A 57,671-nucleotide genomic window follows, 5' to 3' on the forward strand; every position below is an offset into this window, starting at 1 on the left:
TCTCTTTGTTGTGGTAAACAAGAGTTTAAGGCGTTGCTTATTTTTTTCAACTATTCCCTAATTCTATACAGACCCTAAAGATTATATTTTTTGCGTAATAGATTAATATCACTATCTATTTTTATAAAAAGAGTATTTAGGTATTCAGAGCTGTCGTCGAGAAATTCCAGTATACATTGGTGTTTCTCAATATCTGCTAATAAACCTGCTGGTTCTCCAGTCGCATCTTCCATCGAGGTAAAGTGACTCCATCTTTCTCTTATATCATACTCAATCTTACTTTTTTCTGAAGTAAATGTATCATTCCATTCGTCAAACGCAGTTAAAAAACCATCAGACCAGTAGATACGATTTCTTCGAATATGATCACGAATTTCTAAAATTAACTTAACTTGAGTGACGTTTATATTTTCACTTTCATTAAGAGGATCAGGAAGAAACTCATCAATAGCCAGAATATAATCGTACTTTAGATTTGCTAACTCAATATGCGCACCCATTTTAGCAGTAAAAAAGTTTGTATATGCTTCCTGAGAGATTTGGTGGAAATGCTCATCCTTGGTTAATAGTTTTTCATGATTTTGTTCAAGACTTTTTAAACGCTCATCAATAGCTGCCTGTTCATTGCGTCCAATTCTTTCAAGGTAAATCATACCAAGATAAATAATGAGTCCGCCTAAAATAGCGTTGCCACCCCAACTAATAATTAACTCTTGCCAAAATTCACTCATAATTCGTACCAATTCCTTAAAAGCTAAGTATAAAATAAAAAACCCTTAAGCATCACACTTAAGGGTTTTCAATAATCATTCAGATTTCATTGATTAATTAAGCAAATATCTCAGCAACATCATCTTTGTCAAAACGATAAATCTCACCGCAAAAGCCGCAGTCCATCTCAAATTTACCGCCTTGCTCTTCGCAAATCTCTAATGCTTCGGTTTCACCAATTTGTTCAATCGCCTGCTCGCACTTCTCTTTTGAACAAGTACAGCCAAACTCCAGCGCCACAGGTTCAGGCAATACCACGTCTTCCTCATTGTATAACCGATATAAAAGCTCGTTAGCGGGCAGTGACGTTAGCTCTTTAGACTTGAGCGTCCGCGTTAATACCGACAGGCGAGGCCATAAATCATTATCAACATGCTCTTGCTCTTCTTCATCACGGCGCGGTAATAATTGCACCAATATACCGCCCGCTTGCAAGCCATCTGAAGCCAAGTTAATCAATGTTGGAATCTGTGCCGATTGCTTCTGATAATGTGCCAAACAGTCCGCTAAATTATCATGGCTACGTTCAACGATACTTTGATAAGATTCGCCATTTTTTGGTTGGATATTAATGAACAACACGCCTTGATTCGCCGTGCCGAGTTCAGCAAACGCCTCATTAGCGCTGGTCATATTTTCCCATGCTTGTACTTGCTCATCAGTATCCGCTTTCCAGCTCGCAAGCGCACGGATAATACCAGATTGGTCACATTCGGCCATTGCCCAATTGAGCAGGCTTTCGCTATCTGATGACTGCAATTGCAGAGACAGGCGACCTTCAATTTTGACTGTACCAATCAACAAGCTTGCAGCGGTTAACATTTCACCCAGCAGACGTTTAATGGCTTCTGGATAAGGTTTTTGAGCAATAGTATTGGCGTAACTGCGTGACAGGCGTACCACATCACCACGTACCGGCGAGTCTTGAATAAAAAAGCGTTGACGCACATCATTGTTAATAGTGTTCACTGTTTGGTTTTCTACATTAGCTTGAGTCATAAGTCATTTATATGTTTAAGAAGTTGTTAACTTTATGGGGATTATTCATGATTTATCAATAATAGTAAGGTCGGTAATTTTTGATGAATGATGTGGTTTAGCCGCTGATAGGTTTATCTAATTGGAATAAACGCTAAAAAAATTACTACTGTCGACAAAATTGTTGTACAGTAACATTAAGTTGCATGATAATAACTCATAGTAACAGCATGGATGCATGGCGGTGATGTTAATTCAATGGCGTTAATCATTAAATGACATTAACCGTCCCATGAAATTAGCGCACCTACGCTCCCTCTCAATTTTGTAATGATGTGATAAAAGGATATATCTCATGACTTACGCTATCACCAAACCAGTAACATTAGCCGTATTTATAGCGTTAGGCTTAGCCGGTTGTAATAATAGCAGCCAAACGGCTACTGACGATGCCGCCACCACCGATGCCGCAGCCAATACTAACGGCACCCTTCAAAAAATAAAAGACTCAGGCACTATTGTGGTCGGTTATCGTGACTCCTCTATTCCGTTTTCCTATGTCGCCGCTGACCCCAATCAGCCGATGGGTTATGCTCATGATTTAGAGATGAAAGTGGTCGAGGCCGTTAAAGACAAGCTCAATATGCCTGATTTGGATGTCCGTTATAACCTGATTACCTCACAAACGCGTATTCCATTGGTACAAAATGGCACCGTAGATTTTGAGTGTGGCTCAACCACTAATAACGAAGAGCGCCAAAAACAAGTCGACTTCTCCAATGGTTTCTTCGAGATTGGCACGCGTCTATTGACCAAGACAGATTCTGGTATCAAAGATTTTGCAGACCTAAAAGGTAAAGCTTTAGTCACCACTGCTGGCACGACCTCAGAGCGTTATATTCGTCAATACAATGATGAGAAACAGATGGGTACCAGTATCATCTCAGCCAAAGATCATGGCGAAGGCTTCTTGATGTTAGAGAGTGGTCGCGCTGATGCCTTTATGATGGATGACGTGTTGCTTGCAGGCGAAAAAGCCAAAGCGAAAAACCCTGATGAATGGGTCATCGTTGGTGAGCCACAATCGTTTGAAATCTATGGCTGTATGATGCGTAAAGATGATCCTGAATTTAAGGCTGTTGTTGATGAAGCGCTAGCCAATGTCTTTAGCTCAGGCGAGATTAACAGCATTTATGACAAGTGGTTCTTAAGTCCAATTCCACCAAAGAACGTTAATCTCAACTTTGAGATGTCAGACAACTTAAAAGCTCTTATTGCCAATCCCCATGATGGCACCCAGCCTAAAGTGGCTGCTGCCCAGTAGCGGTTTTTTGTCCCTGAATATAGTTCGCTCATCCGTCTAGGAAAGTGTCTAACATTAACTTGACGTATGAGCCTATTAATCGCTACTCGGAGAGACAAATATGAACTATAGCTGGAACTGGGGTGTGCTCTTTGAGCATACTGGCATTGGCAATGAGCTATATATCCACTGGATGATTACCGGCCTTGGCTGGTTATTATTGATTGGCAGTATTGCTTGGGCCATCGCTATGGTCATCGGTACCGTCTTCGGTATCATGCGTACCTTACCGAATAAAACTGCTCGTAGTATCGGCACTGCATATGTGACATTCTTCCGTAATATTCCTTTGCTCGTTCAGCTGTTTTTTTGGTTTTATATCGCCCCTGGTTGGTTGACACCGGCCTTACAGGAATGGTGGTATAAAGACTTATCTCCCAATACTTCAGCCATGCTCTCAGCGAGTATAGGACTGGGGCTATTTACGGCTGCGCGTATCGTCGAGCAGGTGCGGACTGGTATTGATTCGCTACCTAAAGGACAAATCAATGCCGCTTACGCATTAGGGTTCAGTATCCCGCAAGCCTATAAAGAAGTGCTGCTGCCGCAAGCCTTCCGTGTGATATTGCCACCGCTAAGCTCTGAGCTGACCAACTGCTTTAAAAATGCGTCGGTCGCCTCGTTAGTGGGGGTAATGGAGTTGATTAGCCAAACCAAAACCATCAGTGAATATACCCAAAATAGCCTTGAGATTTACACTTATGCGACCGTTATCTACTTGGTATTTAACCTGTCGTTGATTGCCATTATGGGATTGATTGAGCGCAAACTGCGCGTACCTGGGCTTATCGCAGGAGGTCAGAGATGAATATGATGACCGAACTCACTACGGCCTATCCGGGCTTGATGGGAGGGATGCTGACCACCTTAAAGGTACTATCTTTAGCCATTATTGGTGGTATTGGCTTGGGGACAGTATTGGCGCTAATGCGCTTGTCTGGTAACAAGTTTTTAGAAATCCCTGCCAAGCTATATGTTAATTACTTTCGCTCTGTACCCTTGTTATTGGTATTGCTATGGTTTTATTTTGCCGTACCGATGCTCTACTTTTGGATAGCTGGCAGATATTTACAGCTAGATACCGCCTTTACCTCCTGTGTGGTCGCCTTTATGATGTTTGAGGCCGCTTACTTCTCTGAGGTAGTGCGCGCCGGTATTCAGTCTATTGGTAGCGGGCAGGTCAATGCCGCCAAAGCGATGGGCATGAACTACAGGCAGACAATGCGGCTGATAATTTTACCGCAAGCCTTTCGTAAGATGTTGCCACTGATTTTGCAGCAATGTATTATTTTATTCCAAGATACTACTCTAGTCTTTGCGATTGGTTTAACCGACTTTTTCCGAGCGGCCTACGTACGAGGTGAACTGATGGGTTTATTAACGCCTTATATCTTGGGTGCTGGCGCGGTATATTTTATCATCAGTGTAAGTGCGTCTATCGGCGTGCAGCAGGTGCAAAAGCGTTTAAGATTTTAATGATAAATTTTAGTGTCAGCTTTTGATGGATCGGGTTAATAAAATTTTTTGCGCGTTATAATTAGATCGATTACAGCTATTTAAAAATACTACTATCCAACAAGACTAAGGCTAGGAGCCAGTAATGAGCAATGCTGATACGTACATAAATGACTTTGGCGGACTGGTCTCGGATAATGGCCATGCTAGCGGCGAGATGGTCGTCGAGATGAACGCTGTTAGTAAGTGGTATGGCGACTTTCAGGTATTAACCGACTGCACGGCACATGTTCATAAAGGTGATGTAGTGGTGGTCTGTGGCCCATCGGGTAGCGGTAAATCAACCTTGATTAAGACGGTTAATGGCTTAGAGCCGTTTCAAAAAGGCGAGATTATGGTCAATGGCATCTCCGTCGGAGCGCCAAAGACCAATCTACCTAAGCTACGTAGTACAGTCGGCATGGTGTTTCAGCATTTTGAATTATTCCCGCATTTAACCATTATTGATAATTTGACAGTCGCGCAGATTAAAGTATTGGGCCGTAGTGAATCTGAGGCCAAAAAAAAGGCGATGGCCTATTTAGATAGGGTGGGACTGACCGTACAAGCGGCAAAATATCCGGCTGAATTATCCGGTGGTCAACAGCAGCGGGTAGCAATCGCGCGAGCCTTAGCGATGGATCCAGTGGCGATGCTATTTGATGAGCCGACATCATCGCTAGATCCTGAGATGATTCAAGAAGTACTCGATGTAATGGTGGAGCTGACACGCGAAGGTATGACCATGATGTGTGTCACCCATGAGATGGGCTTTGCCAGTCAGGTCGCCAATCGTATCATCTTTATGGATGAAGGACATATCGTTGAAAACTGTAGTAAGGAGGAGTTCTTTGAAGGGGCGAAAAGTGAGCGTGCTCAGAAGTTCTTATCGAAGATTCTTAATAAATAATTTGCTGATTATATCTTCTTATTCTTTGAAGCGCCTATAATAAGGGCGCTTTTTTTACGAGTGAAAATCAACGAATCTATAGCTCGAAGGTTGAAGTTTTAGTTCATAATTCTATCGTTTGCATAGTTTTTCTAGACTGAAGCGCTAGCCTACGAGCCATCTGCAACTATTTATAGTAATGATTTCAATTATTTTCTGTTCGGATGAAATAAAATTTAAAGATGTAAAATTAATGCAAAATAGGTATCAAGTCTGCAAATTTTGTAACTTTTCAATCGCTTTTAGATAGCGGTCATTTTGCTTTTGATACTATGATAAGTTGATTTTTATAGATTATAAAGGTACATATTATGAAATTATTAGAAAAAAAGCGGCTATCGTAACTGGCGGTGCACAAGGAATGGGTGAAGCCCATGTTCGTAAACTAATTGAAGAAGGTGCAAAAGTTGTTATCACTGATATTTTAGTCGATAAAGGCGAGAAACTTGCAAACGAGCTCGGTGATAGCGCTATCTTTGTTAAGCTTGATGTGACGAATGCCGATTCCTGGGAAGAAGCGATCAAGCAAGCTGAATCTGCTTTTGGCCCAATAGATATCTTGGTCAATAATGCCGGCATCGATATCATGAAGCCATTTGTAGAATTTACAGCAGCAGATTTACAAAAACTTTTAGATGTGAATCTCTTTGGCAACTTTCACGGCATGCAAAAAATACTGCCGTCTATGAAAAAAGCCGGCGGCGGATCTATCGTTAATATCTCTTCTCTTGAGGGGCTGCGCGGTACAGCTGGTAACTCTATCTATAACGCCTCAAAATTTGCTGCTACAGGGTTGACTAAAGCAGTTGCCCAAGAATATGCAGAATTTAATATTCGCGTCAATTCTGTCCATCCGGGCGCAATTCAGACCCCAGGTGTCGAAGCAGACGATATCAAAGATACAGTGCAAAATTATATCAAAAATATTCCGATGAAGCGCATGGGTAAGCCAGAAGAAGTTGCTAACCTGGTTGTATTCTTAGCATCGGATAAATCAAGCTATTCAACAGGTTCAGAATTTATCGTTGACGGCGGAATTATGGCCGGCTAACTGTCTGGTCAATTTATAACACTTATTGTTTTATAACAGACGATACTGTATAGATGTACACGAGTGCCCTTTTTCATGATTTTTTATCAAGGAAAAGGGCGCTTTTTTATTTTGCATGGCACTGCTAGGCTAAAGCACTAGCCTACTAGCGCTTCTCGTTTACTGCTACAATAGTCGTAATAACCTATTGATGAAATTTGAAAACTATAACGAATAATATATTCTCTATCCCGGAGCTTTTATGAGCGCAGAAAATCCTAATACGCAGTCTGGCATCGTTATCATTGGTGCAGGTTTAGCTGGCTGGCATGTCATTGATGCGATTCGTAGTAAAGATAAAGACATTCCAATTACTCTAATTACTGCTGATAATGGTGACCGTTACCATAAGCCAATGTTGACGATGGCAATTAGTCAAAAGAAAAGTGCGGCAGACTTAGTACGCGCTACGGGAATTGATGCCGCAACAGCAGCTGGGATAACTCTACTGGCGAATACTAATGTCAGCGATATTGACGCGGCCACTCAACAGTTACAGCTTATCTCTGCTCTTCGGTCAGATCCGGTTTACACGAATTACGCAACTATCAGCTATGACAAGCTGGTCTTAGCAATGGGCGCACATCCTATCTTTCCAAAAAGCTTACCGCAAGACTTGGTTTGGCATGTCAACCATATTGAGCGCTTCGGCCAGTTGCAAGCACAATTGGCAATGGGCAGTCAGCGTGTCGCTATTATTGGTGCTGGCATGGTCGGTACTGAAATCGCAGAAGATTTGCTAAAAGCCGGTCATAAAGTGACGCTTATTGATTTGAACACTGCACCACTCTCACAGATGCTGCCACCGCAAGCGACCGCACGTATTACTAAAGCGATTGAGTCGCAAGGGATTACGTTTTTAGGTGGCAGTCAGGTGTCAGGTGTGACGCGTAATGACGATGGTACACTGCTTGTTAGCTATGAGCCATTAGATGCTGGTTCAGATAATCAAGAACCACATGAGCCATTAATTGTTGATCATGTGATTGCCAGTACCGGACTTACCGTTGATGATAAGTTACCGACGGCTGCGGGCGTTGAATTCAGTATGCGCACCGGTATCGTGGTTGATGCGCCAACCTTGCGCACCAATGCGGCAAACATTTATGCTATTGGTGACTGTATGTCCATTGATGGGGTGGCCTGTCGTTATGTCGCGCCGCTACGGGCACAAGCAGCGACCATTGCTGACGATATCTTAGGGCTTGAGCATGCTGGTTACGACCATAAGCCGCCTATGATTCGCCTAAAGAATAAAGCCATTTCAGTCATGGCAACGGGCGTACCGCGTGCTGAGGGTAATTGGCAAGTGAAAACCGACAGCGCTGATGAGCTAATTATGGAGTTGCTGAATGATGATATCGTTAGTGCAACTGTTACGATTAAAGCGCCAGTCATGCCTAAAGTGTAAATCTTACAAATTTAGGTAAGTATAAAATTGATAGCCAGCGTTGCATAAGAAAATGCAGCGCTGGCTTTTTGTTGTAAATATTTTAATCGACGACTATAACTAAGCCTTCTATTTGACGTCTATAATCTTTATTTAGTTTTTATTAAATGATACGTATTGTATTGGTAATATTGACAGCATTTCATTTGAAGCGCTATAGTAGGCAGGATGATATAAAGAATATTTCAAGGAAGAATAGGCATGCGTACAGGTCCGCTAGTAGTATGCATGCGAAATAAAAGGTAATACGAAAGGACTCGTTATGACTCAATCCTCCCATCTCAGTAGCATTATCAATGCTACTCCCCGTGTTAATATGGGCGCGCACTCTGCAAATGCGCCCCTTGCTAAAAGCTATGATAAAGGTCCTGATGTACCGCTGATAGAAGCCACTATTGGCGACTTTTTCGATGCTATTGTCGCTAAATATCCTGAGCGCGAAGCGTTAGTATCACGCCATCAAAATATCCGTTGGACTTATCGTGAGCTACAACAGCAAGTCAATCAGCTGGCAAGTGCCATTATTGAAATGGGGCTTGAGGTTGGAGATCGCCTTGGTATTTGGTCACATAATAATGCCGAATGGTTATTGCTGCAGTTGGCAACCGCCAAAGTTGGGGTGATTTTAGTCAATATTAATCCGGCATATCGCACCTTTGAGCTGCAATATGCCCTCAATAAATTGGGCTGCTCAGTATTGGTATTGATGCGCCACTTCAAAACTAGCGACTACGCGCAGATAATTGGCGAGCTATGTCCTGAGATTTATCACAAAGATTACAAACATCTTGATTTGGTTGAAATCCCCACCATTGAGCGCATCATTTGGATTGATGAGCCTGATAGTGAAGAGGACTTTAACTTTATGCAAAAGTTCTCTGAATGGATGAAAGAAGGTGATGCCAATGATCCACGTGTCGCCGAGCGCCAAGCAAGCTTAAGCAATAACGATTCTATTAACGTGCAGTTCACCAGTGGCACAACTGGTACGCCAAAAGGCGCGACATTAACTCACCGCAATATTTTAAATAACGGTTACTTTATCGGTGAGGCCATGAACCTAACCGAAGAAGATAGACTGTGTATTCCCGTGCCGCTATATCATTGCTTTGGCATGGTGCTCGGTAACTTAGCGGTCTTAACTCATGGCGGTTGTATCATTTATCCGAATGATGGCTTTGAGGCGCTGAAGGTGCTCCAAACCGTTGAAGAAGAGAAATGTACCGCTTTGCATGGCGTACCGACGATGTTTATTGCCATGCTTGACCACCCTGAATTTGCCAACTTTGATTTGTCCAGTTTGCGTACCGGTATTATGGCAGGCTCTAGTTGTCCCATTGAGGTCATGCGCCGAGTCATCGATAATATGCACATGAGTGAGGTGACCATTGCTTATGGAATGACAGAGACCAGTCCGGTTTCCTGCCAGACCAATGAGCACACGCCCATGGATAAGCAAGTTTCTACGGTCGGATTGGTGCAGCCTGCGCTTGAGGTTAAAGTTATCGATCCATCAACGGGCGATATTGTGCCAATTGGGGAAACTGGAGAGTTATTAACGCGCGGTTATTCGGTGATGAAAGGTTATTGGGGCAGTCGTATTAAGACCCGCGAGGCCATTATAGATGGCTGGATGCATACCGGCGACTTGGCCACGATGGATGAAGAGGGTTACGTGAAAATTGTCGGTCGTAGTAAAGATATGGTGATTCGCGGTGGGGAAAATATTTACCCGGTAGAAATTGAAAACTATCTCTACCGCCATCCTAAGATTCGCGATGTACAAGTGGTTGGCATTCCCGATGCACGTTATGGTGAAGTTCTGGTGGCTTGGATTATACCCAAGAAGTCCGGTAGCTTGACTGAGCAAGAAGTTCGGAAATTCTGTAGCGACCATATCGCCCATTATAAAGTGCCCGCGCATTATCGCTTTGTCACTGAATACCCTATGACTATTACCGGCAAAATTCAAAAATATAAAATTGTTGAGCTAATGAAAGCAGAGTTGGGCTTAGAGTAGCTGGCTCACTAATACGAACCGACATAATCAGATATAAAATAGAAAAAAAGGGATATCATGAGCGCTATTATAACCAGTAAATTGAGTCCAAATGCTGCTGAGTTTCAGCAAAACAGTGCTGCTATGCAAGAGGTGGTTGATGACTTATATGTGCATTTGCGCAAAGTTGCCCAAGGCGGTCCAGAGCGTTCGCGTGCTAAGCATTTAGCCCGTGGCAAGCTATTACCACGTGAGCGTGTTGAGCGCCTGCTCGACGTCGGCACGCCATTCTTAGAAATTGCTCCGATGGCCGCGCACGATATGTATGACGCTGATATTCCAGCGGCGGGCGTGATTGCCGGTATTGGTCGTATTAATGGTACCGAGTGCATGATTATCTGTAATGATGCTACGGTAAAAGGCGGCACTTATTATCCCATGACGGTCAAAAAGCATCTGCGCGCCCAAGAAATTGCTGCTGAAAACCATTTACCTTGCGTCTATTTAGTGGATTCAGGTGGCGCGAACTTACCCAATCAAGATGAAGTATTCCCTGATAAAGAACACTTTGGTCGTATTTTCTTCAACCAAGCCAACTTGAGCGCCGCCGGTATTCCGCAGATTGCAGTGGTAATGGGCAGCTGTACGGCAGGCGGTGCTTATGTGCCAGCGATGAGCGATGAGTCTATTATTGTTAAAGACCAAGGAACTATCTTCTTGGGTGGTCCGCCACTGGTAAAAGCAGCGACGGGCGAAGAAGTCACTGCCGAAGATTTAGGTGGCGCTGATGTACATACGCGTCTATCAGGCGTGGTAGACCATTTGGCGCAGAACGATACTCATGCCTTATCATTAGCGCGTGATATTGTCAGCCATCTCAATCTTCCCGAAAAAGAAGTCCCCAATAAAATCACCCCACGTCCGCCACGTTATGACGCCAAAGAGCTTTATGGCATTATTCCAACCGACACCCGCCAGCCCTTTGATATCAAAGAAATCATTGCACGTATTGTCGATGACAGTGAGTTTGATGAATTTAAAGCACGCTATGGCAATACTTTAGTCTGCGGCTTTGCTCATATTGAAGGCATGCCAGTCGGTATTATTGCCAACAATGGTATTTTATTTAGTGAGTCTGCACAAAAGGCTACCCACTTTATTGAGCTGTGCTGTAAACGCAAAATTCCACTGGTATTTTTGCAAAATATCACCGGCTTTATGGTCGGGCGTAAATACGAAAACGAAGGCATCGCTCGTCATGGCGCGAAGATGGTGATGGCTGTTGCCAATGCCAAAGTGCCTAAATTTACCGTCATTGTCGGCGGTTCATTTGGCGCCGGTAACTACGGCATGTGTGGTCGCGCGTATAGCCCACGCTTCTTATGGATGTGGCCAAACGCACGCATCTCCGTAATGGGTGGCGAACAAGCTGCATCAGTGTTGGCAACCGTGAAACGTGATAACTTTGACCGTAAAGGTGAGGCGTGGAGCACTGAAGACGAGGAGACATTTAAAGCGCCTATTCGTGAAATGTATGAAGATCAAGGTCATCCGTATTATGCCACCGCGCGCTTATGGGATGACGGTGTGATTGACCCTGCCGATACCCGTACCGTACTTGCTCTCGGACTCAGCGCCGCTTATAACGCCCCGATAGAAGACACCGCTTTCGGTGTGTTTAGAATGTAGAGTGTGTTTGCTGACTGTTAATGATTGCTAAAAATCATTAATAATCGCAAAGCATTTGCACCGTAATAAAGTCATCTAGCAATGCTGGAAAGCTAAAAAATTTGCTAAAAAATGGATTATAAAGAGACTCTCATGGCAAAAGATAGCGCAAATAAGAGCACAGAAATTGCAATAAAAGATTCAGAGATGGCTGCTTTGAACAAGGAAGTCGAAGCCCAAAAAATAGAAAGCTATCAAAGCTTGTTGATTAGCGTTGAGCAGCATGTTGCTACCGTCACCTTAAATCGTCCCGAAAAGCGTAATGCTTTTAATGATGAGATGATAGCGGAATTGACCACTGCATTTAGCGACTTGGGTGCCAATGATGAGGTGCGCGTTATCGTCCTTGCGGCAACCGGCAAGGCATTTTGTGCCGGCGCGGATTTGAACTGGATGCGCGCTATGGCAGATTATAGCTATGAAGAGAACTTAGCGGATGCCGATAAACTGGCGCAAATGCTCAAAACCATTTACGAATGTCCAAAGCCGGCTATTGCTGCCATTCAAGGCGATGTTTATGCGGGTGGCATGGGTTTGGTCGCTGCTTGTGATGTGGCAATAGCCGTAAAGATTGCTAATTTCTGCCTAAGTGAAGTGCGCTTAGGGTTAGTTCCTGCGACCATCAGTCCTTATGTTATCAGAGCGATGGGTGTCAGAGCCGCGCAGCGTTATTTCTTAAGTGCTGAGGTTTTTGATTCTAAAAGAGCACGGCAACTTGGCTTTATTCATGAGCGCGTTAGTGAAGAGTCGCTGATGGACGAAGTGGCCATCTTTTGTAAAAAAGTGGTCAAGAACAGTCCTGACGCCATGAAAGCCTGTAAAACGTTATTGCATGACGTGGCAGGTCAACCGCTGACGGATTCACTAATAGCAGATACGGTGAAAGGTATCGCTGATATTCGCGCCTCTGAGCAAGGTAAAGACGGTGTTCAAGCATTTTTACAAAAACGTCGCCCTTTATGGCTGACAGAAGACTAATTGAGCATAAAGCGTCAGCAGTCAGCTTATAAGTGTTTAAGCACGAATTACTAATCAATAAGCCCATCAATATAAGCCACATTGATATAAGCCATTAGCCGCTTAACCATAACGGAATACATACTGAAAAAAGACACTGATAGCGTGATAAAACAGTGTAATAGAAGCAGTGTGATAAAAAATATAGGGATAGTTATGTTTTCTAAAATTTTAATCGCCAACCGTGGTGAAATTGCCTGCCGTGTGGCAGCGACCGCCAAGCGCATGGGCATTAGCACTGTCGCTGTTTATTCTGATGCTGACCGCCATGCTAAGCACGTGTCCGTCTGTGATGAAGCTGTCTATCTGGGCGGTTCTGCCCCCAAAGACAGCTATCTAAAAGGCGACGCCATCATTGCGATTGCCAAAGAAACTGGCGTGCAAGCCATCCATCCGGGTTATGGATTTCTAAGTGAGAATGCCGACTTTGCGCAAGCCTGTCAGGATGCTGGCATCGTATTTATTGGTCCTTCTGCCTCCGCTATTCGTGCGATGGGCGGCAAGTCTGAATCTAAGCGTTTGATGGAAGCCGCTAGCGTGCCACTGATTCCGGGCTATCATGGCGACAACCAAGACGCTGACTTTCTACATGCCGAAGCCGATAAAATCGGCTATCCGTTATTGATTAAAGCCAGTGCGGGTGGTGGTGGTAAAGGCATGCGTGTGGTCGAAAATAGCGCTGACTTTGATAGCCTATTAGAATCGTGTCGCCGTGAAGCCATTACCAGTTTTGGTGATGACCAAGTTTTGATTGAAAAGTATGCCCTAAAACCACGTCATATCGAAATCCAAATATTTGGCGACAGTTACGGTAATTACGTGCATTTGTTCGAGCGTGATTGTTCGGTTCAGCGCCGCCATCAAAAAGTCCTTGAAGAAGCGCCAGCCCCTGGCGTTGATATCAGCATGCGTGAAGAAATGGGCGCGGCTGCCATTGAAGCGGCGCGTGCCGTAGATTATGTGGGTGCAGGGACGGTAGAATTTATCGTTGAACAACGTGGTGACGCCATGAATTTTTATTTTATGGAAATGAATACCCGCCTACAAGTTGAGCATCCGGTCACCGAAGCGATTACCGGTGTAGATTTGGTCGAATGGCAATTACAAGTTGCCGCCGGTTTGCCTTTGCCTAAAACTCAAGATGAGCTAGTAATTAACGGTCACGCTATCGAAGCGCGTATCTGTGCGGAAAACCCTGATAATGGATTTTTACCGGCTACTGGAACCTTATTTGCCTATCGTAAACCAGAACACAGTATTTTTAACGTTGATGAAGTGCGGATTGATGATGGGGTGCGTGAAGGCGATGTGATTAGCCCATTTTATGATTCCATGATTGCCAAGTTAATTGTGCATGCGCCCACTCGTAAGCAAGCATTGGCTAAGCTCGACCGCGCGCTGGCACAAACGCGTATCGTTGGATTGCCTACTAACGTCGCATTTTTGCGCTATATTCTTAATACCGATTCGTTCAGTACGCCCAATCTAGATACGGCATTGATTGAACGTGAAAAGGATGTATTATTTGACCAACATCCAATCGGCTTTCCAACTCTAGCCGTCACGGCGATTGTGCAGCAATTGGCTGCCGAAGCGACAAATCAGGATGCCGACCCTTTCAGTCAGCCAACAGGGTTTCGGGCATACAGCGATTATACGCGCACATTTAGCTTGGTTTATGATGAGCAGCCTTATATTGCGCGCATCAGCGACTGGCACAATGCCGCAGTTTTGAATAGCTGTACCAGCAAAAAAGACGATAAGCCTAGCAGTTTTAAGTTTATTATTGAGCGTGATATTAGCCTTGATAATGAGACTGATGAAGCAGTAGATATCACTACTGCCAATCAATCTGAACCTTTATATAATGGTGAAGTCAGCTATAGCAGTGAAGATACCCATAGTCATACTTTATGGTTAGACGGCAAACGTATCGGTGCCCAAAGTTGGGTTCATGACGAAACCGTGCATGTCTTTACTGATGCCGGTCGTGACCGTATTATGTTGATTGATATCATGACCTATATTGGTGAAGATGGTCCCGCTGCCGGTAGCTTAAAATCACCGATGCCCGGACAAGTCATTGCTTTTAAAGTAGCCGTGGGCGATACCGTCAAGCAGGGTGAGCCGTTAGCCGTGATTGAAGCCATGAAAATTGAGCATACTATTATCGCACCGACTGATGGCGTGGTAGTTGAACTGCTATTTTCTGCCGGAGACTTGGTTGCGGATGGTGATGAGTTACTACGCATTGACATTGACGCCGACAGTTAATTGACCTTAATTTAATTACCTTAATTAAATGAACCTAGGTAAATGACTTAGTAAATTTAATGCTGTTAACAGCGTCAGTTTTAGCCCAATAAAGAGGATAACAACTATGAGCCAATCGTATCCCAATGATGTTTTGATTGTCGATGTCAGCCCTCGTGATGGCTTGCAAAACGAGTCAGAAACGGTGCCAACAGCGGTCAAGCAAGCGCTGATTGAAGACTTAATCGCGGCAGGCATTAAAAAGCTAGAAGCCACTAGTTTTGTCTCGCCCAAGTGGGTGCCGCAAATGGGTGATAATGGCGAGCTGCTGACGGCACTTGCACCCACACGGCAAGCGGACGTCTGCTATTCAGTATTGGTGCCTAACATGCGCGGTTTTGAGAACGCGGTTGCCTATCGCCCGGATGAAATCGTGATATTTGGCTCAGCCAGTGAAACCTTCAGCCAAAAGAATATCAATTGCAGCATTGATGAAAGCATCGAGCGCTTTGCTCCGGTTGCTGCGGCTGCAAAAGCGCAAGGCATCAAAGTACGTGGGGTGATTTCGTGTACGGTTGGCTGTCCTTATGAAGGCGAGATTGACCCTAGTCAAGTGGCCTATGTCACCAAGCGCTTGGTCGATATTGGTGCTGAATGTATTGGTATTGCTGACACCATTGGTGTTGGTACACCGATTAAGGTGCAACGTGCTCTTCAAGCGGCATTACATCATATTGATGTAGGCGCGCTATCGGGGCACTTTCATGATACTTATGGTCAAGCCCTCAGTAACACTTTAGCAGCGCTGCAATTGGGCGTTCGTGAGTTTGATACTTCAGTAGCAGGACTTGGCGGCTGTCCTTATGCTAAAGGCGCGACAGGTAATGTGGCGACTGAAGATGTGGTCTATATGCTGCACGGTATGGGGATTTCTACTGGCATTGACTTAGACAAACTGGTCAGCGCCGGCGAGCGTATTAGTAACTATTTAGAGCGTTCTAACGGCTCATCAGTTGCCCGTGCGTTGATTAATCAGCGCCTAGATTAAAAGAGCAGGTCATAAATAGAGTAGTCAATAAATAGGGCTTAAAAAATACTTAACATTATTAAAGGTACTGCTCAAAAACACTTAGCCCTAAAACATTTAACATTAAAGCACTTATCGTTAAATATAAGGAACGATTATGAGTTTACCCGGATTAGATTTTCAGCTTGGTGAAGATATCGATGCATTGCGCGATATGGTGCAACAATTTGCTGCCAAAGAAATAGCTCCACGTGCCGCTGAGATTGACTCTAGCGACCAGTTTCCGATGGATTTATGGGAAAAAATGGGCGATTTAGGTTTGCATGGAATTACCGTTCCCGAGGCTTACGGCGGCGTGGACATGGGCTATGTGGCGCATATGGTTGCCATGGAAGAGATTAGTCGCGCCTCTGCATCGGTTGCGCTCAGCTACGGTGCGCATTCAAACTTATGCATCAATCAAATTAGGCGTAATGGTACTGAAGCGCAGAAGCAAAAATATCTGCCCAAGCTACTGTCTGGTGAATTTATCGGTGCGCTAGCGATGAGCGAAACCGGTGCCGGTTCAGACGTTACCAGTATGAAGCTAAAAGCTGAAGAAAAAGACGGTCATTATGTGCTTAACGGTAGCAAAATGTGGATTACCAATGGTCCTGATGCTGATGTGATGGTGGTGTATGCCAAGACCAGTCCTGAGCTTGGTTCCAAAGGTATGACCGCATTTGTCGTTGAAAAAGGCATGAAAGGTTTTGGTACCGCACAGAAGCTCGATAAGTTAGGTATGCGTGGTAGTCATACTGGTGAAATGACCTTTAGTAATGTTGAAGTCCCTAAAGAGAATATCTTAGGTGGAGTGAATAACGGCGTTAAAGTATTGATGAGTGGTTTGGATTATGAGCGCGCCGTATTGGCAGCCGGTCCTATCGGCATTATGCAATCCGTTATGGATAACGTCGTGCCTTATATTCACGACCGTAAGCAATTCGGACAAGCCATCGGTGAGTTTCAGCTGATTCAAGGCAAAGTCGCCGATATGTATACTGTGCTACAAGCCGGTCGTAGCTTTTTATATACGGTTGGTAAAAACCTCGACTTGTTGGATCAACGCGGTGCCGGTCACAGCCGTCAAGTTCGTAAAGATTGTGCCAGTGTCATCTTATGGTGCGCGGAAAAAGCCACATGGATGTCAGGTGAAGGCATTCAAATATTTGGCGGCAACGGCTATACCAATGAATATCCACTCGGGCGTTTATGGCGCGATGCTAAGCTATATGAAATTGGCGCGGGTACCAGTGAGATACGCCGGATGTTGATTGGTCGTGAGCTGTTTAACGAGACCAAATAAACTTGTGTCTAAGGTGTGAGATCATTAATAATTCACGGTGAAGCAATGGCCAAGTTCGGTCGTTAAATAAAAAAAGCAGTAAGTCTCAGACCGACTGCTTTTTTTAATGCCTGTTCTCACAAGCTGTTTTTACAAGTTACTTTTTACTTATTAGTGCGTGCTATGTTTTTGATTTGGCTTCATCAAAATAGCGTGCCAAACCATTCAACAATAAGTCATCGCGGATACGCACCGGACGATTGACGTGCTGGGCGATCATATGGGCATCACCGCCGGTCATGATTAGCTCAAAGTTTGGATGACGGTTACTGATTTCATTCACCGCGCCGACGATAGATAACAAAATCCCGCGATGCACGGCATCTTGAGTAGTCTCGCCTTGGGTGACGCTATCGAAGGTGCCATTAGAGATGGTGATTTGCTTAGTACCCGAAAATAGTGACTCGCGCTGAAGATAGATATTAGGAAAAATATAGCCGCCTAAATGCTGAGCGTGGTCAATCAAATCAATAGTTATAGCCGTTCCGCAGCCAATCACGCATTGGCGTTTCTTTTTGTCTACTGCGCCCAGCATCTGTAACCAGCGGTCACAGCCTAATTGCGTGGCATCATATGCGCTACTCATTAACGGATGTGCGGCATCAACGTCAACGAATTCAAAAGGAATATCCAACCGACTTAAGGTTTTAGACACCTTGGCATTTAATTCATCGCCCAGCACTGAGGATATACCAATAAAATCAGGGTCGTAATGCCCAAAGCGATCGGTCAGACCCATGAGTAGTTCCGCTGGCGCTTGCAGGTGCTGAGTAGCATCATGCGAGATAATCTGACCGATATCATCGGTAAGCCAGTATTTGAGACGAGTATTTCCTAAGTCGAGCCAGAGCATAAATATCCTTATGTAAAGTAAGCCAACCATCAGTCTGTTACGACGGTATTAGACTAATATTTGCCTCACTATCAGTGCCCATTCTATGCAGTCTTAAGTATTAAAGAGCGATTGATGTTAATCATAAGTGTTCATTTAATCGACACTAACGACATCAATACGACCGGTAAAAAGCGCGGCAAGCTTACCGTTATCTTGACGCAATTGCAAACAGCCATGTGTATCAATTCCGAAAGCGTAACCTGTGGTAATATTTGGCTCGCCATTATGATTTTGAGTCACGCGTAGTCGTAACCCACTCAGCGCATCCATCGCATCAAATTGCTGCATAAAGTTATCAGTAGCCTTAGTTTGCGAGCCTATAATTTGAGGGTCTAGGGTTTGTGAATTTACAGTTTGCGGGCTTGATTTTTCTTTAGCCAATTGCTCAAAGCAGCTTATAGCCTTAATTAAGGCAAGGCTAATTTGTTGATACAATTGCTGTAAACTTGGCAAACTTACTTGCTCATCCTCATTCATTTTTTCTTCAAGTATTTTATTAATACCCTGTAAGCTTAGCGCCTGGTAGCTCATACCTTCACAGGTTTGGGTGGTCAGTGTTGGCGTTGTCTTTACATTCAGACCCACGCCCATGACGACTCCGACCAATTTACCTGAATGCCATACTGGCTCAATTAAAATCCCGGCGAGCTTACTAAAATAGATAATATTCTCATCAAGTTTCTGAGGCTTTTTAAAGTTTTCAGCCAGTTGTTTAGCGCTTGCCTGTTGTCCTTGATAAAAGCCCAAATCATTTGCCCATTTCACTCCGATAGGCGTCAGTCCTTGCACTCGCAACTGCTCATTGAGCGTTTGAATAACAGGCATTTTAGCCAACTCTACACCAATGACTAATGACAATAGACCACTAACAGGCATTTGAACCGGATGATATAACGACAGATAGACGTTACCAGTCGGTGATTGCCATGAGCGGCCCCGTTGCCCGCGGCCTGCAGTCTGAGTCTCAGCGGTCAATAAATGCGTCTTATCTGCACTAAGCGAGCCATCTTTTATGGCGTCAATCAGCTCGCTATTGGTCGAGGCGCTGCTAACAACATGACGGTGCGTCAGCTTGGATAAATGGCTAGATAAAGAGGGGGGTAATCGGGCAGATAGCGGCATAAGTTTAGTCGATGTGGTTAATGTAGCGTGGGTAATCTTTGATATACTGAAGCGATTGTTAAGAATAAAAAACAGAAGGTCGGCCTCAAATATTAGACAGTAAGGCCAGCAGCTATTATTATATAAAAATAAGCTTAATAACAGTTAAGTACGATAAAAATTAATCATATCACAAGGTAAACTGGATGATGTTATATGTATGGTTCGTAATTGCAGGCGCATTTGCTGGGGTTTGTGCCGGCTTGTTTGGTGTGGGCGGCGGGATGATTATCGTGCCCGCTTTGGTGTGGATTTTCACCGCTTATCATTTCCCTCCTGAGGTGGTCACCCATTTGGCTATTGGTACTTCCCTTGCGACCATTATTGTGACATCAATCAGCTCAATGACGGCGCACAATAAACGTGGCGGCGTCCGTTGGGATGTCTGGCGCAAGATGGGCTTAGGTTTGGTCATCGGTAGTCTGATAGGGGCAGGTGTTGCCGAGTCAATTGATGGTAAGGCATTACAAGCCATTATTGGCGTCGGAGCCTTATTAGTGGCCATAAAAATGCTGTTCTTTTCCAATAAAGAGCAGTTGGGTAAGCCCTTGCCGGCCACTGGTGTCCAATTTGGTGCAGGTACTGGTATTGGTTTGGCATCGTCTATTTTTGGTATTGGCGGCGGTAGTTTGACGGTGCCATTTTTGAACTGGGCAGGGCTAACGATGAAGCAGTCAGTGGGTACGGCTGCCGCTTGTGGTTTGCCGATTGCAGCCGCAGGGGCGCTGGGCTTTGCCTGGTTTGGTCAAGACGTGGCTAATCTACCGGAGGGCACAATAGGCTTTGTGCATATTTCTGGATTTTTAACGATCTCGGTTGTTAGCTTTATCATGGCAAAAGTCGGCACAAAGCTGGCGTACAAATTGCCAGCGTTAATGCTCAAACGCGCCTTTGGGGTGTTGTTGTTATTTGCTGGCGGGCAGTTATTGCTGAGTGGTATTGGGGTGTTGTAATCTAAAATATACTATCTGAGTATTAATAAAGGGTTAGAAATGGCTATTAGTGATTTGTTTTTCAAAAGACAAAAGAAGCTTCGAGGTGAGTACTCTGATGTTTATCAATACGAAGAGTTACCAGAAAAACTGAAAGTTCAAATTGTGCATATTTGGGGTGAAACAATAGAAGGAGATACTGACTATTATAGATATGAGCATAGAATACATAAAGATAATCGTGAACTTTTAGAATATGTGCATAAAGCTCTAATCAAAGAATTAGGGGTTTTTGAGCTACCTATACCTAAGAATGCACTTGGTTCCAACTACTTTACGAAAATTGCAAATTTCTTTCTATCTTCAATAGAAACAGATATTGCCTTGAGCGTTGTTGAATTGATGATGCAAGTAATTGAAATGTTCCATAGTGAATATACCGAAAAATTTAATTTAAAAGAAGCGATAGATGAATTGAACCAACGTTTTCGTGAACATGGTGTCGGATATCAATACGAAGATAAACAAGTTATTAGAGTAGACTGCGAGCTTATTCATACTGAAGCTGTCAAACCTGCTTTACAATTATTGAGTAATCCTGTATATAAAGGCGCACAAGAAGAGTTTTTAAAAGCGCATGAGCATTACCGCCATGAACGTTATAGTGAAGCACTAATAGACTGTCTAAAAGCTTATGAAAGTACTTTAAAGATTATTCTAAGTAAAAACAACTGGGAGTATAGCTCTAATGCTACTGCTGATGAGCTTACAGGACGAATTATGCAATCAGGATTGGTTCCTGAGTTTTGGCAACAGCATTTTAAATCCCTAAAAAATACCTTAACCTCAGGCGTGCCTACCGCACGTAATAAATTAGCAGGCCACGGTGCAGCCAATGAAATTAGAGATATACCTGAGTACTTAGTTAGCTATGTTCTTCATATGACAGCGTCCACTATTGTATTCTTGGTTAAAGCAGATGAAGCTTTAGATTAAATATTTCTACCCACAATACTGGCTTTTATAAACCCCAAAAAAACCACACAATTTCAGGTAAAATAGGCGCCTGTTTTTGCTGATATCACTGGTTATCCATGCGCTTAAAATCTCTAAAATTGGCAGGCTTTAAGTCCTTTGCTAACTCAACCACTTTTACCTTTCCTCGTGGCGTTACCGCCATTGTCGGGCCTAATGGCTGCGGCAAATCAAATGTGATTGATGCCATTCGTTGGGTATTGGGTGAAACTTCTGCCAAGCAGCTACGTGGCGGGGCGATGAGTGATGTCATTTTTGCCGGAACGCAAGACAAGGCCGCCAAAAGTGTCGCCAGTGTCGAGCTGACTTTTGAGCATACCCAAGATGAGCAAAACGGCATTCGCCACGAGCTGAATTTATATCAAGAGCTGTCTGTCCGCCGGCAGGTAAATAAGGAAGGTCGCTCAGATTACTTTATCAATGGCACGCGTTGCCGTCGCCGCGATGTGGTCGATGTGTTTTTGGGCACCGGATTGGGTGCGCGCAGTTATGCGGTCATCGAGCAAGGTATGATTGGGCGTATTGTGGAGTCCAATCCCGTGCAGCTGCGCGAATTTATTGAAGAGGCGGCAGGGGTCTCACGCTATCAAGCCCGTCGCGAAGAAACCCAAAAGAAGCTTGAGAAAACCCAAGATAATTTGGCGCGCCTGCACGATATGCAAAGCGAGATGGAACGCCAACAAAAGACCCTTTCGAAACAAGCGGCTAGTGCGCAGCGTTATAAAGAAATTACGGCAAGTTTGGCTGATATTAAACAGCAACTGGCTATTCAACAATTATATCAAGCTAAGCATACCCAGCAGCAGCATAAAGTTGAACATGGGCGCAGCGCTATCGCAGTCACTGAACTGCAAGTTAATTATGAAGCCCTTAAAGTTAAGCAAGATAAGCTTACTGCTCATATTAATCAACAGCAGTGGCTCAAAGACGACACCCAAAGCGCACATTATCAGCAGCAGCTCAGCTACCAGCAGACAGAGCACCAACTGGGCGATGGGCAAGCGCAATTTAGCCAAATTGAGCAGCAGCTCGCCAGTTTGTTACAACAGCGTGAGCAGGCTATCGTAGAGATAGATAAGCTAAAGGCGCAAGAGATTGAGCAGCAATATGAATTAAGCACCTTGCGCCCACAGCTAGCTGAGCTTACAGCGCAGCGCGAAGCTCATAAACAAGACGAGCAGCCGTTACAGCGCGCATGGCATGAGGCGCAAAACCAGCTGTCGCGACTGCAAGAGAACGCCCGTACGCTGGAGCAGCAGCAAGCGCTTAATAACCAATCACAAAATCGTTGGCAGCTCAGTCAAGATAAATGGACCCGTCGTCAGCAGAATTGGCAAGTATTGTGGGAGCAGTTGCAGCAGTCCAATAGCGCCAATATTAACCTCAATCTCAGTGGCACTGATACGGAAACTAATACAACTTCTGTTACGCAAATAGCTGAGCTTAATAATGAGCTACAGCAGATTGCACGGCGACAGGATAGTGTATCTGAGCGGCTATCTGAGCTGCAACCGCAAGAGCGTACTTTACAGCAGCACTTAGCTACCCAGCAACGTGAGTTAGCAGAGCATGAAAAACGACATGCGTTGCTGGCAGGTGAATACGATACCTTACATCAGATATTGCATCCTAAACCAACTAAAAAATCGCCACAGCAAATTACTGATGCAGCCAATCAAACAGAAAATAGTGTTAAAAAACTTCCTATCGCTACCTTACGTGAGCAAATTGAGCTAAGTAGGCAAGGTCAACAGTATGCGCAACAACTGGATAGCTTATTGCCATTATGGCTTGATAGTCATGTGTTGATACCAAGTGCGCCTGTTGCTGATGATAATAGTGATATAAATAGTAGTAAGAAAAATACAGATAATTTATGGCAATCACTGAAGTCTTATTTGCCAGATTTGCTAGCTTATCAAAACCAATCAAGTCGTTCAAAAAATGAATTAAGCCATAGTTTATGGTTGCCAGCCCCTAAAAATTTAACTCAGAAAAATACGTTTATTAGCGACTTACCAGAAGAGTTTGCTAATAAGATTTTACCGTTAGCGCAGCTGATTGCAAAACCTGAATTGGCCTTATGGCAGCAGTGTTATTTATATCTTGCTCAAGCTGATATTAACTCTGAACAAGTTATCGAAGAGTTGACTGCTATTTTAAAAGTGCTAGCGCCAGCAGCATTATTATTGACTATTGACGGCTGGTTAATCAGTAGCAGTGGCACGATAAACCTAAGCAAACTTGCTGGCGCAAAGGATAGCCAGACTGATAGTCAGTTTCTAACCCAACGTCTGACTCAGCGCACGCGTTTACAAACGTTAGAGAGCTTGCTCGAAACCAACGAGGCGCAAATACAAACGCAGCAGGAGACAATCAAACAACACCAGCGCGATTATGATGCATTAATGATAAGCTTAGAGGAAACTCGTGCTCAATCTCAGCAATTAACCCATGATAAATATCGCTATCAGCAACAATTAACCACCCAGCAAGCCGCATATGAACGTCTGCAAGCCGATGAGCAACGCTTAAATTCTGATAAAGTGGTGCTTGAACAAGAACAGCAGGAACTTGCGCAAGAACAAAAATCGTTAGAGAATGCACAGCAGCAAATTCAAGCTGACATGGACACGCTAACCCCTAAATTAGTGCAAGCACAGGATAATCAGCAGCAGCTACAAGCCGCACGTAATGAGCTGAGCCGTGCCCGTCAAGCGGATGATGAAGCGTGGCAAACCTTGCAGCTTAATATTCAGCAAAGCGAGATACGTTTAGAGCATAGCGTGAGTAGTCTCGCGCGCGCAACTGAGCAGCAAGATAAATCCGTGCATAGCGAACAACAGCTGCGGATAAGTTATGAGCATCACCAACAGCAATTGCCAAGTTTAATAGCGGCATTGCGAAAGGCACAAACGGGCCGTGATGAACAGCAGACGCTATTAACGGAACGCGAAACCGTCTTAACTGTACTGAAGCAAGAATACAGCCAGCAGCAGACAGAACTTGATGAATTGCAAACTCAATTGCAAACCCAGCAAAGTAAACTGGCTAGCCAAGCGACTGAGCTGGCGCTGAGCGCACAGCGTCTGCAAGATGCTAGTGATTACGCACAGGATGCTTTAGCTGACTATCATAAAATGAATAGCAATAATAAAGAGAGCGGACAAGCGCCGCAGCAACCTATCAGTATCTCAAGCTTATTAACAGACTTTGTTACCCATGAGCGCCGAGTACGTCCAGATAAAATAGTTGAACTGCAAGCCGCGCAAACCAAACTTGAGCAACAGCTCAATAAAATCGGTGCGGTTAATTTAGCTGCTGTCGCCGAGCTGGATGCGGTAAACGAACGTCTGGAGCCACTTGCGCAGCAGACTGAAGATATTGCCAATAGCATGGATACCTTACAAGCGGCAATTGCGTCTATTGATGAGACCACTAAGACGCTATTTATGCAGACGCTGGATGCGGTTAATATTGAGATGGCAGATTTATTTGGCAAAGTTTTCGGTGGTGGTCATGCGAGCTTGACCTTAAGTTTGGATGACATGCCTGTTAGTACGCCAAAATCAGAACAATGGCGTGCAGGATTAACCTTGATGGCGCAACCTAAAGGCAAGCGTAATAGTCGTCTTGCGGTACTTTCAGGCGGCGAGAAAACCTTAACCGCGCTGAGCTTGATTTTCGCTATTTTTAAACAGCATCCTGCGCCATTTTGTGTGCTTGATGAGGTTGATGCGCCACTTGATGATGCCAACGTTGCGCGCTTTACCAGCCTTATTCAGGAGCTGGCAGACGACTTGCAGTTTATCTTTATCAGTCATAATAAACTCGCCATGCAGATAGCTGATGAGCTCAAAGGCATCACCATGCCAAGTGCAGGCATCTCAGCCTTGGTTAGTGTCTCCTTAGAGGAAGCGGTGCGCTATATCGATAGCTAGCTTTAATAGCAGGATTGATAACCAGTAAAACCCACTAAAAAAGCCAACTAAAAAAGATCACTCATATTGACTGTCATTAGCGCTGACGAAACAGTTACAATATGATGACGGCATGGTTCAGCCATGCTAGACTATTGCCATTTATTCCCTTTTGCGTCTCCCTTATTGTCATATATTAGGATGTATTTCTCATGACCGCTATTCAGTTTATATTGCTTGTCATTGCTGCGTTTATTGTGTTTGCAGGGCTGTTTGTGGTTATTCGTGGCTCAAAGCGTCGCCGAAACGCTGACGCTGTAGCGGTCAATTATGATAAGAATGGTATCCCAATTATTCCACGTCATGAGCGCAATATTGTCGATCAGCCCGACTTTGATGATACTGTCGCTGGCGAGACGACTATTGGCCCTAATCGTGATTATCTAAATGCGGTAATCGAAGATGAGCCCTTGACTCATACGCATACCAATATCGATGCGCAGCTGACCCAAAGTGGCGGTATGATCAGTGATGGGGTTAACGAAGTAGATGCTGCCGACTTTGCACGCTGGCAGGCTGAACAACAGCGTGAAGATAATGCCGAATTTGGGCAACTGACAAAAGAGCTGCGCGGCGATGCCCATAATGAATATGTACCCACTAATAACGAGCAAGCGCCTGACGCCTTCTCTAACCTGATGTCTGCTACTGACAATCTAATGCCCGTCATTGATACGGCAGAAGAGCCCAGCTTTAACGATAACAGTCCGATACTAGATCAACATCTGCTAGAGCCGGCTGACCAAGAACAAAATGGTCCACTCATTAATGCCAAAGACAATATTAATATTACTATTTTGCCGTATCAGGACCCCGACCGTCCGCCAAGGGTCATCCGTGGGCGCGACCTATTGACTTTAATTGATAAGTACGGCTTGCGCTTTGGCGCGATGAATATGTTTCACCGCTATGAGCAAAAAGACGGCACCGGCATCCTCTGGTTTAGTATGATGGGCATCACAGAAAATGGCATTGCGCCCTTTGATCCGCATAATGTGGCGACTAATACTTACAGCGGCTTGGTGGTATTCCTATCGCTGCCACACCCGCGCGCGCTAACGAGCTTCGATGGCATGATGAGCATCGCCTATATGATGGCCAATGACTTAGATGCCATAATGCTTGATGAAAATAACGATCCGATTACCTCTGAATATAGACAGCAACTGCGCAATCAAGTCCGTGATTATCAAGATTAAAACAGCAAGGTGAGAAAGATAAAAGATTGTAACCTTTTAAAAGTTACATTATTTGTTAATCTAAGAAGTATTAAGGTGGCTGAAAGGCGCAAATAACGACATGTGTCTTAGATTAACTATTACGTTATTTGCGCCAGCTATGCGTGCAAAATTACTATCAAACTTGTTATGATATCGGCATATTAAATAGCAAAGACGCCGACTATGACTGACCCCATTCTACCGCCTGATTCTCAACCAGCTAGCTTTCAAAGCCTTATCTCTCAAGAAATTAATTCTACACAAGCCACTTCGCAAAATATTGACCCATCAAATCTTAATTCTGCCACAACTACCGCGACATCTAACGATGCTATCATCGCGCAGATGCGCGTGCTTATCGATGCGCTCAAAACTCATAATAATGCCTATTACGTGCTCGATAATCCAGTTTTAGAAGACAACGAGTACGATCAGTTGCGGCTATCTTTAATTAAGATTGAAGAAGCTTATCCCGATTTAGTACAGCCGGATAGCCCAATTAATCAAGTCGGGGATGTGCCACTATCTGCATTTACGCAAGTAACTCATGACACACTGATGCTGTCCCTCGGCAATGTGTTCGAATACGATGATTTACGCGATTTTATGCGCCGGGTCAATGACCGTTTAAGTGTTGCTCAGCAGAATCCTGAATATGAGATGGAGTTGAAACTTGACGGGCTAGCGGTATCGCTTAAATATGAGCGCGGACAGTTTGTGCAAGCGGTGACACGCGGTGATGGGCAAACGGGCGAAGACATTACCCAAAATACTAAAACTATTCGCAATCTGCCGTTATGGCTTGCGGCTGCGGCGGATACTCCCCTATTAGAAGTGCGCGGTGAAGTCTTAATGCCCAAAGCTGGATTTGAGCGCCTTAATCGTCTTGCAGAAGAAAATGATAATAAAACCTTTGCTAATCCACGCAATGCGGCCGCTGGTAGTTTGCGCCAACTTGATCCAAGTGTAGCAGCCAGTCGTCCATTAGCATTTTATGCCTACTCAATCAATCAAGGGCTACCGGAAACTATCGATACACAATCCGCGGCCTTGGCTTGGATTAAAGATATCGGCTTTACCGTCAGTGCAGTTGAGATCGTACAAAACCCACGTGCCGCCCAAGCTTATTATGAGTCAGTGATTGAGCAACGTGGCGCATTGCCGTTTGAGATTGATGGGACGGTGATTAAGGTCAATAGCTTGGTGCTACAGCAACAATTGGGCTTTTTATCACGTGAACCGCGCTGGGCGACTGCCTATAAGTTCCCCGCTGAAACGGTCATGACGCGCTTGCAATCGATTGAATGGCAAGTCGGACGTACTGGACAAATCACTCCGGTCGGTAAGTTAGAACCGGTAAAAGTCGGCGGCGTTACCGTCAGTAATGTCACGCTACATAACTTCGGTGAGATTCAACGCTTAGACGTCCGCGCCGGTGATATGGTCAGTGTCCACCGCGCCGGTGATGTTATTCCTAAAGTTACGCGGGTTTGGCATGATCAACGTCCGGCTGATAGCGAGCCTGTCACTCTGCCACCTTGTTGTCCGGTATGCAATTCCCCCGTAGTTCTGCCCGAAGATGAAGCGCTAGCTCGCTGTACCGGTGGTCTATTTTGTCCCGCCCAGCAACAAGAAGCGTTGATTCATTTTGTCTCCCGCCGTGCGATGGATATCGATGGCTTAGGCGAGCGCTGGTTAATTGGTTTTTTTAATCATGGTCTGGTCAAGACGGTCGCTGATATTTATCAGTTGCATCAACACTACGAGGCACTGATTACCCTTGAGAAATTAGGCGAAAAATCGGTACAAAATATCATTACTGCCATTGAAGCCAGTAAACATACGACGTTAGCTCGCTTTATCTATGCGCTCGGTATTCGCGGAGTGGGTGAGACGACTGCCCAAAATCTCGCCCAGCAGTTTGGTGACCTTGATGTGCTCATGGCTGCCGACATCGAGGCGCTGCTACTAACGCCTGATGTGGGTACTATTACTGCTGAGCTGGCCTATAAATTCTTCCGGGCACCGCACAATATCGAGGTCATCACTGCGCTACGTGAAGCAGGTGTGCATTGGGATAAGGTGAAACAGAAAGTATCGGCTAATTTGCCGCTGGATGGGCAGACGTGGGTTATCACTGGTGCGCTGGCAAGTATGGCACGTGATGAGGCGAAGGCTAAACTGCAAGCATTGGGTGCAAAAGTATCCGGTAGTATCTCTGCTAAAACTACGGTGCTACTGGCAGGAGAAAAGGCGGGTTCGAAGATGGCTAAGGCGGAGAAGTTAGGGGTTAAGGTTGTAGGTGAGGAAGAGTTTTTGGCTTTGCTAGAAAACTCATAAGTTTGAATGGTAGGGTGGGTTAGCGGATGCGTAACCCACCTTATTATGTTTGTAGTTCTATTAAATGGCGTTGTAGTCAATTTCATCGTCTTCTTGTATCTATCTATATTCTTCAGGAATATAAACTGGTGAAACCTTATCCACATTTTTTTGAAACAAAGCAATTTTTCTCTTACTGGAAATGATTGGGAATTTTTCAATATCATTAGCTTTTACATTATCGTTTTCAACCACATTTTCAGAAATATAATTAATGTATTCTTGACTTGAGAAGCAGATTTTAAAAATATTTTTGTTCAACAGATCAGTTAACACTTCTGTATCATCTGAGCTTTTAATATGAATTAGTCTATTTCTAACATCTAAAAGCTCGATTAAATCTGACCAAAAATCCATTTGCTTAATTTGTGGCACTTTATATATATCTGTCACTACTAGGTTTATTTTTTCTTTCCATGATACATATCTTTCAACTTGTTCTTTATTGTAGACCTCGGTTTTTCTTGTAGTGCGTTTTTCCCATATAAAATCATGAGGGATTGATAAATTGATGAATGTCTCTAACGCAGTAAAACTGAATATGATAGCTTTTTGAGCATGTTCAATAAAGCTATAGATTTCTAATGTATGCCCTATTAATGATTCACCCGTAGATTCACTACTTAAATCTTGTTCAGAATATAGACTTTGAATTCTATTGTTCAGAGCTTTAACTTCCCTCAAAGCTTCATTTGCAATGTTAATTTGTAAAGCAACCATACTTGGAGTTAGAAACTTTACCCTATTTTTTTTAATATCTACTTCTTCAATGCTTCTAGAAAGAAATTTATAATCCTCAATATCATCTGGTACAAGTATCTTAGGAGGTAGAAATCTCATATCTAAGAGTTCGATGGAGTTCACATCAAATTTAGACAATAAAAACATCTTTTCATTTTTATTTTTCATATATTTATACTGACTTATATTATTAATATTAAATTCATATTACGTTTATTGTAATAGGTATATGGTGCACTTCACCTAGCGTACCTTACAATATAAATTATGCCAACCTATCTGCAAAGTCCTTTAAAAACTCATCAAAATATTACTCCAATTTTCCTAACCTAAGAACCCCCATGCTCCTCAACATCACCTTTCTTACCATCGGGTTTAATAACGATAGGCAAGATTAGCCCTTTAGCGAAGTCATCAGCGAGGATATAATCATAGCGGCTAGCACTGATATCAGGGGTAGTATGAATGATCAGCTCGACCTTGTCGCCATCGGTAAGCTCATGGGAGACGTAGCTGGTGCCAACCGCATCTAATGCCTTGGACAATGCTTCGTTACTGGCCATACCGACGGTGAGATTATGCTGGGCGCTGACATTGTCGATCTTGAAGTAGTCGGCGTAGGCGTGGACTGATTGGCTATCGAGTGCAAAGGGGTAATCATAGTTGGCAAGGGTGGCAGCGGTCTCATCGCTCGCTATGGCCGACCAGTCGATGGTGTTAGCCAATGCGCTATCTTTCGTAGCAGATATACCGTCTTTAGAGCTTTCGGGAGTCGTTGTTGTTGTTTGCTCAGTGACCTCTTTAGACGTGCTGTCGATAGTGTCCACGTTGTTATCGCAGCCAGTTAGCGCCCACACACTCGCCGCACTTATTATCAGTATCCCTATTAGGCGCTTTGCCATTGACGTGTCTCCCTGATGGTTATTTATCACCGTTACTATTGCGACAGCTTACATGGTTTTGACTCTATTTGAAGGGTATTCTGACAGCTTTTACAATCATTCTCTATCTAATTCCACAATGCTAGCATAGATTTTATAATGAGTGCTTTGACATAAAAAACGCGCACAAAAAAACAGCCATCATTTGATGACTGTTTTTATTTATACTTATAAAGACTGACTGTTTATATTGTCACTTTACTAATGGCCATTTTTATAATAATTAGTTTTATAATGGCTGTTTTTTTAATTAAAATAACGACTTATATTTGGCAGTTTACTTGGTATTCTTTACCGTCTTTCCATTTCATAGCAAGGATACCTCTATCGCCTTTCATGTGCCATGCGTAGGTAACTTCTGGGTTTGCGTCGTTCACATAGCTTGCCGTATCACCCGTAACGCCGCCATTTAAAAGAACGGATTGTTGGTTCCACTTGATTTTAGGCAAGGTAGCATTAAGCGTAACTTGTTCTTTATTAACAGACTGTTTTACTAAAACTTCGCCATCATCAGTACAAGCATAAGGGGCTGGCGCCATACGGTCATAGGCAACTTTAGTCACGCTTTCAGCTGCTTCATTTTTAGGCATAGTAGGGGCAGTGGTCGCACACGCGCTCAGTAAAGCAAGCGCTGGTAGGGCAGTAGCCATTTTAAGTAAAGTATTCATAAAGGTCTCCAAAAGTGTAAAAATTAAGTCTGTACCAGGTGTTATTAATGCGTCAAACGCATGACGTTCATGATAGCGAAAACCGAAGTTCAACAATGTTAGAAATTGTTGATGAGCTGTTAGCTTCGTTACTTAATTATTCACTAATGTAATTATTCAGTTAAGCTAAAAAAAGGCTGAATAAAAGCGTACAACAGCTTAAGGGTTGATGTACGCTATTTATGTGAGCTGATTTATCCTAGCTCATGGGCTTAGCTTACTTAGTTTTGCGTGGTGGCAGTCCCGTATGCTGGGTTTGGAAGTTGCCTTTGCTCACTTTTTTGCTATTTTTATTCGAGGTATTTTTTGTGGACGTAGACGCCGAGTTATTATTTTGGCGCTTAGCAGAATCGTTGCCCACGCGGCTGTTCTTTTTGCGTGCCGATTGATAGCTGTCCTGATTGGCATCGCGCCCTTCTAAACTGGCGTTAAAGGGTGGTATCAGACAGCCACGATTTTTACCGATAAGGTCGCCACGGCCCATGGATTTAAGCGCCTCACGCAATAATGCCCAGTTCTTTGGATCATGATAACGCAAGAATGCTTTATGCAATTTACGCTGCTTGCCGGATTTGACGATATCCATATCACCCCCAGTACGGTTAACCTTATGTAGCGGGTCTTTATGGGTATGATACATAGTCGTCGCGGTCGCCATCGGACTGGGATAAAAGGCCTGTACTTGGTCAGCACGGTAGCCATAGCTTTTGAGCCACAGCGCAAGGTTCATCATGTCTTCATCTTTAGTACCCGGATGGGCGGCGATAAAGTATGGGATAAGGTATTGTTCCTTACCCGCTTCTTGGCTGAACTGCTCAAACATCGCTTTAAATTTGTCGTATGAGCCCATGCCAGGCTTCATCATTTTTGACAGTACGTTTTCTTCTGAATGCTCAGGAGCGATTTTTAGATAGCCACCGACATGATAAGTGACCAGCTCTTTAACGTATTCAGGGTCTTTAACCGCCAAATCATAGCGCAGACCGGAGGCGATAAGGATTTTTTTCACGCCTTTAATATCACGTGCTTTACGGTATAGCTTGGTTAGATTGCTATGATCGGTAATCAGGTTTTCGCAAACGTCTGGATAAACGCAAGAAGGTTTGCGGCAATTCTTCTCGATGGTCTCATCTTTACAGCTGAGGCGATACATATTCGCCGTTGGGCCACCAAGGTCAGAGATGACGCCAGTGAAGCTAGGCGCGGTATCACGAATGGCTTCAACTTCACGCAAAATAGATTCTTCAGAGCGGTTTTGAATAATGCGTCCTTCGTGCTCAGTAATTGAGCAAAAAGTACAGCCACCAAAACAGCCGCGCATGATATTGACCGAAAATTTAATCATGTCATAAGCAGGGATACGCGCATCGCCGTAGCTTGGATGCGGCAGACGTGCATAAGGCAAGTCAAATACATAATCCATTTCTTCCGTTGATAGCGGAATCGGTGGCGGATTGAGCCAGACGTCAATTGAGCTAAATGAGTTACCGGCGCCGCTGGTATGACGTTGGACTAAGGCACGGGCATTACCGGGATTGGTCTCAAGGTGTAAGATGCGGCTGGCATGAGCATATAATACGGGATCAGACTTAACGTGTTCATAGTCGGGCAAACGAATCACAGTTTTTTCGCGCGCGGGCATTTTTAGCTTATGTTTAAGAGCAGTTTTGGGCTTGTCCGTCTTAGTATTATCAAAGCCGCGCAGCTGCACGATTTGCGTATCTTCATCGACTTGCTCAGCATTGATGACTTTATTGGTCACTTGCTCAGCGACAAAACCTTGATACTGTGCCGAAAAGGATTGTCCGAGCGGCGAGTTGGTAGGCTTGTCTTGTTCGATTGAGCACTGGTCAACGTCTTCGGTCATCACATAAGGATTAATAATCGGGTCAACGCGGCCGGCGGTATCGACGTCATTACTGGCGACTTCGGTCATATCTGCTTGCCAATGGCGACGCGTCGGTGTCAGTAAATAGGCGGCTCCGCGTAGCTTACTCATTTGCTCAAAGCTATAGCCTTTTGATAGACCATGCACCACATCGATAATGGCGCGTTCGGCATTACCATACAATAAAACATCAGCGCGTGCATCGAGCAAGATACTGCGGCGAACTTTATCTGACCAATAATCATAATGAGCGATACGGCGTAAGCTGCCTTCGATACCACCTAAAATAATAGGCACATCGGGATAAGCTTCACGGCAGCGCTGGCTATAGACGATAGCAGCGCGGTCAGGACGTTTGTCCGCCACGTTACCTGGTGAATAAGCATCATCGCTACGAATTTTACGGTCAGCGGTGTAGCGGTTAATCATGCTGTCCATGTTGCCAGCAGTCACGCCGTAAGCATAAACCGGCTTACCGAGCTCCATAAAGGCGTCTTTGCTTCTCCAATCTGGCTGGGCAATGATACCAACGCGAAAGCCTTGGGCTTCCAATAAACGCCCAATAATTGCCATACCGAAGCTGGGATGATCGACATAAGCGTCGCCGGATATGATAATCACATCGCACGCATCCCAACCTAACGCATCCATTTCAGCGCGGCTCATCGGTAGATACGGCGCAGGCTCATAACAGCTGGCCCAATGTTTATCGTAATCGTAAAGAGGCTTAGTGCCTTGTTTAAAGGCGGTGCGGGCGATGGTATCGGCAGACATGGGCGGACCTGTTGGCTAAGAATTTGGCTATTAATATCAGCTAAGCGTATAGCTGCTTAAAACCGCTCATCTTAACATGAATTAACTTCAGCTAGCGATAAGTTATTGATAGCGTGAGTTAATCCAGCATAATTTTTGTACCACTTTTGGTAAAGTTCATCACAAACTGACTTTTAAAATTGCGCACATTATTCTCGTAAGTCAGCGTGCTGCGAGTAAATTGATGATAATCAGTCATATTCTTAGCACTGACCATTATCATAAAATCAACGTCGCCAGAGACTTCATAGCAGCTCATCACTTGCGGCTGCGCATTCATTAGACGCTCAAATCGATGCTGCATTGAGGTATTAGAGCGTTCCATTTCTATCATTACCACTGCCGTCAGCCCATAGCCCACCTTGTTAGGATTAACGATAGCCACTTGCTTGGTAATCACGCCATTATCTATCAGCGCTTGAATTCGGCGCTGAGCAGTAGCGATAGACACATGAACATGTTCAGCAACAGTTTTTAGCGGTAGCGTCGCATCGTCTTGCAGTAAATTCAAAATGGCTTTATCGGTCTCATCCAAAATCTGGTTCATGGGTATATGGTCTCTTGAACGCCTGAATTAACAAAATAGGTATCATAAGAAAAAACGAAATATCTAATATAGATTTATGACTATTATCACTATATAGTCAAATTCAAGAAATTGTTTATATAAAAATCATAATTGTGATAAATAAAACCAAAAATATGGATATATAAAGATAATATTGCACCCAGACTCTATAAACTAAATATTATCAATAAGAAGCTATCTGTCAGTCAATAAGCCGCCAAGAATTAAACTGTTCATAATTAAAAATTAAAGCGGAACAAAAAAAGAGACATACCTTTTTTACCCTTTACCTAATTTTATGGTGTTCTGAATGTCGACCTCAACTTTATCCAATACGCTTGCATCCACCTTGTCACGGATACCCTTGCCAGCGGTTTGGACATCGGGTAGTGCGCAGCAACGCACCTTAATGTTAGGCGTTATGCTGGCGATATTGTCCAACGTCTTGTTTGGTGTACTTTATGCGTACAGTAGCTTTTTGGCCCCATTATCAGGCACGCAAGTATTCATCTGGCGGATGCTGGCGATGTGGGTGGCGCTGTTTGGATATTTGTTGATCAGTGGTCAACTGGGCTTTCATATTGACAAACTGCGCACGCTGGGTTCAGTTAAGCAATGGGCATGGTTATTATTACCAACGCCGATATTTCTCAGTCAGTTTTGGTTATTTATGTGGGCACCCGTCAATGGTCAAGGCGTGCAAACAGCGATGGGTTATTTTTTATTCCCACTCATGATGGTGGTGTTCGGTTGCGTCTTATTCGGTGAAAAGCTCAGCCGTTTGCAATGGTTAGCCGTTGCGTTTGCCGCGTTAGGTGTGGGTAGTGAAATTGTGCGCACCCAAAGTGTATCTTGGGCGACCTTATGGGTATGTGGTACTTATCCGCTGTATTATATTTTACGTCGCCTGCAAGGGATTGGTGCGCTGACCGGACTGCTCGTTGATTTGACTATTTTTGCGCCATTTGCGTTGGCTTATCTATTCTTCTTAGCACCCAGTAGCTTAACTCTGGTATCAGGGTCGGGATTTTTTCTCGCTATGCTGGCAGGCTTAGGTATTCTGAGTGTGCTGGCGATGAAAACCAACGTTGATGCCAGTCAAATGTTACCGGTTAACGTTTATGGCATGATGAGTTATTTAGAACCTGCGCTATTGTTTATCTTAGCGGTGACAATATTGGGCAATCCGTTTGAATCGGCAATGATATATAGCTATGGTTTAATCTGGGTAGGTATTGTTTTCCTAATTGCTCATGGCGTTCGCCAATTACAACGTGCTCGTCGTAACACACGAGCTATAATAAATGAGGAAGCCGTTTAACTCAATATAAAACAGTAAAATAAAAAGCGGTTGATTCAGCCAAAAATTCAGCTAAATCATCCACTTTTTAATAAACTAATTCGTTTTCTTTTAAATCAAAATGTTTAGTCTAAATGCTGCTTAAAGCCACGCTGTTTGTCACGTTCCCAATCACGGTCTTTTAAGGTCTTGCGTTTATCATGCTGTTTTTTACCTAATGCTAGCCCAATTTGGCATTTAACTAGGGAATTCTTCCAATAACAAGATAACGGTACGCAGGAATAGCCCTTTTGATTGACCGACCCAAATAGCTTTTCGATTTCGCGGCGATTGAGTAGCAGCTTACGAGTACGAATGCTATCAGGGTCGACGTGCGTTGAGCTACTGAGTAGCGGCTGAATATGCGAGCCGAAAAGAAAAGCTTCCCCATTACGGAAAATGACATAGGCTTCAGTAATCGTCATTTTACCGGAACGAATGGCTTTGACTTCCCAACCTTGTAGTACCAATCCTGCCTCAAAGGTTTCTTCAATAAAGTACTCGTGCCGCGCCTTTTTATTGGCACAAATTTGATTTGCGGGTTTTCTTGATTTTTTTGACATGGTGTCCTCGTCTATAATTCCTCATCCTAATTGTTTATCTTTTATTAAGGATGAGTCGAACCGACTATTGTAACAAAGCATCCAGTGCAAATGTAGGTAGGCTGTTATAACAAATGTAGCAGATAAGTGTCAAATTTAGACAAAATTTGCTAGCATATGCAATAACATTACCGACGACATTAGCCCTGCTATGAGCCTTTCTACAACTTCCTCTCGTTTACATACCAAAGTTTTATACCCTGGCACTTTTGACCCGATTACTAATGGTCATGTTGATTTAGTCACGCGTGCAGTAAAACTGTTCGACGAAGTTGTTATTGCCGTTGCCTTAGGGCATCATAAAAAGCCTTTATTTGACTTTGAGGAGCGCGTAGCATTGGTTGAGACCGTATTCGCTGACTTACCGCAAGTATCGGTGGTCGGCTTCGAAGGTCTACTGGTTGATTTTATGCGTGAAAAGAATGCGACCGCTGTATTGCGTGGTCTGCGTGCAATGTCGGACTTTGAATATGAGTTTCAGTTGGCCAACATGAACCGCGAGCTTGATGAAAACTTTGAAGCGGTATTTCTAACCCCCTCACAGAATTACTCATTTATCTCATCGACTATGATTCGCGAAATCGCCAAACTTGGCGGTGATGTCACTAAATTTGTCCCAGCTTGTGTCGCGCAAGCCTTTACGCAAAAGCTGACGACAAAAGATAGCTAAGCGTTTAATTACTCAGCATGGATAAATAGGCTAAATATATGCCCGTATTATATCCGCTGACCCTAAAAAATAAGGAGCAGTTCATGGCGCTATTAATCACGGATGAATGCATCAATTGTGATGTGTGCGAGCCTGCCTGCCCGAATGATGCCATCTCTGAGGGCGACGATATTTATGTGATCGACCCTGATCTCTGTACCGAATGTATCGGGCATTTTGATGAACCTCAATGCGTGGTGATTTGTCCGGTTGATTGTATCCCTCATGACCCTAATCATGTCGAAACCGAAAGCGATTTGATGTCAAAATACAAACGTATTACTGGTCAATAGTTCACTATTAAGCTTTACTATTAAACATAGTTGCTAAAGATGACTACTCATATCTAAAAAACGATCCATTCTAATACTATCGCCAAAAAAAAGCTAACTAGCGGGATGATTGCAAGCACTAGTCCTTTTAAAATACCCATAAAAGATAGTCATTTCATTTTGCTCCATGATTTTATTTAACCTGGCTCTCTAATAAGCTTTTGCACTTGACTGATTGAAATAGGCCGAATAAATTTAATCAATGCAAATAAGCTAAAAAGACCTTCCCCAGCCGCTATTAGTTTTGCTATACTAGCGCGCTTGGTAGACTAGGCAATCGCCGCTGCACACTGGCAACAGACTGAGCAGGGGAGGAAAGTCCGGGCTACATAGGGCAGCGTGCCAGCTAACGGCTGGGCAGGGTAACTTGACGACAAGTGCAGCAGAGAGTAGACCGCCTTTGGCATCATAGATGTCATCGGTAAGGGTGAAAGGGTGCGGTAAGAGCGCACCGCGTGGCTGGCAACAGTTCACGGCATGGTAAACTCCACGCGTAGCAAGACCAAATAGGCATCGGCATGGCGCGGCCCGCGTTCGATGCGGGTAGGTTGCTTGAGCGTATTAGCGATGATACGCCTAGAGGAATGATTGTCCACGACAGAACCCGGCTTATCGGTTTACCAAACCTTTTATAGTTTAATTTACAAGATTTCAAGTTATAATATTTTAAGCTTCAAGACTTAAGCGTTAAAACAGTAATGATTGTTCATTGTTTTAACAAATGGATTTATTTTTAATAAAAAACCATTTATTTGCAAAAAAATTCTGCTTAAGGGTTGACGTCTGTCTCCTGCTTCGGCATAATACCGAGCCTTAAATGGCGATGTAGCTCAGCTGGTTAGAGCGCATGACTCATAATCGTGAGGTCAAGAGTTCAAGTCTCTTCATCGCCACCATTTATTGTTAGTTATTGAAAATACAGTTGCTCAAATTTAAAATTCCAATCCTCTGTGATTGGTTTTTTTTTGCCTATTAAATAATGAGCTCTCTAAAACTTTCTCATCGGTTTTAATCTATCCCCTTCTTCTTCATATAACTGAAAGCCAAGGCGTCTTCATTAATAAGCCAAGTTATCTTCATCTATAAATCAAAAGCTTGCTGACGAAATCACCTTACTTTACAGCAGAAAACTGCTAGAATACCTGCACATGCCTGCGTGCGTTGCTGAGCGTTATCCGCGCTTTTTGGTGATGGTTTGCTGACAGGCATCGCTGATTATTGTTTTGAAGATTAATACTGTTAAAAACATTGTTAAATTACTGTTTTAATTATCACTATCCCATTCCTTTTATTTAGTAGGCGCTTTGTGACTGCATTAGCCAATATTCGTAACTTTTCTATTATTGCCCACATTGATCATGGTAAATCGACCCTTGCCGATCGTTTTATTCAAATGTGCGGCGCGCTGCAAGATCGCGAGATGCAGGCGCAAGTACTCGATTCCATGGATATCGAGCGCGAGCGTGGCATCACTATTAAAGCGCAGTCGGTGACGCTGTATTATGATCATCCTAATGGAGAACGCTATCAGCTGAACTTTATTGATACGCCAGGGCACGTCGATTTCTCTTATGAGGTTTCGCGTTCATTAGCGGCTTGTGAAGGTGCGCTATTAGTGGTCGATGCCGCGCAAGGGGTAGAAGCGCAATCGGTGGCCAACTGTTATACGGCGGTCGATCAAGGCTTAGAAGTGATGGCAGTTCTTAATAAGATTGACTTGCCACAAGTAGAGCCTGAGCGTGTCATTCAGGAAATTGAAGACATTATCGGCATCGAAGCGATTGATGCCCCGCGCGTGTCAGCCAAGTCCGGTCTGGGTGTCGATCATCTGCTCGAAGCGTTAGTGGAATTTATCCCAGCGCCGACAGGCGACCGTGAAGCGCCATTACAAGCATTAATCATCGACTCATGGTTTGATAACTATCTGGGCGTAGTCTCATTAGTGCGCGTGCGTGAAGGTACTATACGTAAAGGTGACAAACTTTATATCAAATCAACCAAAGAGGCGCATCTGGTAGGCTCGATTGGTGTTTTTACACCGAAGCCTTTAGATACGGGTATTTTGCAAGCTGGTGAAGTTGGCTTTATCATCGCTGGTATTAAAGATATTGCCGGTGCACCCGTAGGCGATACCATTACTCATGCCAGTACGCCTGACGTTGAGCGTATCCCTGGGTTTAAGCAAGTCACCCCGCAGGTATATTCGGGTATGTTCCCCGTTGAGTCTACTGACTTTGAAAAGTTTCGTGAGGCGCTACAAAAATTACAAATTAATGATGCCTCATTATTCTTTGAGCCCGACACCTCAGATGCGCTCGGTTTTGGTTTCCGCTGCGGCTTTTTAGGTATGCTGCATATGGAGATTATCCAAGAACGCCTAGAACGTGAATATGACTTGGATTTAATCTCTACGGCACCTTCAGTGATTTATGAGATTGTAAAGAAAGACGGCGAGATTATTTATGTTGATAATCCATCAAAACTGCCTGAACCTAATAATATTGAAGAGTTTCGTGAGCCCATAGCCCGCTGCCAGATTTTAGTACCACAAGATTACTTGGGCAACGTCATGACCCTATGTATTGAGCGCCGCGGTGTACAAGTCGATATGCGCTTTATGGGCAGACAAGTTCAGCTGATATTTGATATTCCGATGGGCGAGGTGGTGATGGATTTTTTCGACCGTCTAAAATCAGTCTCACGTGGATTCGCCTCGCTCGATTACAACTTTGAGCGTTATCAAGTGGATAAATTGGTTAAAGTTGACGTGCTGATTAACGGTGAGAAGGTCGATGCCTTAGCCATGATTGTGCACGAAGATCAATCTCGTTACCGTGGTAATGCGCTGGTTGGTAAGATGAAAGAGTTGATTCCACGTCAGATGTTTGATGTGGCGATTCAAGCCGCTATCGGTAGTCAAATCATCGGTCGTAGTACGGTTAAAGCCATGCGTAAAGACGTATTAGCCAAGTGTTACGGTGGCGATATCTCCCGTAAGAAAAAGCTATTGTCTAAGCAAAAAGCCGGTAAAAAGCGCATGAAGCAAGTCGGTAACGTAGAGATTCCACAAGAAGCGTTCTTAGCGGTATTGCAGGTAGACTAGAGTATTAATAAATAGAATGTTATTGCCAGTCTTATGAATCTAGATAGTCGGATAAGCAGCTCGTTAATAGGCAATTGAGTATGGATTTTGATTTTAATTTAATTTTAGTGCCATTAACTTTAGCCCTAGGTATTATTTGGCTATTAGATAAGCTGACACTTAAACAGCGCAAAACGCGTGGTCGTGGTAAAGAAAGCTTGCTAGTACGCTGGGCCTATGACTTTTTCCCAGTGTTAGCAGTGGTGCTTATTGTGCGCTCATTTTTGATTGAGCCCTTTAATATCCCCTCATCCTCTATGGTGCCGACTTTATATACCGGCGATTTTATTGCCGTAAATAAATACGCTTATGGGGTACGCTTGCCACTTACCTATAACAAGTTATTAGATACCGGTAAGCCGGAACATGGCGATGTGATGGTGTTTCGCTATCCTGAAAATCCAAGCATTTATTATATTAAGCGCGTCATTGGCTTGCCTGGTGATACCGTCAGCTATAGCCAAGGCCAGCTTGCTATTAATGATAAGCCAGTAGATACCAAAGCGGTTACTTTTGATGCAAATCCTGAGCTGACTTCGCAGTTGTATGGTGCTGGACAAGTGGCACCAGGGCAAGTGCTAACGGATGCTGAGGCAGTACAAATGGGCCAGCAAGAAGAAGATTACGCACAGTATTTTCAAGAAACTCAGGGCGAGCATGAGCACAGAGTTCGGTATCTAAATGGCATGAACAGTTCGCAATATGCGCCATTCTTGCAGCAGCAAGCGCCAGAAGTGGTTAGCTCCGAGGGTACTGAGTGGCGCATTAGTGTGCCTGAAGGTCAGTATTTTGTGATGGGTGATAACCGCGACCGCAGTGCTGACGGCCGTTTTTGGGGCTTTGTCCCTGATGATAACTTAGCCGGTAAAGCGGTATATATTTGGATGCATAAGCCGCCTGGTCTGAATTTACCGACCTTTGGGCGTAATGGTTCTATTGATTAGCTGTTGTGCTAATATTAGTGATAGCGCGGCGGCTATGATGTGATGTAGTCTGATGTTATAAAGTGGTGACTGTTCAAATAGAATGCTTAGCCCATTGAGTTATCAGGAACCGTCATAATGCAGCAGTTAACGAGTTTGTCGTCACAACGCGGTGCTAGCGCGACCAGTATCGCCTTGCTGCTGATCGTTATCGTCGTTGCTGGTAAGCTGCTCATCGCGATTGTGCCGGCTCAAATTGGTGACTACCAGTTAACCAAAACCTTAAGTGCTCAGCTCGAAGAAGCCAATAACAGCAACGAGTCGGCAAAGAATTTCGTTGAGCGCGTCAACCGTCAGCTGTCTATCAATGCTGACTATGATACTAGCGCCGAAGAAGTATTCACTTTTACCAACAAAAAAGCGGGTCAACTGGCTATTCATAAAAAATATGAAAAGACCAAAAATTTTTTTGGTAACGTTGATATTGTTAGTCGCTTTGAAGGTGATATCAAACAAGGTGACGCCAAGTCTTCTGCAAAAAAATAAAGCGCTCTTAACCTTTTCTTCCATCCCATTAGTAATACCAACAGGATAACCAACAGCGCCGCATGAAATCAACTTCACAACAGCCCCAAACGATACCTACTCGCAAAAAAAATAGTGCAGCTGAGGACACTCTTCTTGTCAGCTCGGAATTTATCCAACACTTAGCAGTGTTGACGCGCAAGTTAGGCTATGAGTTTAAAGATTTGAGTTTACCGAAGTTGGCGCTTACCCATCGCTCATTTGATAGTAAAAAAAACTACGAGCGCTTAGAGTTTTTAGGGGACGCATTGCTTGGCATGATTGTCGGCGAGGCCTTATATCATCGTTATCCTACCCAAAATGAAGGACGCTTAACGCGTATGCGCGCAACGTTAGTTCGTCAAGAGTCGCTGGTGACGATTGCCCAAAATTTAGAGTTGTCTAATCATCTGATTTTAGGTATTGGTGAGCGTAAAGGTGGCGGGCGTAATCGTGCCTCTATATTAGCGGATGCGGTTGAATCCCTGCTAGGCGCTATCTATTTAGATTGTAAAGATATGGACGTTACGCGCGACTGTGTATTGGCGTGGTATGGCGATTTAATTGACAATGTGAGTGAGCAAAAAGCTCTCAAAGATGCCAAAAGCCGTCTGCAAGAATGGCTGCAATCTAAGCAATTTGATCTGCCCCATTATGAGCTGGTAGAAACGCGTGGTAATGCTCCTTATCAAATTTTTGTGGTGCGCTGTGAGGTTAATATTATGAATTGCCCTAATATTACCGAATCGGGTGAAAGCCGACGTATCGCTGAGCAAAAAGCTGCAGAATTGATGATCAATCAGCTGCATAAGCTTCCAAATTCACTTAAAAAACCCGTATAGATTTAGTTTGATAAATACTTATAAGTACTATTATAAAAACCCACAGGATTCCCCTATGAGCAATCGTACTGACCTGCCATCCAACCACGAAGATAATACTGACAATATGAATGAAAATAAAAACGAAAGCTCCATCAAGAACCCTATTAGAAGTATCAATGATAATCTAAAATCTGTGCAAGACGATAGTAGTGATGAGCTTAATGATACCGATAGCACTGATGACAGTACTGTTGAAAACGACAATGCTATTGAAGATTTCTTTGCACCGAGTGCTAACGTACGTATGGCTGATGACTTTAAAACCGGTTATGTGGCGATTGTTGGGCGTCCAAATGTGGGCAAGTCTACCTTAATGAACCATTTGCTCGGTCAGAAGCTCTCCATCACCTCGCGCAAACCACAAACCACTCGCCACCGCATTCATGGTATTTTATCTAACGATGAGATGCAGGCAGTATTTGTTGATACGCCCGGTATTCATCGTAATGAAGTTCGTGCCATCAATGAGCGCATGAACAAAGCGGCAGTCTCAGCATTAGTTGATGTTGATTTAGTGTTATTCGTAGTAGATTCAGACCAGTGGCGCGATGATGACTTACTAGTACTGCAAAAGTTAGGCGATACCAATCTAACTGTAGTGCTGGTTATTAATAAAGCCGATACCCTAAAAGACAAAGGCACGTTATTACCGCTAATTGAGACCTTTAGTGATAGCTTTGATTTTGCTGATATCGTACCGGTTTCGGCGTTAAAAAATCAAAACCTTGACCGCTTGCAAGAAGTGATTGCCTCACATCTACCTATTGCTGAACCTATCTATGATACGGAACAAATCACCGATCGTTCTGAGCGCTTTTTGGCCAGTGAAATTATTCGCGAAAAGATTATGCGTAGTGCTGGTGATGAAGTGCCTTATGATTTGACAGTTCAAATTGATGGTTTTAAAGATGAGGCGGCGCACACTGACCCTAAGACAGGTCGTCCACGTAAAGCTTGTACTTTTATTGATGCGACCATCTATGTCGAGCGTAATGGTCAAAAAGCCATCGTTATCGGTGACAAAGGTCAACGTATCAAGCAAGTGGGTACGGATGCCCGCAAAGACATGGAGCAGCTATTTGACAAAAAAGTCATGCTTACTTTATGGGTGAAAGTCAAACGCGGTTGGTCTGATGATGAACGTGCTTTGACTAGTTTAGGTTACTAATTGATTTTATATCTGGGATATTAAAAGCCAGTGCTGAGGTAATATATTATGCGTAATGAGGCGTTAGTCGGTTACCTATTACATCAGCGTTCTTACCAAGAAAAGCGTGCGCTGTATTATTTGTTTTCCGAGCAGCATGGGGTGATACATGGTATTGGCAAAAAAGGCGCACCGCTATTTGAGCCATTACAACTGTTTGCAACCGGCAAGCGCGATTTAAAAACCTTCAGCCAAATCAATGTAGTGCCATTGGAACTCGATTCTGAGAGCGCTGAGCTGCCACAAAGCTACGAGCCCCAACGTTATCAGCAGATTAGGGGCCAACAACAGTATGCAGCATTATATCTTAACGAGATCCTGTGGAAACTACTGCCTACCGAAGACCCTATGCCAGTACTGTGGCAACATTACCAAGATAGCTTACTTCAGCTTAAGCAGCCATTAACTGCGTTAGAGTTGCGCCTGTGTTTACGGCAGTTTGAGCAGCATTTATTTGAGCAGTTAGGCTTTGCCATCTCTTTAGCCCACGATAGTAGTCTCGTCGATATTGATGCTGGTTGTACTTATCGATTTTTACCTGATGTCGGCTTAGTGTCAATTGTGTCAGCCGATGATATAGTGAACGCTACTGTGCAGACGGTATTTAAGGGTAGTGAGTTAGTGGCAATGGCGCGACTGGGTATTACTGAAGTAACGCTTGGAGCTTGGTCACGTTTGTATCGACACTTGATTGACCATTTGCTTGATTATCAACCGTTACAAAGTCGTCTACTTTGGCAGCAGCAGCAGCGTTATCAATCATAGCTCTTTATTTAGTTTGGTTTATCTGGCTTAAGTTACCAGGTTCGAATTATCTAGTTTATGTTATTTAATCTATGTTATCTAGCTCAATTTGGGTTTGCTCAAACCTAAGAGTGTCTAGTTGTATGCCAATTACTAGCATGTCAAACCAGCATCATTATTAAAAGGATTTTCTATGGCTACACCATCTTCTTCCAAAAAACCTTTATTAGGGGTCAATGTCGACCACGTGGCAACTTTACGTCAAGCCCGTGGCGTTGCTTATCCCAGTCCGGTTGCTGCAGCTTTACTGTGTGAACAAGCTGGCGCTGATGGCATCACTATCCATCTACGTGAAGACCGCCGTCATATTCAGGATTCCGATGTTTACGAGATTGCTGAACAGCTAACCACTCGATTAAATTTAGAGATGGCTGCGACCACGGAGATGCTAGCGATTGCCTGTGAAGTGCAACCATTTTGGGTTTGTCTAGTACCAGAAAAGCGTGCTGAGTTGACCACCGAAGGCGGTTTAAACGTTGTAGGGCAGACAGAAGAGCTGACAGATTATATTAGCAAGCTACACGCTGCCGGTATTAAAGTATCTTTGTTTATCGACCCTGAAGAGACACAAATCAAAGCAGCCGTTACCTGTCGAGCTGATGCTATTGAGTTGCATACTGGTGCTTATGCGGAAATGGGCTTAGTCAGTAATACGGATGGACAGCATGCGGAGCTAGAGCGTATTAGGCAAGCAGTCAGTACCGCTCAGCAAGCAGATAGTGATATGTTAGTTAATGCGGGTCACGGATTGACCCGCGAGAATGTTAATGCAATCGCCCAGATTGAAGGTATTTATGAGCTTAATATTGGTCATGCATTGATTGCGGATGCGGTATTTGTTGGCTTAGAAAAAGCGGTCATTATGATGAAAGCAGCTATGTAACATCAGAGCACTAAGGCTAGCATTCAGTTGGATGCTCACTGTTGGGTTTGTACTTGATGATACCGACCTGATTAAAGGATATTTGGTACATTGCATGGCTATAAGTTGAGATTGGGCAATATTTAATATGTCCAAAAAAACCACGTGGCCTCCCGCTATCGCCAGCGAATCTCACATAGTTGCGTCCACCCGCTCGTAAATGCAGTTTGCCGTATTTAGGGTTTAATGGTTGTTTCTCTAATAGCTCATCAATACCAGCATCAAAGTGCTGGTTATCGTTCTTATCTATAAACAATAGTAAGGCTTTATCACTGTCTTTATCACAATGGCCATTAGCATCAGATAAGCAGACCAGTACATCTTGACGTTGAATAAAACTTTCCGCTTTAGCAAGAGCAAGCGTGTTTATTAATCCGTACCTAATACGCTTGGCTTCCATATTTGCTAACTGAGTCAATATAGATGGTGCGGCGATAGCCACAATAATAGCCATAACCGTTACTGTTACGATTAATTCGACTAATGTAAAGCCATGGTTATTATGTGGTGTCTGGTTTATATTGATGAGGATTAGACCCCTAAAGTTATCGGGTATAAAGCAGTTTTTTACAGCTTGATATTCATCCTGATTGTTTCATTGTAGTTTTTTAAGTGTTTTGCAATTATCAGTTTAGGTGCTAAATAGATAATATCAAAAACTATTAACTAAAGGCAGTTAATAGTAAAAACTAGTAAAATTACTATAGGTTTATAGTGACCCAATAGCAAAAAAATGTCCATTCTATATATAGAGGAAATATAAGTGTAATGTCATAAATTGTTACAATTAGTGAATAACTCGTTTTAATAATGGAGAAATGAAATTAATTGTATTAAACTGTGACCAGACAATAGAAATACCTTTAAAGAAAAATATTTATTTATTACCTACTTATTGCCAACTAACGTTATGAAGACAATAAAAGTAACATTTGTTAGTGATTAGTAACTCTAGCTCGTTATTGTGTTTCAGTTACTACATTATCGTGTAATAATGTGTAGCTGTGTGACGAAAAAAGTTGTAAACTGGATTGATAGTCGCTAAGCTACTTCCTAATTAGTTTTGTTGTATAATGATATATTCGAAAAAGATGCCTATTCTCTAGGTCATTTAGGAAGCGGTAATGCTTGACGCATCACTCAAATTATCCTTTGGAGGAAATCCATGAAATTGAATAAAATTGCTTTAGCCCTATTTGCCGTAACAGCTGCGCCACTAGCAGCGAATGCCGGCGTTACTATCAGCCCATTATTATTAGGTTATCATTACAGCGAAGGCGCTGATGAGGATCAGATTGACGTAATGGGAGATGGCGCTGGCAATGGTTATTATAAAGAGAATGGCCTGTATACTGGTGCAGCGTTAGGTATCGAATTGACACCTTCTACACAGTTCCAAGTAGAATATGGTGTCTCAAATACTGATGGTATACGCCAAGATGGAAACGATTCTTTCGACGCTGAACAGCAAATGATTTCTGGTAACTTCTTGATCGGTACTGAAGAATTTACTGGTTACACTGACAGTGCGTTCAAACCATATGTATTAGTAGGTGCTGGTCAATCTAAAATTAAAATTGAAAATGCAGCGGGTAATGAAATTACCAGTACTAAAGATACCATTGGTAACTTGGGTCTAGGTGCTATGTATCGTATCAATAACGCACTAAGCCTACGTGGTGAAGCGCGTGCGATTCATAACTTTGATAACGACTGGTGGGAAGGCATGGCTTTAGCCGGTCTAGAAGTTGTACTTGGTGGCCATTTAGCACCAACAGTTGCTGTACCGCCAATGGTAGAGCCTGCAGCACCAGTAGTTAGCGAGCCAGTAGTTCCAATTGTTGTTGTTGACGAAGTTGATGTTGATTCTGATGGTGATGGCGTACCTGATAGTATTGATGAGTGCCCAGGTACTCCAATGAACGTAGTAGTTGATGAACGTGGTTGCCCATTACAAGTAGACATTACTGATGAGCTAAAAATGGAACTGCGTGTATTCTTTGATAACGATAAAACAGCTATCAAAAATCAATATCAGCCAGAGATTGCTAAGGTAGCAGAGAAGATGCGTGAGTATCCTAACTCTATGGCTCGTGTCGAAGGTCATGCTTCTAAAACTGGTCCATCAGCACGTTATAACCAACGTCTGTCTGAAGCCCGCGCCGTTGCTGTGAAATCTATGTTGACCAACGAATTTGGTATCGCGCCAAACCGTCTATCAACCGTTGGTTACGGTTATGACAAGCCAATCGCTGATAACAACACTGAAGAAGGTCGCGCTATGAACCGTCGTGTTTATGCCATCATCACTGGTGACAAAACTATGACTGTTGAACAAACTAAAGATATGGATGTTCAATAAATAGTTGCTGCCTAATTACTTATTAGCCAGTCTGTAAAATTAAAAAAAGTCACCTCTAGGGGTGGCTTTTTTTATTACTTTCAATAAAGCTCTCAGATAAATTAAGTTATTGCATAAATTTGTAATGCAATAATGTTATACTAGCCGCCCAAACACTTTGTAAATTGACAGGGTGTACACTAGCATGGCTAACGGTAAGATGGATGTGTCGGTATAGATGTTTACTTCTACTGTACTACTTATCCCAATGCACTCATTGTGCAGGCGTCTAAGAGCAGAATAAACTATCTGGCTGATTGATGATGAAAGCTTATCCAGCGGCGCTTACTGCTACTGCATTTTATTAAGACAAAACGAGCATTTTATATGGCGAACGACATTAAAAATTTGCGTAATATCGCAATCATTGCCCACGTTGATCACGGTAAAACTACTTTGGTCGATAAGTTATTACATCAATCTGGTACTTTCGGCGACCGTGCCAATATTGCGGAACGCGCAATGGATTCAGGTGATATTGAGCAAGAGCGTGGCATCACCATTTTGGCTAAAAATACAGCCATCAGATGGACGGATAAATCTGATGATACCGAGTATCGTATCAATATCGTAGATACCCCAGGTCACGCCGATTTTGGTGGTGAAGTTGAACGTGTTATGTCAATGGTTGACTGCGTGCTTTTAGTCGTTGATGCCGTTGATGGACCAATGCCACAGACCCGATTTGTGACTCAAAAAGCGTTCGAACAAGGCTTAAAACCAATTGTCGTTATCAATAAAATTGATCGTCCTGGTGCACGTCCTGATTGGGTAATGGATCAGATCTTTGATTTGTTTGACAACCTTGGTGCCAGTGATGAACAGCTAGATTTTCCAGTTGTTTATGCCTCTGCACTGAATGGTGTTGCCGGTTTGGAAGCAGATGATCTTGCTGATGATATGACGCCATTATTCAAAACCATTGTAGATGTTGTGCAGCCACCACAGGTTGATGCAGATGCTCCATTCCGCATGCAAATATCAAGCATAGATTATAATAGCTTTGTTGGTGTTATTGGTGTTGGTCGTGTTCAGCGTGGTAGAGTATCTACTAACACGCAAGTGACTGTGATTGATAAAGACGGCGAAACACGTAATGGTCGTATATTAAAAATTATGGGTTATCATGGTCTTGATCGTATTGAAGTAGAAGACGCTCAAGCAGGTGATATTATCTGTATTACGGGTGTAGATGCGCTTAACATTTCTGACACGATATGTGATCCCAATCATGTAGAAGCCTTGCCAGCGTTGACCGTTGATGAGCCAACAGTATCGATGAATTTCCAAGTAAACAACTCACCGTTTGCTGGTCGTGAAGGTAAGTTTGTGACCTCACGTAATATTCGTGAACGTCTAGAGCGTGAGCTGATTCATAACGTGGCATTGCGTGTAGAAGACACAGAGTCACCTGAGAAATTTAAAGTATCGGGCCGTGGTGAGCTACATCTATCTGTGTTAATCGAAAACATGCGCCGCGAAGGCTATGAGCTTGGCGTATCAGGTCCAGAAGTTATCGTTAAAGAAGTTGATGGTAAGCTGCAAGAGCCGTATGAAAACGTTATCTTTGATATTGAAGAGCAGCATCAAGGCCCAATCATGGAGCAGGTTGGTTTACGTAAGGGTGAAATGACCAACATGATTCTTGATGGTAAAGGTCGCATGCGTATTGAAGCGACAATACCAGCTCGTGGTCTCATTGGCTTCCGCTCTGAGTTTTTAACCTTGACTTCAGGAACTGGTATCTTAACCTCAAGCTTCTCGCATTATGGACCACAAAAGATTGGTGATGTTGGCGGCCGTGCTAATGGTGTACTAGTTTCTATGGCAAAAGGTGTTTGCTTAGGCTTCGCACTATTTAACCTACAAAAGCGTGGTAAGATGTTTGCTGAGCCACAGCTTGAAGTGTATGAAGGTATGATTGTTGGTCTGAACTCACGCAACGATGATATGGCCGTTAACCCAACAACAGCCAAACAGTTAACCAACGTTCGTGCTAGTGGTACTGATGAAGCGTTGACTCTAACGCCAGCGATTAAGTTTACCCTTGAGCAGGCGCTTGAGTTTATTCAAGATGATGAGTTGGTTGAAGTTACACCAAAATCTATTCGTCTGCGTAAGCGCTACTTAACTGAAAGTGAGCGTAAGCGTCACGGTCGTAAGAAAGGTGCTTAATATTTATTCTCAATGAGCTTTGTTACTGAAATAAAAAAGGCTAACGCGATGTTAGCCTTTTTTTATGCGATTATTTTTATATAAATGCTATTTTATTAACGAAATTGTTCTGATGGTTTTTTAAAAAATGTTGTAATGACTTTTCTTTAAAGGGTACTTATAGGAGTGAAAACTAAGGCGTGACAATCACATAATCATTGGTATTAATTAGAATCTCTGAGGGACGATCGACGACGATACGCACGACATTGTCATCAACTACTTGTGATTTATAATAACTGTCTTCAGCAACCGTGCAACCTAAACAGCGTGCCATGGCATCCCAAGGCTCAACGAATAGCTTTTGCTGAGCTTGTTCGGCGTTGCCACCGATCAATGAAAAGGGTAGGCTGACGACATAAGCAATCGTACCAGCAACTGCGGTAACCAGCTGTAACGGCTTACCGGCGACCGTATCCACGACCATAGTGTTATAAGAGGGGCCAAAGTCGGTTTCATCAATCTCTATTGCGGCTGAAGCAGGTTGCATCATCGCTATAATAAGGCTCATGCTTATCATTACAGTGGCAAACTTATGCGTTACGGTAAGCTTGGGGTTGGAATTAACTGTCATAACAGTATCCTAAAAATAGTATTTTAAAAATTATAAGCGATAGAGATAATTCTTCGGCAAGAAATAATTATAATATGGTCGTAATAAATACCATTAAAGCAAGATGGGCGTTGATAAGCAACACAAATGCACAAGTGTTTCCTAGTCTACAGATAAAAAGCCAGCTTGCTATCGATACTAGTTAAAATAAATAACTCGGGCTTTCTAATATAGCTTTTACGGTAGTGGCTGGCAATTTGGACAATAGACACTAGCGCGACCGTTGAGTTTAATATTATCAAGTGGCATGTCGCAATGAGGACATTTTTCGCCTTGTTTACCGTAGACATTTAAGGTTTGCTGAAAATAGCCAGTTTGACCACTGGCGATTGTGAAGTCACGCAGTGTCGAGCCACCAAGCACAATTGCTTTTTGCAAAATATCCTTAATGTGCTTAACCAATACCGAAATCTGATCGTATGATAGCTGATGTGCTGGGGTGGCTGGATGAATGCCAGCCAGATATAAGCTTTCGGTCGCGTAGATATTGCCGACGCCAACCACCACTTTCTGCTCCATTATCACTGATTTAATCGGACGCGCAATAGGGCGTTTTTTACTGGTTTTATCAGATGCGTCATCTGCCTTAACCGTACGCTGAATTAAATGGTATAAATAATCAGCAGTAAAGTCTGGTGATAAGGGTTCAGGGCCCAAGTGATCTAAGAGTTTGCTACTATAATCTTCATACCATAATACTGCCCCAAAACGTCTGGGGTCATGATAGTGCAACTGTGTAGCTGTGCTATTAACGCAATCGGCAGCGCTAAAAGTTATGATTAAATGATCGTGCTTACGCTTATCAGTACCGAAAGGATGCTGTTGCAAGCTACCTGACATACCTAGATGCATGATTAGTTGACGAGCAGGCAGTTGTTGCTGCGCTTGCTCATTTATGGCTTGGGTAAAAGTGATAATTAGATATTTTGCACGACGCTCTACGCTATGCAGGGTGTAGCCGACTAAGTCTTCTAAATCAGATGGCATCTGCCAGCGTAATTTTGGCTGAAAAACTTGCACAGCATTAACTTGCTGACCCAGTAAAGGCTTCAGGCTGGTTTTGGTGGTTTCGACTTCAGGTAACTCAGGCATAGTGGTTTTTGATGATGACCTTATTGTTATTAAAGACAGTTCTTTTAATTGTTAAACAATCTATTACTAAATAATAAAATGCTAAGCAACGGCACGGCGCGCATGTAAAATTCCCGGTTGCTGCTCAAGCTTGGCTAATAACTTGGATAAGTGTGCCAGCCCCGAGACTTCAATATGAAACTTCAAAAAAGCAATATTATCATCGGTGCTTAAAGTTTCAACCTTGCGGATATTAACGTTTTCTTTATCGATAATTTGGGTCAAATCACGCAGCAATCCGCGCCGATCATAAGCTTCAATGTGGATATCTACCGGTTGTGAGTGTCCAGATTTTGACTTCCAAGCCGCACTGATTTCGCGCTCAGGATCGCGCTCGACCAGTCGCAGATATTCAGGGCAACCCCGGTTGTGAATACTGACCCCGCGTGACAAGGTGATATAACCAGAAATCGGTTCGCCATGGACAGGTTGGCAGCAGCCAGCAATATTTATTTCGATATTATCTAGACCGTCAATACAAATTTTGTAGGCATCAATTTTACCAGTGGCTTTTGGATCAACGCTCGGTGCATACTCTTCTTTTTCCTTTTCAGGTTCCAAATGCAGCTGACGCGAGATGTGGCCAGTTAGTTGATGCAGTCCAATCTCACCTGTCACTAAGCCGACTACGATATCATCGGTGTTATTGACATGAAAAAGATGGAGATAGTCATTTAAATCAATACTATTAGGATGTACGGACAAGCGCTCAAGCTCTTTACTGAGCATTTGCCGCCCGATCTCAATATTCTTATCGCGGTCTTGTTTATTGAACCATTGGCGCAGCTTTGAGCGCGCGCGGTTGGTATAAATATAGCCTAGTGAGGCAACCAGCCAATCGCGATTGGGCTCGCGTGAGGCTTTGGTGATAATCTCAACTTGTTCACCCGTTTTGAGTTGATAAGTTAGAGGTACATAGCGCTGGTTGACCCGTGCTGCTTGGGCGTGGTTGCCCACTTGCGTGTGCACATAGTAGGCAAAATCGAGCACCGTTGCGCCTTTGGGTAGCTCGGTAATATCACCGTCACGGCTAAAAATATAGATGCGCTCAAGCTCATCAAAATCGACGGTTTGCTCGTCGTCCTCTAATTCAATAAGGTCATTCTCGTCGCTACCCTCACCATCGGACAGGGCTGTTCTGGCTTGATTACGGGTCTCATTATTAATAGATAGCAGTTGCCGTAATGAGCTGATTCTTTGATTGAGATAGTTGTCTTTTTTGTTTTTGAGCCCTTCTTTATAATTCACATGCGCACACATACCAAGCTCAGCTTCAAAGTGCATGGCTTGGGTGCGAATCTGTACTTCTAGCGATTTGTTTTCGGCAATCACAGCGGTATGTAAGGAGCGATAGCCGTTTGGTTTTGGATTGGTGATATAGTCATCGAACTGTTCAGGAATATAACGCCATAAACCGTGTACCAGTCCTAAAGCGTGGTAGCAGTCCGATGGGCTATCGACCAATACTCGCAGCGCTCGGATGTCATAAAGCTGATCAAATGATAAACCTTTGAGCTTCATTTTTCGGTAAATAGAGTAAATATGCTTAACCCGCCCTGACACCTCAGCACTAATATCAGCATCGGCCAAGGACTCATTGAGCAAGTCTTGTACTCGCTGAATATAAGCTTCACGTTCGCTACGTTTTTCAGATAATAGCTTAGCAATCTCTTTATAGCGCTCGGGGGCAAGATAGCGAAAGGCTAAGTCTTCTAGCTCCCATTTTAGCTGGGCAATACCTAAACGGTGAGCAATTGGGGCATAAATGGTCATCACTTCGCGCGCCACGCGCTGTTGACGTTCAGTGGTTGAGAAGGATAATTCGCGCATGGCAAAAGTACGTTCGGCCAGTTTGATGAGTACGACGCGTACATCGTTAGTGACCGAAATAAGCATACTATAAATATTGGACAACTGATCGCGCTTGTTATTGGCAAGGTGATCTTCCAAGCGCTTATTGCTCTCTATGACATCTGACAGCTTGCCCATTGCTAAGGTATCTTTGATTAAAGTACAGATATCAGGGCCAAAGTTTTTTTCAATATCAGCTAAGCTAATTAGAGATTTGCGCGCACTGCGGTATAACATAGCTGCGACTAAAGCATCTTCATCTTGATATAGATAAGTCAGAATATCGGTCATGCCGATGCCAGTCACATAAGCACCTGAGCGTTCAGACTCCTTGGTATTCATACGGCTGCGGATAAATTCACAAGCTACAGTGAGGTTAGGTACTGACTCCAGTCCGATACGTTTAGCGACATTATCAAGCCAAACAGGAACGTCAATATTGGCATGATCTAAATCCAGCGCTTCAATATCCTCTGAGAGCATTTGCGCTTCATCTAAAATGACGTTATTTAAATACTCATTGCCAATTGTCGGGTCGTCATTATGATCGTGGCTGTGATAAACCTGTCCAACTGAGCGGTCAAAAGTCGTATGGAGTTTATGGGTGGTCAGCTGTTGCTTAATATCTAGCGGTATTTGGGCGTAGCTATTAGCAGATTGTTGAGAGCGTTGGTTAGCAACCAGTTGCGCAGCTGATGTTGCACTATCCGCTTGTGTGGTTTGACCATCTATCAGCGGCAACCCTTCACGAATCTTTACCATAGCCGGCTCCTCTTAGCTACCTTGAAACAGTGTACGTTTCATTATTGTCCAGTCTGCAGTTTATTATTATGTTGACGCAGTTAATTATCCATTACTGACTGTCTTATTATGTCACTTTCAAACCACGATTCAAGCGAGAGTCTGTAATAATAGTGCTTATAAGAGTAACACCGCTACTAAATACTTATAAACTTTAATCGAATATTTAATTAAGGGTTATTGTTTTGACATTCGTATTTGCTGATAATTTATACTCTTATAAGCTTACTACAACGCGGTTACTATTACACAAACCCTGTTATATAAATTCTACTTATACGAAAATTACTTCGCGGCAATTTTTTCAAAACGAGCAATTGATTCCACGTGTCCAGTATGACAGAACATGTCCATCACTCCAGCATGAGTGAGACGGTAGCCTTGATCGAGCAAAGCTTTAGTATCACGCGCAAGGGTTGCTGGATTACATGAGACGTAAACGATACGCTCAGCATTAAACTTCGGCAAATACTGCATAATTTCCCACGCCCCAGAACGCGGCGGATCAATAAGTAGCGCGTCAAAACCTTGGTTGGCCCACGGTTTATCAGTGCAGTCGTGAGTCAAGTCTTGGCTATAAAATTCAGTATTATGGATGCCATTACGTTTAGCATTGTCAGCTGCGCGTAGGGTCATGGCTTCGCTACCCTCGACCCCAACTACAGAACCAGTTTCGCCAACCAAACGTGCCAGCGGTAGACTAAAGTTGCCTAAGCCACTGAATAAATCCAGCACTCGCTCGCCAGCTTTTAAATCTAACAAATCACAGGCCAGCTTAGTCATTTGACGATTAACCGACAAGTTGACTTGAGTAAAGTCAGTAGGAATAAACTCATAGGTTAAGTCGTATTCCGGCAGTTGATAATATAGACGGCCGAACTGTTGGCTCATGTCATCATCGGCAGTGAGAGCAATGCGCTCGATACTATCAACGCCTTTAGATTGCAAATACAGCTGCCAGTTGCGAGCGGCAAAAAAGACTTTAAGCTTATCAACATCAGAATCTGATAATGGTTCTAAGTTGCGCACGATGAGCGCGACCGGTTGATTGCCATCAGGCAATTCCGGTAGATACTCACCCATGGCTAATTCAAGCTGGGCGATTTTGCTGCGACTTTCAAGCGAGCTGATAAGGGCTTTTAAGTTTTCAATCTCAAAACCAATACGCGGGTCTAAAATGTGACATTCATTGAGCTCAGCTAAAAAGTTGCTTGAACGTTCACGAAAGCCGACCAGCGCGGTTTCTTTTTTGGCCACATAACGCACGCCAAGACGAGCTTTGGTACGATAGCCAAGCCGATCACCGACCACTGGATCCAGCCAAGTATCGGGCGCTGTATCCGCTTGGTGTACTAGCATCTCAGCAAGTACTGACTGCTTAAAGTTAATCTGGCTATCCGGCTGCCAATGCTGCAAGTTACAACCGCCACAAACGCCAAAGTGCGGACAAGGTGGCACCGCGCGCTCAGGATTCGGATTGGCGGTAACGGTGAGTGCATCGCCTTCTTCAAAGCTAGCGCGGCTATTGGTGAGTTTAACCTCGACACTTTCACCCGGTAACGCAAAGCTGACAAATACTTTTTTGCCATGCTTTTCCTCAGTATGACCGTCTTCCTCGCTCCAGCCATTGCCATAGACCGCAACGCCGCGACCATCATGCGATAAGCCATCAATGGTAAAAGGTAGCGGTTCTGCATCTTTTAAACGGCGGCGTATCTTTGAGGAGGGTTTGTTCTTTTTCTTATTGGGCGGGGTAGTGATGGTTTTGCTGCCTTGCGCGTTAGGCGCATCAGCGGATTGTTCATGATTTTTTGCAATAGCTTCAGGGGCTACAGAAGTCTTTGAGTCGGTGGGTTGCATAAACCTGCCTTAACAATAAGTGATAAATAATGGAAATAAAAAGAGGTAAGTAATAAATAAGAAATACAGTGTGAATTTATAAAGCGGCGGCTGCCCAATCAGCAATAAATTCTTGATGGCGAACGCTGCTATCATCCGTCTCATCTGATGGCTCAAACTGTGCCAAATAATCGCGGGTTTGCTGCTGCCAAGCATTAAAGCTCTCTGAGGATAATTTGCCAGTCAAGCGCAGCCAGCGCAAGTAGATGAGCCAAGTATTGAGCACATCGCTTTCACAATAAATCGTCAGTGTTTGCCAATCTTTCTGCGCCACTAAGTCGCCGACCATACTGCCATCAATATCAGTCTTGCCGGGCAGTCCGTAGAGACTTGCCACAATATCCATAGATTGGCGCTGGCTGGCACCGTATTGACTGAATCTATCCATCAAATCTAAATGGCGATTGTGATAGCGATTGATATAATTATCAAAGCGCATATTCCTTATATGGTCGCCTTCTTCGAACAGCAATGGAACACTTAAATCATAAAGCATGGCGCGATAAATGAGCACAGGAATATCGAAGCCTGAGCCATTCCAGCTAACCAGTTGCGGCAAGTCTTGAAACT

Annotated in this window: 45 protein-coding genes, 1 tRNA gene and 1 other RNA gene (1 of these 47 running past the window's edge); 31 read left to right on the forward strand and 16 right to left on the reverse strand. The window is 43.6% G+C overall.

Annotation, left to right across the window (positions count from 1 at the left end; genetic code table 11):
- Positions 1–74: 74 nt before the first annotated feature.
- Positions 75–731, reverse strand: a complete 657-nt coding sequence (locus JMY06_RS04470; protein WP_201616544.1) for a hypothetical protein — start codon at positions 729–731, stop codon at positions 75–77.
- 97 nt (positions 732–828) lie between these two features.
- A complete protein-coding gene (locus JMY06_RS04475) occupies positions 829–1,770 on the reverse strand; it encodes an Hsp33 family molecular chaperone HslO (RefSeq protein ID WP_201616546.1) in 942 nt (313 codons plus the stop codon).
- Positions 1,771–2,104: 334 nt separating this feature from the next.
- Between JMY06_RS04475 and JMY06_RS04480 the strand changes: the two genes are divergently transcribed.
- The 12 genes from JMY06_RS04480 to JMY06_RS04535 all read left to right on the forward strand — a co-directional run bounded on the left by JMY06_RS04480 (position 2,105) and on the right by JMY06_RS04535 (position 17,464).
- Entirely contained in the window at positions 2,105–3,073 is a 969-nt protein-coding gene (locus JMY06_RS04480) for a glutamate/aspartate ABC transporter substrate-binding protein (protein WP_201616548.1), read from the forward strand.
- 100 nt (positions 3,074–3,173) lie between these two features.
- Positions 3,174–3,920 (forward strand): amino acid ABC transporter permease, encoded by a 747-nt coding sequence (locus JMY06_RS04485; protein WP_201616550.1) that lies wholly within the window; start codon positions 3,174–3,176, stop codon positions 3,918–3,920.
- Positions 3,917–4,588: an ABC transporter permease subunit gene (locus JMY06_RS04490; protein ID WP_201526442.1), complete on the forward strand. Its 672-nt coding sequence runs from the start codon at positions 3,917–3,919 to the stop codon at positions 4,586–4,588. Before JMY06_RS04485 ends, JMY06_RS04490 begins: the two co-directional genes overlap by 4 nt.
- A 196-nt stretch (positions 4,589–4,784) precedes the next feature.
- On the forward strand, positions 4,785–5,516 hold the full coding sequence (locus JMY06_RS04495) for an amino acid ABC transporter ATP-binding protein (protein ID WP_201526571.1): 732 nt from the start codon (positions 4,785–4,787) through the stop codon (positions 5,514–5,516).
- 319 nt (positions 5,517–5,835) lie between these two features.
- The gene (locus JMY06_RS04500; RefSeq protein ID WP_227672165.1) at positions 5,836–6,606 is read left to right on the forward strand and encodes an SDR family NAD(P)-dependent oxidoreductase; all 771 of its coding nucleotides are present in this window, start codon (positions 5,836–5,838) and stop codon (positions 6,604–6,606) included.
- Positions 6,607–6,847: 241 nt separating this feature from the next.
- Complete coding sequence (locus JMY06_RS04505; RefSeq protein ID WP_201616554.1) at positions 6,848–8,056, forward strand: FAD-dependent oxidoreductase; 1,209 nt, start codon at positions 6,848–6,850, stop codon at positions 8,054–8,056.
- A 301-nt stretch (positions 8,057–8,357) separates the two neighbouring features.
- Positions 8,358–10,115, forward strand: a complete 1,758-nt coding sequence (locus tag JMY06_RS04510; RefSeq protein ID WP_201616556.1) for an AMP-binding protein — start codon at positions 8,358–8,360, stop codon at positions 10,113–10,115.
- 57 nt (positions 10,116–10,172) lie between these two features.
- Positions 10,173–11,783 carry a carboxyl transferase domain-containing protein gene (locus JMY06_RS04515; RefSeq protein ID WP_201616558.1) on the forward strand — a complete coding sequence of 537 codons (1,611 nt, stop codon included), beginning with the start codon at positions 10,173–10,175 and terminating at the stop codon, positions 11,781–11,783.
- Positions 11,784–11,969: 186 nt separating this feature from the next.
- On the forward strand, positions 11,970–12,800 hold the full coding sequence (locus JMY06_RS04520) for an enoyl-CoA hydratase/isomerase family protein (RefSeq protein ID WP_201616745.1): 831 nt from the start codon (positions 11,970–11,972) through the stop codon (positions 12,798–12,800).
- A 195-nt stretch (positions 12,801–12,995) separates the two neighbouring features.
- Complete coding sequence (locus JMY06_RS04525) at positions 12,996–15,113, forward strand: acetyl/propionyl/methylcrotonyl-CoA carboxylase subunit alpha (RefSeq protein ID WP_201616560.1); 2,118 nt, start codon at positions 12,996–12,998, stop codon at positions 15,111–15,113.
- 106 nt (positions 15,114–15,219) lie between these two features.
- A complete protein-coding gene (locus tag JMY06_RS04530) occupies positions 15,220–16,140 on the forward strand; it encodes a hydroxymethylglutaryl-CoA lyase (RefSeq protein ID WP_201616562.1) in 921 nt (306 codons plus the stop codon).
- A gap of 136 nt (positions 16,141–16,276) precedes the next feature.
- Positions 16,277–17,464 carry an isovaleryl-CoA dehydrogenase gene (locus JMY06_RS04535; RefSeq protein WP_201616564.1) on the forward strand — a complete coding sequence of 396 codons (1,188 nt, stop codon included), beginning with the start codon at positions 16,277–16,279 and terminating at the stop codon, positions 17,462–17,464.
- 160 nt (positions 17,465–17,624) lie between these two features.
- On the opposite strand, the gene JMY06_RS04540 is transcribed toward JMY06_RS04535, so the two are convergent.
- Together JMY06_RS04540 and JMY06_RS04545 are read right to left on the reverse strand one after the other, a co-directional pair.
- Complete coding sequence (locus JMY06_RS04540; RefSeq protein ID WP_201526431.1) at positions 17,625–18,356, reverse strand: pantothenate kinase; 732 nt, start codon at positions 18,354–18,356, stop codon at positions 17,625–17,627.
- A 135-nt stretch (positions 18,357–18,491) separates the two neighbouring features.
- Entirely contained in the window at positions 18,492–19,520 is a 1,029-nt protein-coding gene (locus tag JMY06_RS04545; RefSeq protein ID WP_201616566.1) for a biotin--[acetyl-CoA-carboxylase] ligase, read from the reverse strand.
- Between the two features lie 188 nt (positions 19,521–19,708).
- Between JMY06_RS04545 and JMY06_RS04550 the strand changes: the two genes are divergently transcribed.
- From JMY06_RS04550 to ligA, 5 genes are all read left to right on the forward strand, one after another.
- Entirely contained in the window at positions 19,709–20,512 is an 804-nt protein-coding gene (locus JMY06_RS04550; protein WP_201616747.1) for a sulfite exporter TauE/SafE family protein, read from the forward strand.
- 39 nt (positions 20,513–20,551) lie between these two features.
- Entirely contained in the window at positions 20,552–21,487 is a 936-nt protein-coding gene (locus tag JMY06_RS04555) for an STM4504/CBY_0614 family protein (RefSeq protein WP_201616568.1), read from the forward strand.
- Between the two features lie 98 nt (positions 21,488–21,585).
- A complete protein-coding gene (locus JMY06_RS04560; protein WP_201616570.1) occupies positions 21,586–25,467 on the forward strand; it encodes an AAA family ATPase in 3,882 nt (1,293 codons plus the stop codon).
- A 191-nt stretch (positions 25,468–25,658) separates the two neighbouring features.
- Positions 25,659–26,705 (forward strand): cell division protein ZipA C-terminal FtsZ-binding domain-containing protein, encoded by a 1,047-nt coding sequence (locus JMY06_RS04565; RefSeq protein WP_201616572.1) that lies wholly within the window; start codon positions 25,659–25,661, stop codon positions 26,703–26,705.
- Between the two features lie 204 nt (positions 26,706–26,909).
- Positions 26,910–29,066: an NAD-dependent DNA ligase LigA gene (gene ligA / locus JMY06_RS04570; RefSeq protein ID WP_201616574.1), complete on the forward strand. Its 2,157-nt coding sequence runs from the start codon at positions 26,910–26,912 to the stop codon at positions 29,064–29,066.
- Positions 29,067–29,165: 99 nt separating this feature from the next.
- Here ligA and JMY06_RS04575 read toward each other — a convergent pair whose 3' ends face one another.
- The 5 genes from JMY06_RS04575 to JMY06_RS04595 form a co-directional block, all read right to left on the reverse strand.
- Positions 29,166–30,014, reverse strand: a complete 849-nt coding sequence (locus tag JMY06_RS04575; RefSeq protein ID WP_201526423.1) for a hypothetical protein — start codon at positions 30,012–30,014, stop codon at positions 29,166–29,168.
- Between the two features lie 161 nt (positions 30,015–30,175).
- Positions 30,176–30,748: a hypothetical protein gene (locus tag JMY06_RS04580; protein WP_201616581.1), complete on the reverse strand. Its 573-nt coding sequence runs from the start codon at positions 30,746–30,748 to the stop codon at positions 30,176–30,178.
- Positions 30,749–31,050: 302 nt separating this feature from the next.
- Positions 31,051–31,455: a hypothetical protein gene (locus tag JMY06_RS04585; protein ID WP_201616584.1), complete on the reverse strand. Its 405-nt coding sequence runs from the start codon at positions 31,453–31,455 to the stop codon at positions 31,051–31,053.
- 256 nt (positions 31,456–31,711) lie between these two features.
- Positions 31,712–34,156: a YgiQ family radical SAM protein gene (locus JMY06_RS04590; RefSeq protein WP_201616586.1), complete on the reverse strand. Its 2,445-nt coding sequence runs from the start codon at positions 34,154–34,156 to the stop codon at positions 31,712–31,714.
- 118 nt (positions 34,157–34,274) lie between these two features.
- The gene (locus tag JMY06_RS04595; protein WP_201616588.1) at positions 34,275–34,742 is read right to left on the reverse strand and encodes an Lrp/AsnC family transcriptional regulator; all 468 of its coding nucleotides are present in this window, start codon (positions 34,740–34,742) and stop codon (positions 34,275–34,277) included.
- Between the two features lie 331 nt (positions 34,743–35,073).
- On the opposite strand from JMY06_RS04595, the gene rarD reads away from it, so the two are divergent.
- Positions 35,074–36,084: an EamA family transporter RarD gene (gene rarD / locus JMY06_RS04600; protein WP_201616590.1), complete on the forward strand. Its 1,011-nt coding sequence runs from the start codon at positions 35,074–35,076 to the stop codon at positions 36,082–36,084.
- 104 nt (positions 36,085–36,188) lie between these two features.
- Here rarD and smpB read toward each other — a convergent pair whose 3' ends face one another.
- Positions 36,189–36,665 (reverse strand): SsrA-binding protein SmpB, encoded by a 477-nt coding sequence (smpB, locus tag JMY06_RS04605; RefSeq protein WP_201616598.1) that lies wholly within the window; start codon positions 36,663–36,665, stop codon positions 36,189–36,191.
- A 190-nt stretch (positions 36,666–36,855) separates the two neighbouring features.
- On the opposite strand from smpB, the gene coaD reads away from it, so the two are divergent.
- From coaD to JMY06_RS04660, 11 genes are all read left to right on the forward strand, one after another.
- Entirely contained in the window at positions 36,856–37,374 is a 519-nt protein-coding gene (coaD, locus tag JMY06_RS04610; protein ID WP_201530081.1) for a pantetheine-phosphate adenylyltransferase, read from the forward strand.
- Positions 37,375–37,457: 83 nt separating this feature from the next.
- Entirely contained in the window at positions 37,458–37,706 is a 249-nt protein-coding gene (locus JMY06_RS04615) for a YfhL family 4Fe-4S dicluster ferredoxin (RefSeq protein WP_147223809.1), read from the forward strand.
- A 300-nt stretch (positions 37,707–38,006) separates the two neighbouring features.
- Positions 38,007–38,373, forward strand: an RNA gene (gene rnpB, locus JMY06_RS04620) — RNase P RNA component class A.
- Positions 38,374–38,564: 191 nt separating this feature from the next.
- Positions 38,565–38,641, forward strand: a tRNA-Met gene (locus JMY06_RS04625).
- A 410-nt stretch (positions 38,642–39,051) separates the two neighbouring features.
- Positions 39,052–40,848, forward strand: a complete 1,797-nt coding sequence (lepA, locus tag JMY06_RS04630; RefSeq protein ID WP_201616600.1) for a translation elongation factor 4 — start codon at positions 39,052–39,054, stop codon at positions 40,846–40,848.
- 80 nt (positions 40,849–40,928) lie between these two features.
- Positions 40,929–41,831 carry a signal peptidase I gene (lepB, locus tag JMY06_RS04635; protein WP_201616602.1) on the forward strand — a complete coding sequence of 301 codons (903 nt, stop codon included), beginning with the start codon at positions 40,929–40,931 and terminating at the stop codon, positions 41,829–41,831.
- 117 nt (positions 41,832–41,948) lie between these two features.
- Positions 41,949–42,356, forward strand: coding sequence for a DUF4845 domain-containing protein (locus JMY06_RS04640; RefSeq protein WP_227672166.1), 408 nt, complete (start codon positions 41,949–41,951; stop codon positions 42,354–42,356).
- Between the two features lie 62 nt (positions 42,357–42,418).
- Positions 42,419–43,216 (forward strand): ribonuclease III, encoded by a 798-nt coding sequence (rnc, locus tag JMY06_RS04645; RefSeq protein ID WP_201527940.1) that lies wholly within the window; start codon positions 42,419–42,421, stop codon positions 43,214–43,216.
- Between the two features lie 55 nt (positions 43,217–43,271).
- Positions 43,272–44,426: a GTPase Era gene (era, locus tag JMY06_RS04650; RefSeq protein ID WP_201616610.1), complete on the forward strand. Its 1,155-nt coding sequence runs from the start codon at positions 43,272–43,274 to the stop codon at positions 44,424–44,426.
- Positions 44,427–44,474: 48 nt separating this feature from the next.
- Entirely contained in the window at positions 44,475–45,230 is a 756-nt protein-coding gene (recO, locus tag JMY06_RS04655; RefSeq protein ID WP_201616612.1) for a DNA repair protein RecO, read from the forward strand.
- Positions 45,231–45,402: 172 nt separating this feature from the next.
- On the forward strand, positions 45,403–46,152 hold the full coding sequence (locus tag JMY06_RS04660; protein WP_201616614.1) for a pyridoxine 5'-phosphate synthase: 750 nt from the start codon (positions 45,403–45,405) through the stop codon (positions 46,150–46,152).
- A 16-nt stretch (positions 46,153–46,168) separates the two neighbouring features.
- Here JMY06_RS04660 and JMY06_RS04665 read toward each other — a convergent pair whose 3' ends face one another.
- Entirely contained in the window at positions 46,169–46,747 is a 579-nt protein-coding gene (locus JMY06_RS04665) for a GspH/FimT family pseudopilin (RefSeq protein WP_201616751.1), read from the reverse strand.
- Between the two features lie 609 nt (positions 46,748–47,356).
- On the opposite strand from JMY06_RS04665, the gene JMY06_RS04670 reads away from it, so the two are divergent.
- Positions 47,357–48,553, forward strand: coding sequence for an OmpA family protein (locus JMY06_RS04670; RefSeq protein WP_201527944.1), 1,197 nt, complete (start codon positions 47,357–47,359; stop codon positions 48,551–48,553).
- 366 nt (positions 48,554–48,919) lie between these two features.
- On the forward strand, positions 48,920–50,767 hold the full coding sequence (gene typA / locus JMY06_RS04675) for a translational GTPase TypA (RefSeq protein ID WP_201616623.1): 1,848 nt from the start codon (positions 48,920–48,922) through the stop codon (positions 50,765–50,767).
- Positions 50,768–50,939: 172 nt separating this feature from the next.
- On the opposite strand, the gene JMY06_RS04680 is transcribed toward typA, so the two are convergent.
- The 5 genes from JMY06_RS04680 to JMY06_RS04700 form a co-directional block, all read right to left on the reverse strand.
- Complete coding sequence (locus JMY06_RS04680; protein ID WP_201616625.1) at positions 50,940–51,380, reverse strand: hypothetical protein; 441 nt, start codon at positions 51,378–51,380, stop codon at positions 50,940–50,942.
- A gap of 216 nt (positions 51,381–51,596) precedes the next feature.
- Positions 51,597–52,511 carry a bifunctional DNA-formamidopyrimidine glycosylase/DNA-(apurinic or apyrimidinic site) lyase gene (gene mutM, locus JMY06_RS04685; protein WP_201616627.1) on the reverse strand — a complete coding sequence of 305 codons (915 nt, stop codon included), beginning with the start codon at positions 52,509–52,511 and terminating at the stop codon, positions 51,597–51,599.
- Positions 52,512–52,592: 81 nt separating this feature from the next.
- Positions 52,593–55,163 carry a RelA/SpoT family protein gene (locus tag JMY06_RS04690; RefSeq protein ID WP_201616629.1) on the reverse strand — a complete coding sequence of 857 codons (2,571 nt, stop codon included), beginning with the start codon at positions 55,161–55,163 and terminating at the stop codon, positions 52,593–52,595.
- A gap of 324 nt (positions 55,164–55,487) precedes the next feature.
- Positions 55,488–57,062 (reverse strand): 23S rRNA (uracil(1939)-C(5))-methyltransferase RlmD, encoded by a 1,575-nt coding sequence (gene rlmD, locus JMY06_RS04695; protein ID WP_227672167.1) that lies wholly within the window; start codon positions 57,060–57,062, stop codon positions 55,488–55,490.
- Positions 57,063–57,138: 76 nt separating this feature from the next.
- A protein-coding gene (locus tag JMY06_RS04700) for a 3'-5' exonuclease (protein WP_201616631.1) crosses the window boundary here: on the reverse strand, positions 57,139–57,671 show its 3' portion. Its footprint extends 301 nt past the window's final position; only the last 533 of its 834 coding nucleotides appear in the window; its start codon lies off the right edge, out of view; it ends in the stop codon at positions 57,139–57,141.

Origin of the sequence: Psychrobacter urativorans (genome assembly GCF_904846675.1) — a bacterium.
Taxonomy (GTDB): Bacteria; Pseudomonadota; Gammaproteobacteria; order Pseudomonadales; family Moraxellaceae; genus Psychrobacter; species Psychrobacter urativorans_B.

Coding starts and splice junctions, on each gene's coding strand:
- JMY06_RS04470 (WP_201616544.1), bottom strand. CDS start 731: ATGAGTGAATTTTGGCAAGAGTTAATTATTAGTTGGGGTGGCAACGCT.
- JMY06_RS04475 (WP_201616546.1), bottom strand. CDS start 1,770: ATGACTCAAGCTAATGTAGAAAACCAAACAGTGAACACTATTAACAAT.
- JMY06_RS04480 (WP_201616548.1), top strand. CDS start 2,105: ATGACTTACGCTATCACCAAACCAGTAACATTAGCCGTATTTATAGCG.
- JMY06_RS04485 (WP_201616550.1), top strand. CDS start 3,174: ATGAACTATAGCTGGAACTGGGGTGTGCTCTTTGAGCATACTGGCATT.
- JMY06_RS04490 (WP_201526442.1), top strand. CDS start 3,917: ATGAATATGATGACCGAACTCACTACGGCCTATCCGGGCTTGATGGGA.
- JMY06_RS04495 (WP_201526571.1), top strand. CDS start 4,785: ATGGTCGTCGAGATGAACGCTGTTAGTAAGTGGTATGGCGACTTTCAG.
- JMY06_RS04505 (WP_201616554.1), top strand. CDS start 6,848: ATGAGCGCAGAAAATCCTAATACGCAGTCTGGCATCGTTATCATTGGT.
- JMY06_RS04510 (WP_201616556.1), top strand. CDS start 8,358: ATGACTCAATCCTCCCATCTCAGTAGCATTATCAATGCTACTCCCCGT.
- JMY06_RS04515 (WP_201616558.1), top strand. CDS start 10,173: ATGAGCGCTATTATAACCAGTAAATTGAGTCCAAATGCTGCTGAGTTT.
- JMY06_RS04520 (WP_201616745.1), top strand. CDS start 11,970: ATGGCTGCTTTGAACAAGGAAGTCGAAGCCCAAAAAATAGAAAGCTAT.
- JMY06_RS04525 (WP_201616560.1), top strand. CDS start 12,996: ATGTTTTCTAAAATTTTAATCGCCAACCGTGGTGAAATTGCCTGCCGT.
- JMY06_RS04530 (WP_201616562.1), top strand. CDS start 15,220: ATGAGCCAATCGTATCCCAATGATGTTTTGATTGTCGATGTCAGCCCT.
- JMY06_RS04535 (WP_201616564.1), top strand. CDS start 16,277: ATGAGTTTACCCGGATTAGATTTTCAGCTTGGTGAAGATATCGATGCA.
- JMY06_RS04540 (WP_201526431.1), bottom strand. CDS start 18,356: ATGCTCTGGCTCGACTTAGGAAATACTCGTCTCAAATACTGGCTTACC.
- JMY06_RS04545 (WP_201616566.1), bottom strand. CDS start 19,520: ATGCCGCTATCTGCCCGATTACCCCCCTCTTTATCTAGCCATTTATCC.
- JMY06_RS04550 (WP_201616747.1), top strand. CDS start 19,709: ATGTTATATGTATGGTTCGTAATTGCAGGCGCATTTGCTGGGGTTTGT.
- JMY06_RS04555 (WP_201616568.1), top strand. CDS start 20,552: ATGGCTATTAGTGATTTGTTTTTCAAAAGACAAAAGAAGCTTCGAGGT.
- JMY06_RS04560 (WP_201616570.1), top strand. CDS start 21,586: ATGCGCTTAAAATCTCTAAAATTGGCAGGCTTTAAGTCCTTTGCTAAC.
- JMY06_RS04565 (WP_201616572.1), top strand. CDS start 25,659: ATGACCGCTATTCAGTTTATATTGCTTGTCATTGCTGCGTTTATTGTG.
- ligA (WP_201616574.1), top strand. CDS start 26,910: ATGACTGACCCCATTCTACCGCCTGATTCTCAACCAGCTAGCTTTCAA.
- JMY06_RS04575 (WP_201526423.1), bottom strand. CDS start 30,014: ATGAAAAATAAAAATGAAAAGATGTTTTTATTGTCTAAATTTGATGTG.
- JMY06_RS04580 (WP_201616581.1), bottom strand. CDS start 30,748: ATGGCAAAGCGCCTAATAGGGATACTGATAATAAGTGCGGCGAGTGTG.
- JMY06_RS04585 (WP_201616584.1), bottom strand. CDS start 31,455: ATGAATACTTTACTTAAAATGGCTACTGCCCTACCAGCGCTTGCTTTA.
- JMY06_RS04590 (WP_201616586.1), bottom strand. CDS start 34,156: ATGTCTGCCGATACCATCGCCCGCACCGCCTTTAAACAAGGCACTAAG.
- JMY06_RS04595 (WP_201616588.1), bottom strand. CDS start 34,742: ATGAACCAGATTTTGGATGAGACCGATAAAGCCATTTTGAATTTACTG.
- rarD (WP_201616590.1), top strand. CDS start 35,074: ATGTCGACCTCAACTTTATCCAATACGCTTGCATCCACCTTGTCACGG.
- smpB (WP_201616598.1), bottom strand. CDS start 36,665: ATGTCAAAAAAATCAAGAAAACCCGCAAATCAAATTTGTGCCAATAAA.
- coaD (WP_201530081.1), top strand. CDS start 36,856: ATGAGCCTTTCTACAACTTCCTCTCGTTTACATACCAAAGTTTTATAC.
- JMY06_RS04615 (WP_147223809.1), top strand. CDS start 37,458: ATGGCGCTATTAATCACGGATGAATGCATCAATTGTGATGTGTGCGAG.
- lepB (WP_201616602.1), top strand. CDS start 40,929: ATGGATTTTGATTTTAATTTAATTTTAGTGCCATTAACTTTAGCCCTA.
- JMY06_RS04640 (WP_227672166.1), top strand. CDS start 41,949: ATGCAGCAGTTAACGAGTTTGTCGTCACAACGCGGTGCTAGCGCGACC.
- rnc (WP_201527940.1), top strand. CDS start 42,419: ATGAAATCAACTTCACAACAGCCCCAAACGATACCTACTCGCAAAAAA.
- era (WP_201616610.1), top strand. CDS start 43,272: ATGAGCAATCGTACTGACCTGCCATCCAACCACGAAGATAATACTGAC.
- recO (WP_201616612.1), top strand. CDS start 44,475: ATGCGTAATGAGGCGTTAGTCGGTTACCTATTACATCAGCGTTCTTAC.
- JMY06_RS04660 (WP_201616614.1), top strand. CDS start 45,403: ATGGCTACACCATCTTCTTCCAAAAAACCTTTATTAGGGGTCAATGTC.
- JMY06_RS04670 (WP_201527944.1), top strand. CDS start 47,357: ATGAAATTGAATAAAATTGCTTTAGCCCTATTTGCCGTAACAGCTGCG.
- typA (WP_201616623.1), top strand. CDS start 48,920: ATGGCGAACGACATTAAAAATTTGCGTAATATCGCAATCATTGCCCAC.
- JMY06_RS04680 (WP_201616625.1), bottom strand. CDS start 51,380: ATGACAGTTAATTCCAACCCCAAGCTTACCGTAACGCATAAGTTTGCC.
- mutM (WP_201616627.1), bottom strand. CDS start 52,511: ATGCCTGAGTTACCTGAAGTCGAAACCACCAAAACCAGCCTGAAGCCT.
- JMY06_RS04690 (WP_201616629.1), bottom strand. CDS start 55,163: ATGGTAAAGATTCGTGAAGGGTTGCCGCTGATAGATGGTCAAACCACA.
- rlmD (WP_227672167.1), bottom strand. CDS start 57,062: ATGCAACCCACCGACTCAAAGACTTCTGTAGCCCCTGAAGCTATTGCA.